The 57,671-nt window shown below is 43.8% G+C and carries 54 protein-coding genes and 1 other annotated feature (1 of these 55 only partly in view); of the genes, 7 read left to right on the top strand and 47 right to left on the bottom strand.

Annotated elements, in window-relative coordinates:
- From MKY63_RS24485 to MKY63_RS24465, 5 genes are all read right to left on the bottom strand, one after another.
- Nucleotides 1-712, bottom strand: the beginning of a protein-coding gene (locus MKY63_RS24485; RefSeq protein ID WP_051491526.1) for a HAMP domain-containing sensor histidine kinase. The gene continues 755 nt to the left of window position 1, outside the view; only the first 712 of its 1,467 coding nucleotides appear in the window; it begins with the start codon at nt 710-712; its stop codon lies beyond the left edge, outside the window.
- A complete protein-coding gene (locus MKY63_RS24480) occupies nt 709-1,407 on the bottom strand; it encodes a response regulator transcription factor (protein WP_036687642.1) in 699 nt (232 codons plus the stop codon). Before MKY63_RS24480 ends, MKY63_RS24485 begins: the two co-directional genes overlap by 4 nt.
- Nucleotides 1,400-2,680, bottom strand: a complete 1,281-nt coding sequence (locus tag MKY63_RS24475) for a hypothetical protein (RefSeq protein ID WP_235219555.1) — start codon at nt 2,678-2,680, stop codon at nt 1,400-1,402. The genes MKY63_RS24480 and MKY63_RS24475 overlap by 8 nt, the downstream gene beginning before the upstream one ends.
- A 34-nt stretch (nt 2,681-2,714) precedes the next feature.
- A complete protein-coding gene (locus MKY63_RS24470; protein ID WP_036687647.1) occupies nt 2,715-3,440 on the bottom strand; it encodes an ATP-binding cassette domain-containing protein in 726 nt (241 codons plus the stop codon).
- A 90-nt stretch (nt 3,441-3,530) separates the two neighbouring features.
- A complete protein-coding gene (locus MKY63_RS24465) occupies nt 3,531-4,685 on the bottom strand; it encodes an MFS transporter (RefSeq protein ID WP_038574530.1) in 1,155 nt (384 codons plus the stop codon).
- A gap of 160 nt (nt 4,686-4,845) precedes the next feature.
- On the opposite strand from MKY63_RS24465, the gene MKY63_RS24460 reads away from it, so the two are divergent.
- From MKY63_RS24460 to MKY63_RS24450, 3 genes are all read left to right on the top strand, one after another.
- A complete protein-coding gene (locus tag MKY63_RS24460; RefSeq protein WP_076213494.1) occupies nt 4,846-5,763 on the top strand; it encodes a helix-turn-helix domain-containing protein in 918 nt (305 codons plus the stop codon).
- A 36-nt stretch (nt 5,764-5,799) separates the two neighbouring features.
- Complete coding sequence (locus MKY63_RS24455; protein WP_076213490.1) at nt 5,800-6,546, top strand: HAD hydrolase-like protein; 747 nt, start codon at nt 5,800-5,802, stop codon at nt 6,544-6,546.
- 109 nt (nt 6,547-6,655) lie between these two features.
- Nucleotides 6,656-7,363, top strand: coding sequence for a DsbA family protein (locus MKY63_RS24450; RefSeq protein WP_036687653.1), 708 nt, complete (start codon nt 6,656-6,658; stop codon nt 7,361-7,363).
- 141 nt (nt 7,364-7,504) lie between these two features.
- Here MKY63_RS24450 and MKY63_RS24445 read toward each other — a convergent pair whose 3' ends face one another.
- The 14 genes from MKY63_RS24445 to MKY63_RS24380 form a co-directional block, all read right to left on the bottom strand.
- On the bottom strand, nt 7,505-8,461 hold the full coding sequence (locus tag MKY63_RS24445) for an ABC transporter ATP-binding protein (protein ID WP_076098781.1): 957 nt from the start codon (nt 8,459-8,461) through the stop codon (nt 7,505-7,507).
- Nucleotides 8,451-9,437 carry an ABC transporter ATP-binding protein gene (locus tag MKY63_RS24440; protein WP_036687658.1) on the bottom strand — a complete coding sequence of 329 codons (987 nt, stop codon included), beginning with the start codon at nt 9,435-9,437 and terminating at the stop codon, nt 8,451-8,453. The genes MKY63_RS24445 and MKY63_RS24440 overlap by 11 nt, the downstream gene beginning before the upstream one ends.
- Nucleotide 9,438: 1 nt before the next feature.
- The gene (locus tag MKY63_RS24435) at nt 9,439-10,341 is read right to left on the bottom strand and encodes an ABC transporter permease (protein WP_081388066.1); all 903 of its coding nucleotides are present in this window, start codon (nt 10,339-10,341) and stop codon (nt 9,439-9,441) included.
- A 36-nt stretch (nt 10,342-10,377) separates the two neighbouring features.
- Entirely contained in the window at nt 10,378-11,340 is a 963-nt protein-coding gene (locus MKY63_RS24430; protein ID WP_036687660.1) for an ABC transporter permease, read from the bottom strand.
- A gap of 75 nt (nt 11,341-11,415) precedes the next feature.
- Nucleotides 11,416-13,557 carry a peptide ABC transporter substrate-binding protein gene (locus tag MKY63_RS24425; protein WP_076213483.1) on the bottom strand — a complete coding sequence of 714 codons (2,142 nt, stop codon included), beginning with the start codon at nt 13,555-13,557 and terminating at the stop codon, nt 11,416-11,418.
- 542 nt (nt 13,558-14,099) lie between these two features.
- Complete coding sequence (locus MKY63_RS24420) at nt 14,100-14,966, bottom strand: SDR family oxidoreductase (protein WP_076098778.1); 867 nt, start codon at nt 14,964-14,966, stop codon at nt 14,100-14,102.
- 2 nt (nt 14,967-14,968) lie between these two features.
- Nucleotides 14,969-15,472, bottom strand: coding sequence for a hypothetical protein (locus MKY63_RS24415; RefSeq protein ID WP_178420224.1), 504 nt, complete (start codon nt 15,470-15,472; stop codon nt 14,969-14,971).
- Between the two features lie 109 nt (nt 15,473-15,581).
- A complete protein-coding gene (locus MKY63_RS24410; RefSeq protein ID WP_036687664.1) occupies nt 15,582-16,148 on the bottom strand; it encodes a MarR family transcriptional regulator in 567 nt (188 codons plus the stop codon).
- Nucleotides 16,149-16,282: 134 nt separating this feature from the next.
- Nucleotides 16,283-16,420: a hypothetical protein gene (locus tag MKY63_RS24405; RefSeq protein ID WP_141118581.1), complete on the bottom strand. Its 138-nt coding sequence runs from the start codon at nt 16,418-16,420 to the stop codon at nt 16,283-16,285.
- Nucleotides 16,421-16,515: 95 nt separating this feature from the next.
- Nucleotides 16,516-17,382: a GNAT family N-acetyltransferase gene (locus tag MKY63_RS24400; RefSeq protein ID WP_036687666.1), complete on the bottom strand. Its 867-nt coding sequence runs from the start codon at nt 17,380-17,382 to the stop codon at nt 16,516-16,518.
- A gap of 130 nt (nt 17,383-17,512) precedes the next feature.
- Nucleotides 17,513-17,747 (bottom strand) — a binding site (T-box leader).
- 181 nt (nt 17,748-17,928) lie between these two features.
- Nucleotides 17,929-18,921, bottom strand: a complete 993-nt coding sequence (locus tag MKY63_RS24395; protein WP_076274622.1) for a helix-turn-helix transcriptional regulator — start codon at nt 18,919-18,921, stop codon at nt 17,929-17,931.
- A gap of 526 nt (nt 18,922-19,447) precedes the next feature.
- A complete protein-coding gene (locus MKY63_RS24390; RefSeq protein ID WP_076274623.1) occupies nt 19,448-19,903 on the bottom strand; it encodes a DinB family protein in 456 nt (151 codons plus the stop codon).
- A 153-nt stretch (nt 19,904-20,056) separates the two neighbouring features.
- Nucleotides 20,057-20,545, bottom strand: coding sequence for a YfbM family protein (locus tag MKY63_RS24385; protein ID WP_339810084.1), 489 nt, complete (start codon nt 20,543-20,545; stop codon nt 20,057-20,059).
- Between the two features lie 507 nt (nt 20,546-21,052).
- Nucleotides 21,053-23,308 (bottom strand): type IA DNA topoisomerase, encoded by a 2,256-nt coding sequence (locus MKY63_RS24380; RefSeq protein WP_076103974.1) that lies wholly within the window; start codon nt 23,306-23,308, stop codon nt 21,053-21,055.
- Between the two features lie 164 nt (nt 23,309-23,472).
- On the opposite strand from MKY63_RS24380, the gene MKY63_RS24375 reads away from it, so the two are divergent.
- Complete coding sequence (locus MKY63_RS24375; protein WP_339810082.1) at nt 23,473-24,336, top strand: pentapeptide repeat-containing protein; 864 nt, start codon at nt 23,473-23,475, stop codon at nt 24,334-24,336.
- Between the two features lie 14 nt (nt 24,337-24,350).
- On the opposite strand, the gene MKY63_RS24370 is transcribed toward MKY63_RS24375, so the two are convergent.
- The 9 genes from MKY63_RS24370 to pdhA form a co-directional block, all read right to left on the bottom strand.
- The gene (locus tag MKY63_RS24370; RefSeq protein ID WP_339810080.1) at nt 24,351-26,066 is read right to left on the bottom strand and encodes a proline--tRNA ligase; all 1,716 of its coding nucleotides are present in this window, start codon (nt 26,064-26,066) and stop codon (nt 24,351-24,353) included.
- A gap of 393 nt (nt 26,067-26,459) precedes the next feature.
- On the bottom strand, nt 26,460-27,947 hold the full coding sequence (locus MKY63_RS24365) for a glutamate synthase subunit beta (RefSeq protein ID WP_036687677.1): 1,488 nt from the start codon (nt 27,945-27,947) through the stop codon (nt 26,460-26,462).
- 235 nt (nt 27,948-28,182) lie between these two features.
- The gene (locus MKY63_RS24360) at nt 28,183-28,674 is read right to left on the bottom strand and encodes a dihydrofolate reductase (protein WP_339810078.1); all 492 of its coding nucleotides are present in this window, start codon (nt 28,672-28,674) and stop codon (nt 28,183-28,185) included.
- A gap of 84 nt (nt 28,675-28,758) precedes the next feature.
- Entirely contained in the window at nt 28,759-29,739 is a 981-nt protein-coding gene (locus tag MKY63_RS24355; protein ID WP_036687680.1) for a thymidylate synthase, read from the bottom strand.
- Nucleotides 29,740-29,880: 141 nt separating this feature from the next.
- Nucleotides 29,881-30,855 (bottom strand): S66 peptidase family protein, encoded by a 975-nt coding sequence (locus tag MKY63_RS24350; protein ID WP_339813605.1) that lies wholly within the window; start codon nt 30,853-30,855, stop codon nt 29,881-29,883.
- A 151-nt stretch (nt 30,856-31,006) separates the two neighbouring features.
- Nucleotides 31,007-32,419, bottom strand: coding sequence for a dihydrolipoyl dehydrogenase (gene lpdA / locus MKY63_RS24345; RefSeq protein ID WP_036687684.1), 1,413 nt, complete (start codon nt 32,417-32,419; stop codon nt 31,007-31,009).
- A 2-nt stretch (nt 32,420-32,421) separates the two neighbouring features.
- The gene (locus MKY63_RS24340; RefSeq protein ID WP_076098770.1) at nt 32,422-34,068 is read right to left on the bottom strand and encodes a 2-oxo acid dehydrogenase subunit E2; all 1,647 of its coding nucleotides are present in this window, start codon (nt 34,066-34,068) and stop codon (nt 32,422-32,424) included.
- 106 nt (nt 34,069-34,174) lie between these two features.
- Nucleotides 34,175-35,152: an alpha-ketoacid dehydrogenase subunit beta gene (locus tag MKY63_RS24335; protein WP_038571553.1), complete on the bottom strand. Its 978-nt coding sequence runs from the start codon at nt 35,150-35,152 to the stop codon at nt 34,175-34,177.
- A 15-nt stretch (nt 35,153-35,167) separates the two neighbouring features.
- Nucleotides 35,168-36,235, bottom strand: coding sequence for a pyruvate dehydrogenase (acetyl-transferring) E1 component subunit alpha (gene pdhA / locus MKY63_RS24330; RefSeq protein ID WP_036687689.1), 1,068 nt, complete (start codon nt 36,233-36,235; stop codon nt 35,168-35,170).
- A gap of 265 nt (nt 36,236-36,500) precedes the next feature.
- Between pdhA and MKY63_RS24325 the strand changes: the two genes are divergently transcribed.
- Entirely contained in the window at nt 36,501-37,232 is a 732-nt protein-coding gene (locus MKY63_RS24325) for an alpha/beta hydrolase-fold protein (protein WP_036687691.1), read from the top strand.
- Between the two features lie 138 nt (nt 37,233-37,370).
- On the opposite strand, the gene MKY63_RS24320 is transcribed toward MKY63_RS24325, so the two are convergent.
- Entirely contained in the window at nt 37,371-37,835 is a 465-nt protein-coding gene (locus MKY63_RS24320) for a low molecular weight protein-tyrosine-phosphatase (RefSeq protein WP_036687823.1), read from the bottom strand.
- A 165-nt stretch (nt 37,836-38,000) separates the two neighbouring features.
- On the opposite strand from MKY63_RS24320, the gene MKY63_RS24315 reads away from it, so the two are divergent.
- Together MKY63_RS24315 and MKY63_RS24310 are read left to right on the top strand one after the other, a co-directional pair.
- A complete protein-coding gene (locus tag MKY63_RS24315) occupies nt 38,001-38,642 on the top strand; it encodes a thiamine diphosphokinase (RefSeq protein WP_036687693.1) in 642 nt (213 codons plus the stop codon).
- Between the two features lie 295 nt (nt 38,643-38,937).
- A complete protein-coding gene (locus tag MKY63_RS24310; RefSeq protein ID WP_036687694.1) occupies nt 38,938-39,438 on the top strand; it encodes a C40 family peptidase in 501 nt (166 codons plus the stop codon).
- Between the two features lie 45 nt (nt 39,439-39,483).
- On the opposite strand, the gene MKY63_RS24305 is transcribed toward MKY63_RS24310, so the two are convergent.
- The 18 genes from MKY63_RS24305 to MKY63_RS24220 form a co-directional block, all read right to left on the bottom strand.
- The gene (locus MKY63_RS24305) at nt 39,484-40,203 is read right to left on the bottom strand and encodes a response regulator transcription factor (protein WP_076103939.1); all 720 of its coding nucleotides are present in this window, start codon (nt 40,201-40,203) and stop codon (nt 39,484-39,486) included.
- Between the two features lie 116 nt (nt 40,204-40,319).
- Nucleotides 40,320-41,360, bottom strand: a complete 1,041-nt coding sequence (locus MKY63_RS24300; protein ID WP_076103941.1) for a ThiF family adenylyltransferase — start codon at nt 41,358-41,360, stop codon at nt 40,320-40,322.
- 73 nt (nt 41,361-41,433) lie between these two features.
- A complete protein-coding gene (locus MKY63_RS24295) occupies nt 41,434-42,987 on the bottom strand; it encodes an ABC-F family ATP-binding cassette domain-containing protein (RefSeq protein ID WP_036687697.1) in 1,554 nt (517 codons plus the stop codon).
- 114 nt (nt 42,988-43,101) lie between these two features.
- On the bottom strand, nt 43,102-44,595 hold the full coding sequence (locus MKY63_RS24290; protein ID WP_081386913.1) for a serine/threonine-protein kinase: 1,494 nt from the start codon (nt 44,593-44,595) through the stop codon (nt 43,102-43,104).
- 123 nt (nt 44,596-44,718) lie between these two features.
- A complete protein-coding gene (locus MKY63_RS24285) occupies nt 44,719-45,786 on the bottom strand; it encodes an SAM-dependent methyltransferase (RefSeq protein WP_036687700.1) in 1,068 nt (355 codons plus the stop codon).
- Nucleotides 45,783-46,565 (bottom strand): ATP-binding cassette domain-containing protein, encoded by a 783-nt coding sequence (locus MKY63_RS24280; RefSeq protein WP_036687827.1) that lies wholly within the window; start codon nt 46,563-46,565, stop codon nt 45,783-45,785. The genes MKY63_RS24285 and MKY63_RS24280 overlap by 4 nt, the downstream gene beginning before the upstream one ends.
- The gene (locus tag MKY63_RS24275) at nt 46,565-46,888 is read right to left on the bottom strand and encodes a thioredoxin family protein (RefSeq protein ID WP_038571558.1); all 324 of its coding nucleotides are present in this window, start codon (nt 46,886-46,888) and stop codon (nt 46,565-46,567) included. The genes MKY63_RS24280 and MKY63_RS24275 overlap by 1 nt, the downstream gene beginning before the upstream one ends.
- Nucleotides 46,885-47,229: a cyclic-phosphate processing receiver domain-containing protein gene (locus tag MKY63_RS24270; RefSeq protein ID WP_076274628.1), complete on the bottom strand. Its 345-nt coding sequence runs from the start codon at nt 47,227-47,229 to the stop codon at nt 46,885-46,887. The genes MKY63_RS24275 and MKY63_RS24270 overlap by 4 nt, the downstream gene beginning before the upstream one ends.
- Before the next feature lie 3 nt (nt 47,230-47,232).
- Nucleotides 47,233-48,090 (bottom strand): deoxyribonuclease IV, encoded by an 858-nt coding sequence (locus tag MKY63_RS24265; protein WP_076274629.1) that lies wholly within the window; start codon nt 48,088-48,090, stop codon nt 47,233-47,235.
- Entirely contained in the window at nt 48,080-48,895 is an 816-nt protein-coding gene (locus tag MKY63_RS24260) for a DNA-formamidopyrimidine glycosylase family protein (RefSeq protein WP_036687706.1), read from the bottom strand. The genes MKY63_RS24265 and MKY63_RS24260 overlap by 11 nt, the downstream gene beginning before the upstream one ends.
- A 45-nt stretch (nt 48,896-48,940) precedes the next feature.
- On the bottom strand, nt 48,941-49,729 hold the full coding sequence (locus tag MKY63_RS24255) for a TIGR01457 family HAD-type hydrolase (RefSeq protein WP_076274630.1): 789 nt from the start codon (nt 49,727-49,729) through the stop codon (nt 48,941-48,943).
- Nucleotides 49,730-50,022: 293 nt separating this feature from the next.
- The gene (rnz, locus tag MKY63_RS24250) at nt 50,023-50,961 is read right to left on the bottom strand and encodes a ribonuclease Z (protein ID WP_036687710.1); all 939 of its coding nucleotides are present in this window, start codon (nt 50,959-50,961) and stop codon (nt 50,023-50,025) included.
- Nucleotides 50,962-51,104: 143 nt separating this feature from the next.
- Nucleotides 51,105-54,542, bottom strand: coding sequence for a methionine synthase (metH, locus tag MKY63_RS24245; protein WP_076098764.1), 3,438 nt, complete (start codon nt 54,540-54,542; stop codon nt 51,105-51,107).
- 119 nt (nt 54,543-54,661) lie between these two features.
- Nucleotides 54,662-55,087, bottom strand: coding sequence for a FixH family protein (locus tag MKY63_RS24240; protein WP_038571571.1), 426 nt, complete (start codon nt 55,085-55,087; stop codon nt 54,662-54,664).
- Nucleotides 55,088-55,349: 262 nt separating this feature from the next.
- Nucleotides 55,350-56,135 (bottom strand): HAD family hydrolase, encoded by a 786-nt coding sequence (locus MKY63_RS24235; RefSeq protein WP_036687714.1) that lies wholly within the window; start codon nt 56,133-56,135, stop codon nt 55,350-55,352.
- Between the two features lie 34 nt (nt 56,136-56,169).
- Nucleotides 56,170-56,691: a hypothetical protein gene (locus MKY63_RS24230; protein WP_036687716.1), complete on the bottom strand. Its 522-nt coding sequence runs from the start codon at nt 56,689-56,691 to the stop codon at nt 56,170-56,172.
- Nucleotides 56,692-56,740: 49 nt separating this feature from the next.
- Nucleotides 56,741-56,950 (bottom strand): DUF896 domain-containing protein, encoded by a 210-nt coding sequence (locus MKY63_RS24225; RefSeq protein ID WP_036687717.1) that lies wholly within the window; start codon nt 56,948-56,950, stop codon nt 56,741-56,743.
- A 109-nt stretch (nt 56,951-57,059) separates the two neighbouring features.
- Nucleotides 57,060-57,473, bottom strand: coding sequence for a LysM peptidoglycan-binding domain-containing protein (locus MKY63_RS24220; RefSeq protein ID WP_036687719.1), 414 nt, complete (start codon nt 57,471-57,473; stop codon nt 57,060-57,062).
- Nucleotides 57,474-57,671: the final 198 nt, after the last annotated feature.

Raw genomic sequence — 57,671 nt, 5'->3', positions numbered from 1 at the left:
CAATTTCCTGAGCCATATAATTCAGCGTTGAAGCCAAATCACCAATCTCAAATTTATAGTCTCCCTTAATCCGTACGTTGAATCTCCCCTTGGCCATCTGCGCTGAAACTGCCGTAATATTATTCAGCGGTTTCACAATCGAATTGGCCAGTCCGAAGCTAAAACCAACAACTACAGCCATAACAGCTGCAGCAATAGCAGTAGACAATAAGGTAAGATTAAGCAAATCATTATTGATTTCTTCTAGTGAAGTAATATACCTTAGGACATACTTATCCTGTCCATGAATCTGCAGCATTTTGGAAACCGCCATTACGCTCTCATTCGTGCCTGCCTGACGCCCTACCCAGCGCCCAACGCTGCCGCCAACGGCTTCTGGTACATCACTGGTCGTAATGGTCCGATCCGGCTGAAAGCCAGTGGAACTAGTGATGATATCCCCATTTAGCGATAAGATTTCCAGCTCCGTCTTACTCAATGAGAACCTCTCCAGTACTTCTTGTAGCAAATAGATGCTATTATCGCTTGGTATCATGTTTTTTTGAAAAAACGACTCTGAAACGGAAATGTGATTCTTAATCTTGCTGTATACACTGTCATAATAATATGTTCTGATGGCCAGCAGGAAGATAACTTCTACGAGGAGAAGCGCCAAAAAAACTACAAGAATGTAGTGCAGAACAATCTGTCTGCGCATCCCCTTCTTAATCATTGTCCTTGGCCTTTCCATCTATATCCGTGCCCCCATACAGTCTGCAAAAATTCCGGCTCCGAAGGATTGTTCTCAATCTTCTGGCGTAAGCGCCGGATATTTACATCTACAATTTTGGGATCACCCATATACTCCTTGCCCCACACATGATCCAACAGAAGATCGCGGCTAAGCGGAGTGTTTTCTTTTTCAAGAAAGAATTGAATCAGAGAGAACTCCGTAGGCGTCAGTTCAATGGCTACATTATCACGTTTGAATTGTTTGGTAATAAGATCCAAGCTGAAAGGCCCCGAATGAAAAGAAACCTTGGCCGACTGTTCACGATGCACATTTACTCGGCGCAGCAAAGATTGAATACGCGCAATTAGCTCCGTTGGGCTAAATGGCTTACTAACATGATCATCTGCACCTACGGACAAAGCGTAAACTTTATCCTGCTCCTGAACCTTGGCGGTAAGAAAAATAATTCCCAAGCGTTCATTAGTCTCCCTAATCCGTCTACAAACTTCAAATCCATCAATGCCGGGAACCATAACATCCAATAACGCAATATCAATATCAGGTATAGTGGTTAATTTATGCAATGCTTCATTTCCGTCAGCAGCCTCCAGCACTTCGAACCCATTACGCTTCAAATTAATGACTATGAAACTGCGAATGGACTCTTCATCTTCCAATATCAGAACTTTACTCATCTATTCCCTTCCTTTCAATAGGGGAGGCAATCTTATTGCTTCCTTCTTTTGTTGTACTTTGTTCTAGCTCACCACGGTAGCCGATGACTTTATCTGAATCCCGCCCAAGCAGCTCCCAGCCTTCATTCTTAGCCTTATCCCATTCCGAAGGAGAAAAGAAGGAAACCTCAGCAAACGTCTCTCCGGTGTCGGTCATGATGAACTTAAGGTTTTTATCCAGAACAGATTTCGTGTCAATACTTACCTTTCCATGCAGCTCTGGATCAAAATTAATAGTAAAGCGATCCGATGGATCACGATATAGCTGGACTGCAAAGGTTAGGCCATCTTTTCCATCCCATTTATAATAGGAGGTGAAATAAGGAATATCTGCGGGGTCGAAATACTCCCATCCTTTTGGTGCTTCAAGCAATCCAACTTCAATAATGCCATCATGATCAATATCTTCGCTTGCAATCAGACGATCTTTGTAAGTCCTCGTATCACCTGGCAAAACCACGCGCAGCTTGTTATGCTCCATAAGAACAATTAAACTGTAGGCGGATTGGAAATCCACCGAAGCGTCCAATACGATTCCTTCTTTATCTTTGGCAATCTTTCCTGCGACAATATTGTAATAATTAAAAAAATATGGATCGATATCCTCGATCTTATCGAGCACCTTAAAGCCATCATTGTACTGATAGATCGAAATGGTTGCAAATTCATTTCTTTTAAAATAAACAACGGTGATGTCTTCAATTCCATCCTTGTTAAGATCATCAATCATATATTTGGTGTAAGGAAGTGAAAGCACTTCTTCTAATGATCCACTGGAATAGCTATACACGACGAGGCCTTTTTCTTCCCCACGTGAATAACCTGTAATGATATTCAGCTTCCCGTCACCTGTCATATCTTTCAGATCGACGGACTCCAGCATAGTTCCATCCCCATCAAAAACAAGCTTTTTGACCCAGGCATCTCCTTGCTTCTCTAAGATCATCCCGTGAATCTCTACAGCTTCGCTTGGCGTTCTATAGAACACCAACGACTCCATAATTCCATCGTTATTGAGATCCTCTGTGAAAATTGAGCTCTCATCATTAACCGGACGGATCAACTCCGTACCCGCTGGAATATGTGAATTAATAGCAGCCATAAGTGTTGCTTTGTCAGCAGACAGCTGCGGAGCTTTCATCTTCGAAACGGGATCACTGATGAAAGTACAACCCGAAAGTACGGATAACGACAGTGTTGCAGCTGCCAGGCACCTAAGACTTTTTATACTCAACCTCATCACTCTTTTCCTTATCCGTGTACGAACTTTACAAATTCGCGCGTTCCTGAGACGTTAATCTACGTCCCTTTATATCATGCTTAATTCGTCCATCTTCTAGTACCCATATACGTGAAGCGAAACGTTCAGCCAGTTCAATAGGCAGCACCGTCACTACGGTAAGCCCCGTCTCTTTACATAGTCTGCGCAAAGTTTCCAATACACTCTCTGCCGATTTGGGATCAAGACCCGTAACCGGTTCATCCGCTAGAATTACTTTGGCACCATGAGTTAATGCTCTAGCAATCGCTACACGCTGACGTTCACCACCGCTTAGCTGGCTAGTCTTCATCTTCGCTTTATCTAGAAGTCCAAGGGCATCTAATTCATCCATCGCACCCATATAATCATCTGAACGAACCATCCCTGTAACCATACGCCACATTGGCGTCTGTGCGGACTGGCCGATCAGCACGTTTTTCAGCGCTGTGCGGTTAGGATTGAGCTCAGCATTCTGCTCCAGGTAAGCCCACTCCCGGCGAATTTTTCTTTTTCCGGAAAAGGCACTCGCCATAATATCCGTACCGTCCACTCTAAAATTCCCTCTGTCCCACTTCTCTCGCAGCGCTAAACAGCGTAATAAAGTGGTCTTACCGCTCCCACTCGCTCCAAGTATGGCTACGAGCTCACCCGGCTCTAATTGAAATCCTATATCCTGCAGGACCGGATTTTTATCTTCCCCAACTGCCTTGGCTAAGTGTTCAACTGTGATCATAGTTCAGCCTCTCCCTGTCTTCATCTATAATCTATAGTGTACTCTGAATGTGAGTTCAATTTCCATGTGAGCACTCGTTCTTATCTTACCTCAATTTCTAGGTTGTGGCGAGAATAATAACCCAAGCAAGCCGAACACGATATATAAACCACCCATCAGGGCAAAAATACCGCCGCTTAAGCCCACTTGCAGCAACAAACCACCAATGCCGGGCCCAATAATACTGCCAATACTAAAATGGAAAGAAGCAACCACATTGGCAGCAGGCAGTAGATGTCGTGGCAAAATATCCGCGGCCAGACTTAGCCCTAATGAGAAAAAGGAGCCCACTAGTCCTCCTGCGATCATCAGAAGCACCATTGTCAACGTAAAATGGTCACCTGCCAGCGGCAACATAGTGAAGGCGATCCCGCCTCCGATCCCGGCAATAATCAGTACCCGCTTGCGGCCAAACCGGTCGCTCCACAGACCTAATGGAAACTGCAAAAGCAGTCCTCCGATCCCCGCAAAAGGCAATAACGCTGCAATTTGATCTGTGCTGTAACCGATACGCAGACCATATACCGGAAAGCTGCTATTTAAGCTGGCTTCCATAAAGCCATATAAAAGGGCTGGAATTAAAGCGAACCAGGCTAAGCTGTAACAACGACCGAAACGGCGAACCTGACTTTCACCACTCTCCGCTTTATCTGGCCGGGAATCCGGCAGAATTGTAGTCACAAGAATTAAGACTAACAAAAATAGAAATGCGAGAACAATAAAAGGCACTGCCTGTCCATAACGCAGCAGACTTATCCCAAGTGGACCCAAGCTGAAACCCAGACCATAGGACATGCCATATAGTGAAAGATTACGTCCGCGATGCTCGGCAGGTGTCATGAGCAGAACCCAAAGCTGGGCCCCGTAATTAATCGCAGCATCGCCCACACCCACAAGCAGACGCAATACAAACCATACCTTGATCCCTGTAAAAAAGGGAAACATGAGCAAGCTTACTAAGACTAAACTAATCCCACCAGCTATCAATTTTTTAAATCCAACCGCTCCAAGAACACGTTCAGCAATCAAGGTCATCCCGAATGATCCTATGTATAGTGCAGCAGCATTCAGTCCGTTCAGTGACGAGGAGACTCCTTTTTGCTCCAAAAGAATGGATAGAATGGGCAGCAACAGCCCTTGGCTAAGCCCCGCGGCTATAGTAGCTGTAATAAGAATCATGAAAGTCATTTTGCTATTACTTCGTATAGATACTTTAAGCCGGTCTGACACGGATGATATCCCCCTATAATAAAAACAATGATGTGATCGAACGCCAATTGGCAAACACCGAACATTATAGTGGACAACCCTCTTCAAAACAAGAGATAATATGTAGAAGTTACGGATTTCTGGGGGTGCATGTTACATGGATTACGAATTAAAAATCGACGTATCGCCGGTTTATGAACTGCTGGACAGTTTTATGATATATGTAACCAGAAAATGGATCTCCAATTTAGACCTCGGTCCCCACTGGGTAAGTGATGTGGAAGATCGCATTACTCCTCATAAAGTAACAGCTCTCATGCAAGCTGCGGAGTGGCCATTTACGGATTATGATGTGTTATATGCTTGGGTTTACAGCCGAGGGCCCGCAACGTCAGTGCTGCATTTTCTGGATGATCTGGATTCAGCTTCTATAAAAGAGTGTTATCAGCAGATCGCACCGTTAATTCATGATTTCACCATAGATGAAGCTTCCCGGATCAAGAGCAGCTATAGTCCGCTTCTAAGACTCTGGTATGAGCAATATTTTCGTCATGTAGAACACAAGATTTTACCGTTATTAATTGAAGATGCCTCCGAGAAAAAAATGCTGGAAAGCAAAATGGACCCTATTTCTTTAATTGAATATGCATCTGGTGGTGTAGTTTTCGAGGATATACGGGATCTTAAGACTATAGTATTATTGCCTACCGTTCATAATCGACCAATTAACACCTACTGCTTCTACAAAACTATGGTGATTGTACAGTATCCTGTAGATGTGCCATTGGAAGATGAAAATGAGCCACCGATGGTGCTATTGCGCATGACCAAGGCGCTGTCGGATCCAACCAGACTCCGATTGCTTCGGTATGTCGCCCATGAACCCAAATCTTTATGGGAGATGCAGTCCGATTTAAATCAATCCAGAGAAATGCTTATGCATCACCTAATGATCCTACGCGTAGCTGGTTTACTCCGTATCCATCTTCGCGGGGAACAAGACGAGCGCTTCAGTATCCGTCCAGACGGCGCTTCTGAGCTTCAAATGTTTCTAGAATCTTATATTCACCTATAGAACACTATACAGATACAGATCCAAGGAGTGAGAGATATGAAATACACAACTCAACAAGTAATTTTCGATCTAGATGATACGCTGGTTCACTGCAACAAGTATTTCGATTTAATTTTAGGTCAATATTTCGAGCTCATGACTGATTGGTTTAATGAATTTGGCCCAAGCACCAGTGAATTACGCAGCAAGCAAATAGAAATTGATGTTGATACCGTCAACACGAGTGGCCTGGCCAGCGACAACTTTCCCAAATCCTTAATCGCCACCTACCGTTATTTCTGCGCCAAATATAACCGTCCGACAGATCGCTTTCATGAGCAACAATTACACAAGCTCGGTCTAAGCGTCTATGACCAAGAAATTGAAGCTTACCCTGGCATGGTTGAAACACTCGATACGCTGAAGCAAGAGGGTCACCATTTATTCTTGTATACTGGCGGGGACGACACGATTCAGCAACGTAAAATTGAACAAATGAAGCTGGATGCTTATTTTGACGATCGTATCTATATTCGGAAGCATAAAAATGTTGAGGCGCTCGAAAATATTTTGGCTACCCAAAGCTTTGACCGCAAACGTACCTGGATGATTGGCAACTCGTTACGTACAGATGTACTTCCCGCAGTTACCGCAGGCATTAACAGTATCTACCTGAAGCAACAAAATGAATGGAGCTATAACCTTATCGAGCTGGAGCAGGAGATGCAGCAAGCCGTAATGACTATTTCGTCCATCCACGAGGTGCCTCCTGTCATTCGCTCAGCCGCTATATACAAAAACTAATAATCTAGCTACAACGTTGCGTAACATTGTTACAAATGACATATCTACACTACCTACTGGATGATTATACTATTTTTATAGTATTCCTATATTATCTAGGAGGTGAGATATGAATAAGAAAGTGTCAGCTAAACAATCTCAGACCAAAAGACCTTTGCTTCCCATGATATTAGGTGTCGTTGTTGTAATCCTTCTCGCTGTAATTGTTTTCATCTTAAGCAATAAGACTGATGATACAGCAGATCTACCCAACTACACCGACGTAAAGGGAAGCATTGTTGTTGATGGGCTGAAATATGAGAAGCAACCTCATCTTGGAAGTCCTGATGCCAAAGTTAAAGTTATCGAATTCGCAGATTTCAAATGTCCCGCCTGCAAAATGTGGACTGAAAAGTATCTGGATACTTTTATTAAAGACTACGTGGATACCGGAAAAGTGGAACTTTTCTTCATGAACTTTGCATTTTTGGACCGGGACTCTTATCTTGCTGCTAGCGCCGGCGAAGCCATCTACAAGCAAAGTAACGAGAAGTTCTGGGAATACCTTCATAAGCTGTACGCTAATCAAGGCGATGAGAGCGAAATTTGGGCCACTCAAAAATTCATTCTGAAATTTGTTAAGAATAACATCGAGGGCATTGATTACGCTCAATTTGAAACAGATCTCAAGAATCATACCTATATGTTCGATGTAAAAGAAGACTTTAAGATCGCTGGTTCCTACGGAGTGAACGGCACTCCTAAATTTATGGTAAATGGAGTGCTGCTTCAGGATTCTTCCTATGAAGGGTTAGCAGCAGCGATTGACAAGCAGTAAGTAGTCTTTAAACTATGCCCTATAAGCTGTTCACTTTGAAAAAAGTGACTTCTTACAGGGCTTTTTTGTGTCTATGAATTAAAAAAGATGACTTCTGTGATATACAGAAGTCATCTGCTGATAACTTAATTAAGCCACTGCTTATTCTACCAAATGACACACGGCGCTATGGCCTTCTGACACGATTTTCCGTTCAGGCTTGACAGCCATACATACATCCGAGGCAAAAGAACACCGCGGATGAAAAGTGCAGCCACTTGGTGGATTGAGCGGTGATGGCACCTCGCCTTGAATCGATACCATCTGCTGCTTCTGCTCCACACTATCCGGAATCTTCAAAATCGAATTTAGCAAAACCTGCGTGTAAGGATGCGTAGGTTTCTTGAACAATTCATCCGCCGGAGCCTGCTCAACCACCTCTCCTAAATAAAGAACCGCGATATCATCACTCAAATACTCCACTACTGCCAAATTATGCGAAATAAAGATATAAGTCAGGTTAAATTCCTTCTGCAAATCCTTTAGTAGTTGAATGACTTGAACCTGAATAGATACATCCAATGCGGACACCGGTTCATCACAAATAAGCAATTTGGGATTCAGTGACAACGCTCTGGCAATTCCAACCCGCTGCAACTGTCCACCTGACAGTTCATGCGGATAAGCGTATTGGACTTCAGAAGGCAAACCGACCCGCTCAAGAAGTTCGAGCACACGCTCATGCCGGCTTACTTTAGTTCCAATTTTGTGGATAGCCATTGCATCTTCAATAGCGTCTCCTACCGTCATTCTCGGGCTAAGGCTCGCCTTGGGATCCTGGAAAATAATTTGCATATCACGGCGCATCGCCCGCAGCTTCTCTTTATTTGCCTTTGATAGTTCAACGTCCTCAAAAAATATTTTTCCTTTGTCAGATTCGAGTAGACGCAAAACCATTCTCCCCAAGGTTGATTTTCCTGAGCCACTTTCCCCAACAAGCCCCAATGTTTTCCCTGCTTCCAGAGTAAAAGAAACATTCTCGATGGCATGCAGCTTTTTTCCTTGTACCCGAAAAGTTTTTGAGACATTCTCTACGCGCAAGAGCGGATTATTGGGCATAGGAAGCGACCTCCTCAGCATGATGGCAGGCGATCTGATGATCGGTGCTAAAATCTCGAAGCTTGGGAACCTCATTCTGACACCGCTCAGTTGTATAGAAGCAACGATCGGCAAATGGGCAGCCGGTCAATGTCTGTGTAAGTGTCTTTGCCGTCTTTGGAATAGGCATTATTTCTTTTCCCTTGTGGCCCACTTCGATAATGGAGCGTTTCAATCCAAGTGAATAGGGATGCGCCGCCTCACTTATGAACTTGTCCGTAGTGGCTTTCTCCATGATTTGGCCCCCGTACATCACGATGATTTTGTCACAAAAGTTGGTCGCAAGGCCAAAATCATGCGTTACCATCACTACGCTCATCCCATGTTTTCTGCGCAATTCCTGCAATAGTGCAAGAATCTGCATCTGCACAGTGACATCAAGCGCGGTTGTTGGCTCATCGGCAATCAATAATTGCGGTTCACATGCCAAAGCAATAGCAATCATGATACGTTGGCGCATACCCCCGGAAAATTCGTGAGGATAACTTTTAAACCGTGATTTGGGATCCGGAATCCCCATTTCATGCAAGAGCTGAATGGTTCGGTCAAAAGCTTCCTTCCGGTTTGCATATTGATGCGTCAGCATGGCTTCCATTATTTGATCCCCGATACGCATGATCGGGTTCAAACTGGTCATCGGATCTTGAAAAACAACGCCGATGTCACGTCCACGAATATCTTCTAATTGTTTGGGACGCATTTTAAGTAAGTCCTTACCATTAAACTGAGCTGTCCCCGATGTTATTTTTCCATTTTCGCGAATGAGCCCAATTGATGACATCAATGTAACGGACTTGCCGGAGCCACTTTCACCAACAATCCCCAAGGATTCATTTTCATTGATTGAAAAACTAACGCCGTTTACGGCATAAACTTCATCTTCACTGCGGGAGAACTTCACATGAAGGTCATCAATAGAAAGTAGCGGTTCACCCATATTAATTGCCTCCTTTCGGACTGAATGCTTCCTGGAGACCGTCTGCTACAAACAGAAACGAAAGCAAGGTTATTGCAAAGATACCTGCCGGAAAATACAGCAGCCACGGAAAGCCGAGAATATTCTCACTGGCTTGAGCAATCATACTCCCAAATGAAGGGATTGGCGGCCGAAGCCCCATGCCAAAAATACTTAAGCCTGCAATCTGGATGAGATCACCGGGAATCCCGAAGGCAAGAGAGACACCCATACTGCCGATAACATTCGGCAACATATACCTTCTAGCAATATGCGCCTGAGATGCGCCTAACGCTCTTGCCGCTTCCACCATCTCCCCGTCCCGCATACTCAGGACCAGACTTCGGATCAAGCGCGCATACCCCGCCCAGCCCGGAATCCCAATCGCTAGAATCAAAGATAAATACCCACGTCCCAGCATAATGACTAATATCAAGGCGAACAAAAATCCCGGCAAGGTCATCATGAAATCCACAGCACGCATAATAATCATATCGGCAATTCCGCCGCGCAATCCGGCCCATAAGCCCAATATGATCCCGATGATGAAGCTGACCAAAGTCGCGCCAAAGGCAATAATCAAAGCGCTTCGAACACTGAACAAGATCTGGCTGAACATGTCATGCCCCACATTATCCGTGCCAAAAATATGCTGCCATGTCGGCCCTTGATTGATGGCCAAAAAATCTCCCGTGCGATAATCATACGGAGCCACCCAAGGTCCGATAATCCCCGCGATCAAAAAAAGGACAACCCAGACCAAACCAATAACGGCAAGACGATGTCTTTTAAATCGCTTCCAACCTTGATAAAACTGGGATCTCTGAAGATTCTTTTTTCTGTTCAAAGCTACATCCGATTGAGTTGCTGCAACTGTGCCAGCCAATTGCTCCCCCTCCTAGGTTCGTATAGTCTGTGCCGCTTATAATCTGACACGCGGATCAATAAAGGCATAAATAATGTCAACAAGTAAATTCATAATCATAATCATGGATCCCAGCAGAAATACAGATGTGATGGCGAGCGGATAGTCGAAACTGGTAAATGCCGTCTGCATCACCTGACCAAGCGCTGGAATGGCGAAAATTTGCTCCACCCAGATCGTGCCCATCACTGTAAAAGCAAATTGAGGTCCGATGACGGTTATCATCGCTGTCAGCGAATTTTTGACACCATGCTTAAAAATCATCGGCCAATATTTGACGCCCTTAGCTTTTGCGGTCCGCATAAAATCCGACCTCATGGTTTCGATCAGACTGCCCCGCATATATCTGGCCACAACACCGACATTTGCCGCAGATAAACAAATAATCGGCAAAATTGCTTGCCTCCAGTGACCCCATCCCGTTACAGGCAGAATCCCTTGAAACACAACACCAAATAACAAAACCATAATCACCGCGAGAACAAATGCCGGAATGGCCTGACCCGTCAATGAGATGGTGCTTACAACATAATCGATCCAAGTGTTACGTTTGAGTGCTGCAATAATGCCAAGCGGAACCCCGATAATTACCGAAAGAACAACAGAACCAAATGCCAAAAGTGTACTGATCGGCAAAGCCTGCTTCAGTTGAGTCGCAATTTGCAAAGACGGATTCTGCATCGAATTACCGAAATCGAAGGTTAATTGATGCCATATATACTTCATGATTTGCTGCCACAGCGGTAAATTTAAACCATACCGGCTTTGAAATTGGTCCATGACTTGCTGATAGAGAACAGGGTTTTGCCCTTGCAGCGGAGCCAGTGCCGTAGCCATGGTATTCGTATTCATGAAACCGCCAGGTGAATAATACATCATGGTATAGCTGACTGAAATGACCAAAATTAAAGTGATAATGATTTGTAAAATGCGCTTTGAAATAAATTTCAATATGGTCAAATTCGACCCTCCTTTACCGATTCACGGGCACCATAATTGGCGCCCGCGATTGGTAATTATTCAACCCATTTAGGATTATTCTACAGATAAAAGATGCAGCCCATAGAAGTTGCCCCATGCCCAAGGATTTGATTGCACTCCTGTAATGCCGGGTTTTACCAAGAAGTATTGCTGTTGATAATACAACGGAATAGCATAAGCTTCTTCTAGCAGGTTATTAACTACCTTAGCCGCGATAGGAGCAGCGTCTTCGACGGTCAGCGCATTTACGAATTGCGCTTGCCACATTCTCAAATCTCTTAAGGTATCGGATTGATAACCGTTGTAGTATACCTGTACATCAAGTGCATTTTGATTCAACTTGCCACCTGGCGCGTTTGGTGCTACGAAGGTCCAAGCGGTTACAAAGGCGGCATGTTTTTCATCGTTATTTTTAGCATTTTTCCAAAGATCTACAATCTGTTGCCATTGTTCAGCGGCCGTTGGAAGCCCCGGTTGTTTCAGATAAGGCTGCCAATCCGCCGGTTGCTCTGCTGTCCATTTATCCAAAAAGGCGATATCCTCTTTGGCAGCTTTTTCTAATGCTGCCCAGTCGCTCCATTCCACACCGGCGTTCTTATTGTCCGGATCTCCATATTTTTTAATGGCCGGTTTATAATAAGTTTCCTTGGTCCAATCCACGAATTGTTTCGTAGCTTCTAATGGAGCATCCAGCGTTCCTATGGAATATAGTTGCTGCGTTGCACCCATGTCCAAACTTCCTGGTTCACTCCAGTTTGTTGCGCCCGACGCCAGAATAAAGCCCGGTTTTGCGTCGCCCTGAGGACCGCTGTACTGATAAGCGTTAAACTGCGCCTCATTGAGCTGAACTAGCTCTGTTTTGATACCAAGATTTTGTTGCAGTAATTGACCTAACGCCAAAGCGATTTGCTCACCCTGAGCATCTACTTGCTTGACCCCAACATACAGCGATAAGGTTGGCAGACCTTTACCGCCTTCATAACCGGCATCCTTCAATAATTGTTTGGCTGCCTCGAGATCTTCCGGAAGTCCTTGCTCCAGTTTTTCCGTTGGCCAACCTGGTGAAGCAAAGATATTGGTCGCCCCGCCCATGCCGTTCAGCACCGATTCTACGATCGGTTTACGTTGGATCGCTTTGGCGATAGCCTGGCGCACCTCTTTTTTGTCATATGGAGATTCCGTTGTCGGGTTGCTCCAGAGCAAATATTTGATCGCATAAGTCGCTGCAGTATACAACTGGGACTTTAGCTCATCCGTTTTCTTCACGTATTGTAAATCAGACGCGCTTTGGATTAGAACAACATCCGCATGGCCGGACATATAATCCTCCACCGGCACGGTTGTTGCCGGAAGAACATGGATGGTCTCTACATTGCCGTGATTAAGCTGGCCAGCTGCACCTACATAAATCGGATTGCTCACCATGACGAGTTCACCGTTTGGTGTAAAAGATTTAACCATGTAAGGGCCATTGCTCACAAAATTCCCCGGTTCAAACCACTTACCAGGGTTCGCTTCGACCGCTTTAGGATTCATAGGCATCGACCCGGAAAGAACCATATCACCCAGAATCGCGTGAGGCAGCGTGGTCGTAATTTCCAGAGTGTAATCATCAACTACTTTTAGACCAACTTCTTCTTTACTTACAGATCCGGCATGGTATGCATATCCGTTCTTCACAAAATTAAGCACGCTTAGCCAAAGTTGTGCGGTTGTGTTAGCTGGATCCAATTGATACATATAAGAAAAATAAAAATCATGGGCGGTCACAGGATCGCCGTTAGACCATTTGGCATCTTTACGGAGGGTAAATGTCCAAGTTTTTTTGTCGTCGGAGACGGTATAACCTGTCGCAATTTTCGGAACGATTTCATTATCCTGATTGTAGCCATAAAGCCCTTCGAGCAAAGTTCCTTGTCCTACCAGAATTTGTCCTTGCCATTGTGTAGGATCAAGCGTCGGGATCTTTGGATTGAAAACGGTTACCGAACTTCCCGCCTTAATTTCAAGATCAGCAGCACCTTCATTCTTAACTGCCGTTTGACCCACATCACTGGTTGCTTTTACCGAAGTATTGCTATTGCCTGCAGCATTTTTACCGTTCTCATTGGCACTATTAGAGGAATTACTGCAAGCAGTCACAGATAACAAAGAAAATGACAGAAGTAGAGCTAAGAACGCGTTCTTTTTTTTCATCCTCAAGTGAACCCCCTCGTACATAGTCATGAATCTAAAAAAATAACATTTTATTTTTTGTTATCTATGATGTTATCCTTCACCTTCTCATGTTTTGCCCCCCTAAATTTAAACTCAGATGTTTGTTTGTGAACTTTCGAATGTCTTCTTTTGAATTTCACTTAGAAAACTAAGAGTAATCGCTTACATTCTAAAATTTTCCACAAAGATTGTCAAGAAAAAATGTTACGTTAGTTAGCATAACTCGTTATAATTAATATAACTTATTTGTTGAATATGAATTTTTCGTTAATATTTTATTAGCTTTTTTAGTGTTATTTCGTAAATAACACTAACTTATTGACGAATTTTAGCTTATTTCTTGTAATGCTGTTATAAACGCTATAGAAGAACAAGTTCTATGAGTTCCATAGAACATAATAAAAAGAGTGTATCCCAGCAGTCATTTTATGACCTTTGGGATACACTCTGAACCATTGAGATATGGGAATCGGAATAAAATACTGCTATCGATACAAAATCAGAATAGGTGGACTCCGCCTCTACCGGAAATTATCTACACACTCATGTAGAAAGGCGTCTAGTGTGCGTGGATCTCTGCCGAGCAAACGCTTCACAGTGTCATTTGGACTTTCTGGCACCATCCTAGACATGGTTTGAATTTCCACAACGTGGTTCGCGAGCCAAGGAGGCAGATTCCCATGCTCAATAAGATTACGGAGTAGTACTTGAGGTTCCATGTTGATGTAACTTATCGGCCGATTAAGCAGGGCAGATAGTCGACTCGCGATCTGGGGATAACTGAAAATCTCCGAACCAGTAAGCGTATATATATGGCCTGATACCTTGTCGTTGGTCAGAGCTTCTGCGGCAACGTCTGCAATATCGCGACAGTCAATAAAGTTACACGGTGAAACGCCCATAGAGCCGAAGAAAACATTTTGGGTTGTGATCGTTGGTGCAAAGCGCATTAAATTTTGCATGAACGCATAAGGGCGCAATACGGTATGGGTGATACCCGATTCCCTCAACGTGTTCTCAATTACTTGATGCCAGCCCGCCACTGCCACTGGAGAGCTCTGCTCAAAGGCTGGACTGGATATTTTTACGATGTGTTTGATTCCAGATTCGGTGGCAATCTGAATGATTGAGGTTTCCAATTCGATTTGTCTTGGACTGTTGGACATGGCAAGGAAGAGCTGGCTAGCACCTGTAAACACGCGTCGCAGCGATTCAGGATCGGAAGCATCTACCCTTGCGACCTCAGTAGTCGATCGGCCTTTCTCTCCGATTTGATCACGCAACTTCTCTGGCTCTCTGCTCAGCGCCCTGACAGGTACACCAAGATCAACCAAACGTTCCAAAAGCGCACTTCCAATCGTACCTGTTGCTCCCATAATAACTATCATTTTTATCTTCTCCTTTTGGATGAAAAATTAGTTGTGACAGCAAGTCGCCACCGCCATGTCACTATCGTGCTCGCTATGAATCCAGACAACGGGAAATCGATCCAGACACGATTTACCCAGGCCAAGTGATTACTCGGATACATAATTTCTACTACAACAGATGTCATCCATGCAGCGTATAGCCCAAATGAGGACCCGGCCATTGCGAATAATCCTACCACAATCAAGTGAGGTGCACCGATGACCCATCGCAAACGGCCCACTCGGCTGTGCAACAAAAGTCCAATCATCAAGGCCATCAAGGCCGATGCACCGCCAATAGTAGTCAACGCCGCTATTTGAAGCCCCCTATCTACAGTAACCAATCCCCCGATACCTGCCATAATGGCAGGAGCAGCATAGGCCATTACAACTTCACGCCATAGTACAAAAGTCTTTTTCTTGGAACCAACAGCCTTGATGCTGTAAACATCTTCTGTCTGATTCGGGTATTTCATCTGGTTCATTTAGTTGCTCCCTTCTTCTTTGAAATAGTTCAACGATTGATTTCAGTAAATTATAATTAGGCACCTAACTATATAAGAGTAAAAAAAGGCTAGCTTCACTAGCCCAATTCTACTCATTACTGATGTTTCCCTTTGGTTTCGAGCCTAATTCGCCCGTAAGTGCTGAAATGCCCTGTGTAACTCGACCCAGCAAGTCGAGAAATACGCTGCGTTCTTCGATGTTGAGCAACCCCACCATCGCTTCCAACCGAGCGAAATGCTCAGGAGCCATTTCACGGAGCTTCTTCGCTCCTTCTTCCGTTAAAACGACTGATTTCTGACGGCCATCGTCTGAGCTTAATCGCCGAGATACTAGCCCATCTCGTTCAAGAATGTCGATAAGACCAGTCACTGTAGCACGTGTAACGCCTAGATGCTCCGCTAATTGCGAAGGCAACTCTTCTCCTTCGTTATCTTCAAGATCTGCCAATAAACGATAACGCCCTGTTGATAAACCGAATCTAGAGAAATGAATCTCAGAGGCGTGTCCAAGCATGGCTCCCGCTGCCATTAGCCTAGACGCGACGAGTATAGCCTGTGCGTCTATGTCTAGGTTATAACGATCAATCTGACGCTTGGATTGTACAAGCGAGGGAATAGCCTCAATGTCGTTTATTTTTTTATTATTGTTGTTCATATATGTAGTATGGTCCCTAACTACTTTTGTGTCAACTCATTTTTTTATAACTCGTCAACCCTGGAGTTATACAGTTGGATTTGGTTGTAACTCTATATTTCTCCCAAAGCTCGATCAATCGACCTTCAAGCTCTTCAATTCAAGAGGTCCTTTGCAACAAAATCTGTTGATGCTAGCTCATACCATGTGTGACGATAATTTTCCAGAGACTGCTTACTCCATCCTGTCTCTACGAGAATTCTTTTGGCACCTACAGCTGCAGCTGCAAGCATATCTGTTGAACCTACATCACCAAAACGCGCCGTCGTATAGTGAATATTGTGCTCTTATTTTCTAAAGTAGTAGAAGTTCTGTCCGCATCATTCTACTATTCAAATTTTAACTGAAGCGAATCACAAATTGGCATATAGCCTATCTTTTGATAGATGCTATTAGATGTGGGATTTGCTAAGTCCGTATATAAGACGCACTTAATAAACCCTTTATCCAATGCAAGTTGGCTTATTTGCGCCACAATTGAAGTAGCGTAACCCTTTCCGCGCTCATATGGAGGGGTATAAACAAATGCCACGCCAATTGCCGTCTGCATTTCCCTTGTATATCCTGCCATAGATACGGGTATCCCGTTGTCCTCTAAAATATAGAGTTTCTTCGATGCTATTCGGTAGAGGTAAGGGTCTGCATCTTGCGGGATGGACATTTCTGTTTTACCATAATTCCCCGCTGCATAAAATGCTTCAGCCCAGTATGGGAAAAAGTGAATATCCTTTTCATCTAGCAATCGAACGATACCAACCTTTTGAATGTCTGGATTTACTGCAGTAAGTTCATATATACGTTGGCTCATCATTGTTTTAAAGGATATTCCCTTGCGCAAGGTATATTCTTTGGCAAAATACTCTGCCAAGGTTTTTTCGGTCATCACACCTGGAATTTCACGGTCTTTCAGCCCATCTATCAGACAGTTTATAGCTTCTGGGTTTATTATGTTGTCTGTTGCATAAAGCGTAATATTGTGTGGCGGTGTCATTATGGCGGTAAGTTGTATGCCCCTAGAATCTGAAATAGTTACCATAAGCCAATTTACAGGGTCACGCCAGTCTGTTTTGTCTTTTCCTTCATGCCCAATTATGATATTGCCAAGAGGAATCAAATTTTGTGCTTCATGACGCATCAGCATACCATAGGTATCATTGTAAAACTCATGCACATCCGTATACAACTTGAATTGCATTGCAATATCACCCTTTCATCTGCTCAACGTTTTTCCAGATTTTTCGAACTAATCGTTCTTCTTACAGTTTGTTGATTTTTCGCCTGCCAATTTAATAATTAATTAATGAAGACGCAAAAAACCCCATCCCATTAGGGACGGAGTTGCTCCGCGTTACCACCCTGATTGACGTTTATAATAAACGCCCTCTTAGCCATCGTCCAACAACGATGCTTCTTTGTAACGGTAGAATCCCGGTCCCATCTACTATAATTCGGGGGACAGCTCTGAGGTGATTTTTTGATTCGGATATCCGCTGCCTCGCACCAACCGGCAGTTCTCTGAACGGCGTTTCCAGATCTAATTGTCCTCTTCATCGCATTTGGTAATTATTAATTAAGTTTAATATAAGATAATAGGAATATTCTGTCAATAACTCAAACAACAATAGGGATCTCTAAACTTATATTGCTTCTAAAGCAGATAATCCAACTAATCATGCGACTATATGATTGCGGAGACTACACTACAGTCTGCTTATTTTCTTCATCAACACATAGCACCTACTTAATCTGTTTCGATTAGCTTGGAGGTCAACTTCACTACTGGCCTGATATACTTCAAAAACCGCTCCGGATCGTGATAAACGTAATGGATTCTCCCAGGGGAAGTATCAAAGCAGTAACCAGTGTCTGCAAAATTAAAAGCTGCCATTGCCCTTTCCATCTTTTCCTCTACACTACGATTTTCCTGTTCATAATTGAATGGCCCATGTTCAAAAACAATATACTCGGCTTCGAGAACATCAATCATAAGCATTTGTGGAGGTACTTCACCTTTATAATCAAGAGGAAGACGTACACCAAAACACTCTGTACGTGGAATACCCCAATCGCAGAGTCTGCCATCCGGGTCATTAATGTAAGCCATAATCTGACCGCTGCCACCGTTAGATTCACTCCCACCATCGTCATCCAATTTGCCCTTGATACTATCGAGTAAGCCGCAAATAGTTTCGCAGTCCTGTCCTGTAATAAGGCTTTGCTTTTGCCAAAAATCCCAATACCCATTACTCTCATAGTTTTTAATGTGCAAAAATTTGTGAGTGGGAATGGTTACAAAATAAATGTCAAGATCATCTGTAGATTTCATCATACCAATCTCTCCAAATCCGAAAAAGTAGCGGTCGAAAGAGTTTATTTTTGTACGAAGGGCGACAGGCATAGGCCTTTTCCGGTATTCACTTGGAGTTACACCATATGTTCCCTTGAAAGCCCTGGTAAAAGCTTCATGTGATGAAAAACCATAATCAAAAGCAATATCCAAAATGCTCTTTTCACTATCCCGAACCTCTTTTAGTGCGAAGGCTAATTTTCTATGCCGTAGATAATCCCTAAATTGCATTCCCGATATTTCCTTAAATTTTCTCGTAGTATGAAATTCGGAATAACCTAACTTGTGAGAAAGAGATCGTAGCGTTATTGCTTCACTGTTACGATTCTTAATACACTCGTCAATTTCATTAACGATTATTTGGATTTGCTTGTGCCACTCGTACAAATGGTCTGTTCACCTCGTTTCAACCACTCTATAGTCATTGTAGAGTAATGGAATTTGCATTGCTTGATTCTACTTGCGGAAAAGAGAGGAGAGGATATATTTGTTCCTTAAATCGCCCTGGAAAATATCAACGTTATCATTCAATGACAATTCAAACGTTTTGGTCCTACTATTTCGGAATCTCATCAGATTTCCTCTTTGCACTTAGTGGTCGGTGTATAACCCTATCGTTCTGTCAAAGTATTTCCGCAAGCAGCTTAAGCGTGTCATGCATTCGCAGGATGGACAAGAAGCACGGAGTATCGGGAGGCATTAAACAAAAGGGCTCGGACCCGTTGAGACATGGGAGTGAAAATCACATGCCCTTACAGTTGTTCCAAGCCACCGCCTCCTCAATTTCCTTCTTATCTCACATTTAGCTAAAGGTAAAATCCTACGAATTCATGAGCCTGCGTGAGTATACTAAATCATTTCGGAGAAGTTCAATGCCCATCTCATTCCGGGTAATGGTGATGATTAGGCCCTGTTAGAGTCTCGCGAACGTGATGTAATCGACTTGGACAGGCTCTGCCAATTCGATCCGCAGTGCCCGGTTGATCTGTCCCCGGTGATATTGCCCATGTAAAATGACCTGCGACAGGATGTCACGGACGGACGTTCGGAACGGGACTCCGCTCTGGCTCGCATAGTCGATCATCACGTCCAAATCAAATTCCTCCAGCCCTTCGATATACACACGATATTGCTCGGCGTTTTCTTCGAACATCGTTCGGATCGCCGTCAGGTCTTCCGCTTCCTCCCACAACGAATATTGCGCACTGCCCTTGCCCTGCAATCGGGACAGCCAGACTCGTTCCGCAACCGCGACATGCCGAACCAGCTTCAGAAGGTCATTGTTCTTCATCTCACTCTCCTCGAGCGCTTCCAAGATTCGTGCGTCCGCCCAGTACAGGTGGTCCATCATGCACTTGATCGTTTTCATTTCCGTTTCCCCCTCTTCGTCTCATCGATTACTTGAACCTACTGTTTCCCGCATTGGTCATTTATTTCTCTAATCGTCATAATCTTCAGCAGTCCAAGGTTTTTTTATCGCGCTCATTGGAATCAGGAGACGTGTATCGCCTTTTGGTTAGAATCAGAAAATATAAAAGATGAGACCTTTGCCCTCGGCTACAGTTTGGCTGTAAAAACGCCGAATTTCGTTAAAATGTTGAAGCATGTAGGCAAAGAACGCGTCCTCATCCTCGTCTGAAACAATATCAGGTTCAAGAGGATACACCTCTTCCTTGACCATGGCCGGGAAATTATACCGCAAGCGGAGCTGCGCTTCATCCAGCTCAGAAATAGCCTGAAGCACTTCTGCAACTTGCTCAGCGCGTAAGGAAAACGCCCCGAATGAGCCAAAATCGATGCCTTTGTCTGACGTCAGCGGAACAACATAGCCAAGAGGGGCATCTCCATCGGAAATAGCTCCACAAAGCAAGTAGTGTATCGCCTCCCAGGATCTATCAATGTCCAGTCCGGGATAATCATCTATTTTCAAGCTCTTCAATGCAATGTCGCCTGCAATAATTTGCTGCACTAGGTTGTCATCCATTGCGAAGTAATATCCACGCATTCCCATGATGTCATCCTTCCTTCCATTCTAGTAGTGACTATACTGCCCTATCAAAATGTAACCTTTGAATTTATCCCGTAGGATAAAAAAAGAGTGAAGATCAGCCCCCTACGTAATCATAATATCTTGTGCACACAAGTTACTACATCCCGTTTAAAATAGGTGCGTCCTACACTCTTTAACTAATTAATTTTATGTGTAAAAGATATGGTCACCCACAGCCGACACTGAAACCATATCCTCTATACGGCGAGTCCGACTAATAGTCATGACTATGGACCCAGCTGACGCTATTGGCGAATTTATAGCCGTTGGAGCAAGTTTGCGGACTCCAGTGCTGTATTCTCCCGCAAGCGGTGCATCTATAGCCCTTTACGCCCATAACGACTATGGGGTCCGATAGCAGTCCAAAAAGGATGTATTCCCGCGCTTAAGATCAACTGTGTCCGATAGCGGCTTTGTACGTGCAAATTCGCTGTAATCATCCATGATCCATTCAAGCTTCCAGTTAGACTATGACTCCACTGTTAATTGACCCGTATCCATATTATTGAGCACAAGTTTGCCTTCCAGCGGGGTTCCGTCTTCGCTCGTAAGCTTCAGCTTTCCCGTACGGCCTTTTTCTATCAATGCCTTTACTTGAGTATCTGTAAGGGTACGTCCGTGGTTTTCTTTCCAGATCACGAACTTGCAGCCTTCTTTGTAATGAGAGCAGCCGTAGCCTTTTTTACCCATAAAAATCATCCCGCCACAGCCAGGACGCGGGCAGTTTCCGATAATTTTCGGACCGGAATTTGCTGATTCCTCTTCATTAGCTGGTTTACGTTTTCTTGGCGCGGCAGGTTTATCGCTGGTTTTACGAGATGTGCCTCCACCACTCCGACCTTTAGCCCCTGTATTCACAGAAGGAGTTTCCCCTTCAAAAGAAGTTTTGGACGCCCGAGACTGCACACGAACCTTGTCCACGATCATGCAGGCAAATCTTTTTACATTCTCCATAAATTGTCCGTCCGACGCCGTTCCTCTGGATATCTCGTTCAAGCGACGTTCCCACTGGCCGGTCATTTCAGGTGAAGTCAACAGCTCGATGCCCGCTCCACGTATCAGTTCAATAGCCGTTCGTCCTTTTTGCGTGATGGCGATTTTTTTACCTTGCATTTCAATGTATCCGACATTCTTAAGCCGTTCAATGGTTGCAGCACGTGTGGCTGGAGTGCCTAACCCTGAATCCTTCATAGCATCCCGAAGCTCTTCGTCCTCAATCTGTTTTCCGGCACTTTCCATCGCTCTAAGCAGCGTGCCTTCTGTATAGTGTTTTGGCGGCTGTGTATCCTTCTCTTTAACAATCGCATCACTACAGATCACTTCATCTGCCGGAGCAATTGTGAACGGTTCATTCACTTCAATCTCTTCGTCTTCCTCATCATCCTTGTTTTTTCCCTTGGACGACTTCGCTTTATCTTTCTTCTGGTCCGCGTAAATGACCTTCCAGCCGAGACTTAATAATTCCTTAACAGTAGTTTTGAACTTTTCGTCCTCTACATCAGTCATAACCGTATGCACTTTATATTCCGCAGCCGGATAGAACTGTGATAAAAAGCGCCGCACAATCAAATCATACAGCTTTCCCTCATCCGCACTAAGCCCTGTTGCTTTTCTATATGTAGGCAAAATCGCATGGTGATCCTCGACCTTCGAGGGATTGCAGATAAATTTATTTCCTTTATGAACGAGATTACGATTCGCGCCTTTCACCCATTCATCATAAGCCGTCCCTTGGAGCGCAGATAAAGTCTTATGCATCTCCGGAATATTCTGTTCTGTAACATAGTTAGAATTTGTCCGCGGATAGGATATCACCTTATGCTTTTCATATAACGCTTGTGCGATATCGAGTGTTTTTTTAGCGGAAAAAGCGTACTTCCCATTCGCCTCCCGCTGCAACAGCGTCAAATCATACAGTTTATTCGGATACTCTTTCGTTTCCTTAACCTCATAAGAGTCAATTCGTCCCGGTTTTCCTTTGACCTTGGCAGCCAGCGCCTCCGCCTTCTCACCATCAGTGAGCCGGTCACCCTGCCACATACCTTTATAAGTCATTTCATTTTGTGTAAAATGGCCCTCTACCTCAAAAAACTTAAGAGATGAGAACGCCTCAATCGTCTTCTGGCGATCATAAATAAGTGCAAGTACTGGGGTCTGAACTCTCCCCACCGACAGCAGCACATTATGTTTCGTAGTAAATGCACGTGATCCGTTCATACCGATTAGCCAATCGGCTTCACTGCGCGCTTTTGCCGCTTTTGTTAGATTCTCGTACTCCGCCCCATCCTTTAGCTCTTGAAATCCTTTGCGGATTGTCTCTGGTGTCAAATCGGAAATCCACAGCCGTTTCACAGGATGTTCAAGCTTCAAATGCCGCTGAATGAGCGAAAATATATGCTGGCCTTCTCGCCCGGCGTCACAAGAATTTACTAGCAGATCGCTTCGTTTAGCCAGCTCTCCGATTACCTTCAGCTGATCAATGGTCCGCGCATTAGGAACCAGCTTGAATTGGTCCGGAATAATGGGAAGATCATTAATATTCCATTTTTTGTATTTTACATCATATGCATCCGGCTCAGCCAATCCTATTAGATGCCCTATTGCCCATGTAATAATGTACTGCTCCCCTTCAAGATAGGAACGGTAATTTTTAGCCTTTGGTTCTATTGCGGCGGCGATATTCCGCCCCATGTCCGGTTTCTCCGCAATAATAAGTGTCTTCAAAAACATTCGCTCCTTACCTTCTCGTTCTTAAGTCCAAAATAGGTCCAGTACTCTATTATAACATTAACCTCGGTTTTTTTTAATCGACCGGACTTTTCATAGTCTTTCGTTTGTTTTAAAATAAGTTGGTATAAGCGTATTCATGTATCGGAGGGAAACAAACCTTGTATGAGAATCACAGATTTACAGAACCTTTTTCTGATCGAAGCCTCTCTGCCCTGAAGGCGGATTGTGAGCAGTGCTTCGGCTTATGTTGTGCCGCATTACCTTTTGCTGCTTCCGTAGATTTCGCTAGAGACAAAGACGCTGGACAGCCGTGTCACAATCTACAGTCGGACTTTCGCTGTGGTGTACATACAGAGCTAAGAGTATTAGGCTACCGTGGTTGTACGGTCTATGACTGTTTTGGAGCTGGGCAAAAGATTTCTCAAGTCACTTATGCTGGAGAAGACTGGAGGAAAAAGCCGAAAACTGCGAAGCAGATGTTCGAGGTATTTCCGATTATGTGGCATTTGCACGAGCTGCTTTGGTATTTACATGAATCTTTGAACCTAGAAATAACCCGTACAATCCATACTGAGCTGCAAACAGCTCTCGATGAAACAGAACAGCTCACCTTGCTCAATCCTGAAGCTCTTATAAAGGTGGATGTTTCCGCTCATCGAGCAAAAATCAATATGTTACTGTTGCAGGTCAGTGAAATTGTAAGAACTGACGCTCGTCGTAAACTAAAAAAATCCACGAAGAATTTCAGTCGAGGTGCCGACCTTATGGGAGCAAAGCTCAAAGGAGCCGATCTTAGAGGCGCCAACTTGAGAGGAGCCTATTTAATAGCCGCAGACCTTAGGGATGCTGATCTCAGAGGTGCAGACCTTATTGGGGCAGACTTTCGCGATACTGACCTCAGAGGTGCTAATTTAGCAGAAGCTCTCTTTCTCACCCAGGCACAGATCAATGCGGCAAAAGGCAATACTCTCACGAAATTACCAGCAGCACTCTTGTGCCCTGATCATTGGCACTCTCATTAGATTAAAAAGATCATTTATATCAGCGGTGAATAGAATTTTTTGATCCGAGACACAGCTTCCATAATTTCTAAGACTTCTTTCTCCGCTGTGTTTCGTTCCAGATACTCTACTCTTCCCTGAGATGCTTCCTTGCCCACAACTATTGATAAAGGTATCCCGATCAAGCTTGAATCTTTAAATTTCACGCCAGCGCGTTCATCCCTATCATCGATCAGCGTCTCAATGCCAAGCTTGTTGGTTAGTTGATCATAGAGACCTTCTGCAACCGTCCGCTGCTCACTATCCTTGACGGCCATTATCAAGATATGAACCTGATAAGGTGCCAATGCTGCTGGCCACATTAATCCATCCTCATCATGATGCTGTTCAGCAATAGCGGATAAAAGCCGTGAGATACCAATTCCGTAACAGCCCATAATCATAGGTTGACTTTTGCCTGAAGAATCTAAGTAAGAAGCGCCTAGCTTTTCACTGTATTTAGTACCTAATTTGAAGACATGACCCACTTCAATCCCTTGATGAAAATGCAGAATACCCTCCAAACAATGCGGACAAACTTCACCTTCTGCTACATTCCGTAGATCCCCCACATGCTCAAGCGCAAAATCTCTACCTGGTACTACGTTACGGAAGTGATAATCTTTTTCTCCCGCCCCTGTAATCCCTTGGGTCATATCTGCTACTGCTGCATCCACTAGGACAGTCAGGGTTAAACCCACAGGTCCTACAAATCCACTCTCTACACCGGCTAAGGATTTCACAGCCTCGTAGTCAGCAAGCTTAATCTCATTCATTCCTAAATATTTACTTACCTTAATTTCATTGACTTCATGATCTCCCCGGACCAGAACAGCAAAAATCTGTCCGTCACCTTCATAGATTAATGTTTTAATAATCTGCTCTGGCCGGATATCTAGCTCCTGCTCTAGTTGCTCAATTGTGCGCAAATCAGGAGTGAGGAACTTCTCTATCTCCGGTACTTGCATGACAACTTCATTTTTTGCAGGCCGCACGGACTCTGCCTGTTCCAGATTGGCCGCATAATCACAAACGGAGCATGCAGCAATCGTATCCTCCCCAATCTCAGCCAGCGCCATAAATTCATGACTGCCGCCCTCGCCTCCAATCGCACCGGAATCCGCATGGACAGCACGGAATTTCAATCCAGATCGCTCAAATATCCGGTGATAAGCCTCGAACATTTGGATATATGATTTATCGAGACCTTCCATGTTTGTATCAAAAGAGTAAGCATCCTTCATCAAAAACTCTCTGCCTCTCAGCAGTCCAAAACGTGGTCGGCGTTCATCACGGAACTTGGTCTGAATCTGATATACGGTAATAGGAAGCTTACGATAAGAGCTGATCTCATTCCGTACGAGTGTGGTTACTACTTCCTCATGTGTAGGACCTAGTATGAATTCCCGCTCATGACGATCCCGCAGCGTCATCAACTCCTTACCGTATACCTCATATCGGCCTGATTCTTTCCAGAGCTCCGCAGGCTGCATAGATGGCATCAATACCTCCTGAGCCCCAAAGAAATCCATCTCATTCCGCACAATCGCTTCTATTTTCCGTAAAACACGTCTTCCAAGCGGTAAATAAGTGTACACACCCGCTGCTAATTGGCGAATATATCCCGCACGCAGCAGTAGCTGATGACTGCTTGTCTCCGCCTCTGAAGGTGCCTCACGCAGAGTTGTTAATAAAAGATTACTTTGACGCATATTTGTACCCTCCCTAAAAAATGAACACTCTAAACGCAAAAAGACACATTCGTCAGGGACGAATGTGTCGTGATACCACCCTTATTTAACCGCCAGCCCATACATAGTCTACATGGCGATCCTCGATCGAATAACGGCCGATTCCGGCAGCGGTTGTACGCTGCAGCTACCCAGGCAGGATACCATCCACACGTATTTGAGGAACCTTTCAGCCGGTGAGTTCCCTCTCTGTTCTAACGCTTCTTGGACCGTAAGTCCTTGGTCAATGCTTTTGTCATTTAAATATTGTATTAAATCTATATGAAAATAATATTTCCGTCAAGCGTCGGCTCCAAAAAAAAGCCGCTTCTCCAGCAGGTAAACTGCTTTTGAAACGGCTTCTTAAATTAAAGCCTAGACAAGAACGCTTGAGCCCATCAGATATTTATCCACTTCACGTGCAGCTTCGCGACCTTCGTTGATGGCCCAGACCACCAAACTTTGACCACGACGCATATCCCCAGCAGCAAACACCTTATCCACGTTCGTGTTGAACTTGCCGTAACGTGCTTTCACATTGGTACGACGATCGGTCTCCAGTTTAAGCTCCTCAACAATATCTTGCTCTGGTCCATCGAAACCAATAGCGATAAGAGCGAGTTGAGCAGGATATACAGCTTCTGTTCCAGGAACGGGCTGATAGATTTTACGACCTGTCTCATCCACGATCCGGCGGATCTGCACGGTATGAAGCTCCTTCAAGTTCCCCTCTTCATCCCCAACAAATTTAGTGGTCATGATTGAGAATTCACGCGGATCATCACCAAAAATAGCTTTCGCTTCTTCTTGCGCATAATCCAAGCTGTACACATTCGGAAATTGCGGCCAAGGATTAGCAATCGGATCCCGTTGCAGAGGCGCTTTTTCATGTGTACCAAATTGAGTGATACTGCCGCAGCCATGACGAAGTGCTGTGGCAACACAGTCAGAACCTGTATCCCCTCCACCCAAGACGATTACATCTTTACCTTCAGCGGATACATAGTTACCATCCTCCAGATTCGAATTCAAGTAACTCTTGATCGTTCCATTTAAATAATCCATGGCATACATAACGCCCTTAAGCTCACTACCTTCAATGTTGAAACGGCGTGCTTTAGTAGCTCCACCACACAGAACAACCGCATCATATTCATCAACAAGCTGCTGAGCCGGAATGTCTTTACCGATCTCAGTGTTCACCACGAAGTTAATTCCTTCAGCAGCCAGCAAATCTACACGACGTTGTACAACTTTTTTATCAAGCTTCATAGTAGGTATTCCATATGTCAGCAGTCCGCCAATGCGGTCACTGCGCTCAAATACAGTTACAGTGTGTCCAGCCTTGTTAAGCTGTGCTGCCGCGGCAAGTCCAGCAGGTCCAGAGCCTACAATTGCAATTTTTTTGCCAGTCCGTTTCTCAGGAGGATTAGGTACAACCCAGCCCTCTTCAAAACCCTTATCAACGATCGCAAGTTCAATTGTTTTGATGGTTACCGGCTGTCCGATCAGACCCACTGTGCAAGAGCCTTCACATGGGGCGGGACAAATACTGCCTGTGAATTCAGGAAAGTTGTTTGTCTTATGCAGACGTTCCAGTGCTTCTTTCCAGAGTCCACGATACACCAAGTTATTCCACTCCGGAATTAAATTGTGTACTGGACAACCTGAGGTCCCGCCAGCCATATCAATACCTGTATGGCAATAGGGGGTTCCGCAATCCATACAGCGTGCGCCCTGTGTCCGAAGCTCGTCCTCGGATAAATGATGGTGGAATTCTTCCCAGTCCTTTACCCGCTGCTCAGGATCCCGATCACCTGGGAGCTGCCGTTTATACTCCATAAAACCTGTAGGTGTAGACATGTTTACGTTTCCCCCATCCGTTCTCTTCGTGTTGAAGTATAGTACATTGTAGCATATTGCGGCTTCGTATGGTTGTCAGCAACGCAATGAAGTACCTGCACATTCTATTCTATACCTATACATAATCATTTCTAATTTTAATTATAGTAACATTCATCACTTTTGCACAGTAATGGATAAATCTACTGATTATTTGTACTATTTCACATGTTATGTCAGAGAAAACGTTTTATTGCTATTCCGTACGTTCATAAACAAGGAAACGGTAATCATACGGATTCTTCTCATCACGAATTCCCTTGATATTGGAGACCTCTTTCCACATCCTCCAGTCAATCTCAGGAAACCGGGTATCTCCTTCAAAATCCTGATCGATCTGCGTCAACATTAGCTCGTCAGCATACGGCAGCATCAAGCGATAAATTTCTGCACCACCGATCACCATCAGCTCATCTTCTTTTCTACCCTCGCTGAGAGCCTCTTCAAGCGTGTGTAGAACCACTGCACCTTCAGCTGAATAATCAGTATCCCTAGTTAGAATTAGGCTCGTTCTGCCCTTCAAGGGCTTGCCTCCGAGCGAATCCCATGTTTTGCGGCCCATTAGCATTCTTTTGCCCAATGTTTCTGCTTTGAAATAAGCAAAATCCAGCGGTAAATGCCAAGGCATATCGTTATCTTTTCCTATGACATGATTGGCACCCATTGCCCATATTAAGCTAATACTCATGAAGTTCCCTCCTTCCTTCATACTAAATTAAAAAACTACGCTGCCAGAAATTATATTTGCGAATCTTAATTTATAACAATTACGTTATACTGCGATCGGCGCTTTTATCGAAGGATGCGGATTGTACCCCTCAATGACCAGATCTTCCAGTTCAATATCAAAAATTGATTTCTTCTGTGAATTAATAACCAGGGTAGGCAATGCTCTTAATTCTCTTGATAATTGCTCTTTCACTTGCTCAACATGGTTTGAATAGATATGCGCATCACTAATGCTGTATACAAACTCACCTACTTCTAGACCACATTCATATGCAATTAAATGCGTAAGTAATGAGTAAGATGGAATATTGAAGTTTGCCCCGAGAAAGGAGTCAGCACTGCGTTGCAGCAAGTGGCAGCTTAGTTTACCATTTGCAACATAGAACTGGAACATAACGTGGCAGGGCGGTAACGCAGCTTTACTTCCTTTTGTTCCGGCATTTATAACATCTTCCGGGTTCCATGCGCTCACGATTAAACGCCGAGAATCAGGATTTGTTTTGATCTGATGAATAACGTCTTGTAATTGGTCAATTGATTCACCAGTAGAAGATGTCCAATTCCGCCATTGTTTACCGTAAACATTCCCTAGCTCACCATATTTCGCAGCAAACTCATCATCTTCTAAGACACGATCACAGAATGATTTCATCTCTGCTTGATACACTTGATTAAAATCTTCATCAACTAAACAACGATTCCCGAAGTCTGTCATATCTGGGCCAACATATTCGTCTGATTCAACCCATCTTTTAAAAGCCCATTCATCCCAAATATGATTATTATTTTTCAATAAATAACGAATGTTGGTATCGCCTTTAATAAACCACAATAACTCACTTGCAATTAAGCGAAACGGTGTACGTTTTGTTGTAAACAGCGGGAACCCTTTTGATAAATCAAATCGCATTTGATAACCAAAAACACTAATTGTACCAGTTCCTGTACGATCTTCTTTTTTTACACCATGATCTAAAATATATCGTAAAAAATTCAAATAGGTTTGTTCTAACTCATTCGTCAATGTACTGCACCTCCGTAATATTACACCTCATATATTATATCTGAAAAATCCGAATTTTGTAGAAGGTAAGATAATTTTTAAATATATTTAATAATCGGGTTACATATTCAATTATAAAGGATTGGTTCAGCAAGTGTATCTTTACTCCGCTATCCTAAGCTCCACTCTGGCCCCATAAGCACGAACGTTTGCTTGTCCACCCACAGGAAAGGTAATCATCGGCGATGTATGTCCAAAGTCCACGTCTGCGATCACAGGAATATCAGATAATTCTTCTTTTGAGCGGATAATTGTAGTTAGCAGCTTCTTTGACATACGCGATTCTTTTTGGAATCTGCCGATCACCAACCCTTTGACCCCTTCAAACTCAGGCTGATGAATTAGGGATTGCAGATCTCGATCAAAGGTTGCAGGTGCTGAATCATAATCATCCTCGATGAACAAAATAGAATTCTTTAAACTAGGCATATACTCTGTTCCCTGCAAAAGATTTAAAGTGCATAAATTGCCACCAATAATCGTTCCTTTCGCTTCCCCATCATTGATAATGAACGGACCTTCATTTTTAATAAATATCCGGTTTTCCTGATTCAGATACCACTCATCATCACTCCAATGCTTGGAAGGCTGCACGAGAATTTCTTTATTGTCCATCATCAGCCTGCGGAAATATTCGATGGTATATTCATTATCGTGGAGCATCGCAAATGTGGAAAAATGCGGCCCGGAGTATGTAACTAATCCTGTTTGAGCATAAATCGCATTACTTAGTGCAGTAATATCCGAATAACCACATAAACGCTTTGGATTCTCCGCAATGATTGAATAATCTATATAACGCAGCAGCTGGTTACTATTGAAGCCTCCAATGGACGTTAATATTCCTTTCACTTTGGGGTCTAAAAAGGCTTCGTGCAAATCCTCAATTCTCGAATCAATAGAAGAGGAAACAAAATCATCCGTCTCAAAAGAATTTGTTGAAATGGATATCCGAAAACCTAACCGTTCAAGCTGCTCTTTGGCAATTTTTCTTTGCTGAGCATCGATTAATGACAAACTTCTGGAAGGAGAGATAATACGCAGCTCATCTCCAAGCTTTAATTTATCAGTTCTCATCATTGAACCTCCCTATATTCATGAATTACAGATTAGGTAATTACTCTTCCTTCCAGTATATCTCTTTTCAAAAAAGTGGAAAACACAAAAAAAGGCGGAACGCATTTGCGTCCGCCTTTCTGTTGCCTGCTAGAGCAATTTTGGAGAAAAATTATTTCATTACATGAATTGGGTGACCTTCAACCAATTCAGCAGCTTCCATGACGATTTCGCCAAGGGTTGGATGCGCGTGAATAGTCAAGGCGATATCTTCAAGCGTTGCGCCCATTTCGATTGCTAAACCAAGTTCAGCGATCAAGTTGGATGCTTCGATACCAACGATTTGAGCTCCCAGTACCAAATTGTTCTCGGAGTTAGCAACAATTTTGATGAAGCCCTCTGGGCTGTTCAAAGATACTGCGCGACCATTTCCTGCGAATGGGAATTTGCCGCTTTTCACTTTGTAGCCTTTGTCTTTTGCTTCTTTCTCAGTCAAACCAACGCTTGAGCACTCAGGATCTGTAAATACAACAGCTGGGATGACTTTGTAGTCAACAACAGATGTAAGTCCTGCGATTGCTTCAGCAGCGATTTTACCTTCGTAAGAAGCCTTGTGAGCCAAAGCAAGACCTGGAACAACGTCGCCGATAGCGAAGATGGTAGGAATGCTTGTGCGTCCTTGGTGATCAACTTTGATCAATCCGCGCTCGTCGAGCTCAAGACCGATCAGGTCCAGACCAAGTTCACCGTCAGTGTTAGGACGACGACCTACAGTAACAAGCAAGTAATCTGCTGTAACTTCTTTGGACTCGCCACCAACAGAGTATTTCACGGTTACTTCTTTGTCGTTCTGAACAGCACTTTCAGCTTTAGCGTTAGTTACGATTTCGATGCCAGTTTTAGCCATGTTTTTCGCAACAAGACGAGTCATATCTTTATCGAAGCCTGGAAGTACAGTATCCAAACCTTCGATGATTGTTACTTTAGTGCCAAATTTAGAGTACATTTGACCAAGCTCGGCACCGATGTATCCACCACCGATTACGATCATGCTCTTCGGAATTTCTGGAAGTTCCAGAGCTTCAGTCGAAGACAGAATACGTCCGCCGAATGGGAAAGGTTTAAGTTCAATTGGACGGGAACCTGTAGCAATGATGCAGTGTTTGAAGCGGTAACGTGGAGATTCATGATCATTGAACACACGTGCTTCTGTGTCGCTGATAAACATGCACTCGCCGTTAAATACTTCAATTTTGTTGCCCTTCATCAAGCTAGTCACACCGCTAGTCATTTTTTTAACTACGCTGTTCTTGAATTCTTGAGTTTTGGCAAAATCCACTTTAACATTCTCAGCTGTAACGCCGAAAACTTCACCATGCTGTGCAGATTCAAATTGATGTGCAGCAGCGATCAAGGCTTTAGAAGGAATACATCCACGGTTCAAACATACACCGCCGAGTTCCGATTTATCCACGATGAGGACTTTTTGGCCGAGCTGGGCGGCACGAATTGCCGCCACATACCCACCAGGACCTGCACCAATGACCAATGTATCAATATCTAGTGAAGCGTCTCCTACTACCATAATTATACCTCCATAACCAGCAGCTCAGGATTATTGAGCAGCGATTTAATGTAGTTCATAAAGTTTTGAGCAGTCGCACCATCGATAATACGGTGGTCAAAGCTGAGTGACAACGCCATTACTGGAGCAACTACGATTTCACCATTTTTCACAACTGCTTTTTCACTGATACGGCCAGTTCCGAGGATAGCCACTTCAGGGAAGTTGATGATTGGAGTAAAGAACATACCGCCAGCAGAACCGATGTTACTGATGGAGATCGTGCTGCCCTTCATTTCGTTAGCAGACAATTTACCGTCACGGCCACGAACAGCCAAGTCAGTGATGCTGCTAGCGATCATCCAAATGCTCTTACGGTCAGCGTCTTTGATAACTGGAACGATCAAACCGTTTGGTGTATCAGTAGCGATACCGATATTGTAGTATTTCTTGTAGACAATTTCGCCTGCTTCTTCATCAATCATAGCATTAAGTGCTGGGAATTGACGGGAAGCTGCAACAAGAGCCTTAACGATGAATGGAAGGTAAGTAACCTTAACGCCTTTTTTCTCAGCAATAGGTTTCATACGCGTACGGAATGCTACCAGTTCAGTAACATCTACTTCATCCATGATGGTTACGTGCGGAGCAGTGTAAGCCGATTTAACCATTGCGTTGGAGATCGCCTTACGAATACCCTTGAATGGTACACGTTCTTCTTCAAGACTAACGTTACCGCTAGCTGCTGCAGGTGCTGCTTTAGCTTCGGTCTTAGCAGCCTTAGGAGCTTCAGACGCCGCTGCTGCTGCAGGAGCCGCAGGTGTAGAACCACCTTTCAAGAAGGCTTCTACGTCTTCACGAGTGATTTTGCCACCTTTTCCAGTTCCGTTCACTTTGGAAATATCCACTTTTTGCTCACGAGCAAATTTGCGAACGCTTGGTGTAGCCAATACATCGCGGTCAGGAGCTGGTGTTACACTTGCAGATCCGCCTTCTTTAGCATCAGCAGGGCTTGTTGCTGCAGGGGAAGAAGTAGTGTTTGCACTTCCTTTTGCTGCATCAGCTTCAGCAGATGCATGACCTTCTTGTTCAGGAACGTCGCCTTCAGCAGCGATAATAGCAACAACTTCGCCTACGCGGCAAACTTGGCCATCTTTAGTCAGAACTTCCAATACAGTACCATTCACTGGACATGGAACCTCAACTACCGCCTTGTCATTTTGAACTTCCATGATGATGTCATCATCCGTTACCTTGTCACCGGCTTTGATATGCATTTTGATGATTTCACCTTCATGCAGACCTTCACCCAGCTCAGGGAAGCGATATTCAAAATTCGATGCTTTGTTAGATGCTGGAGCAGCTGGTGCAGCTGGCGCTTGAGCAGCAGGAGCTTCAGTAGCAGCACCCTCTTGATCAGGCACGTCACCTTCTGCTTCGATAATAGCCACTACTTCACCGACACGGCATACTTGACCGTCTTTAGTCAGAACTTCCAATACAGTACCGTTTACTGGGCAAGGCACCTCAACTACCGCCTTGTCATTTTGAACTTCCATTACGATATCATCATCCGTTACCTTGTCACCGGCTTTGATATGCATTTTGATGATTTCACCTTCATGCAGACCTTCACCTAGTTCAGGAAATCGGTATTCAAACTTTGCCACTTTGAAAACCTCCTCGTGAAATTGGGACTAACCTTATGATTTAAACTTTATAAGATGAAACAACGTTGTCATCCATATGGATGACAACTGTTTCTCGTAAAAATATTTAGAATTCCAAAACTTTCTTCACGCCTGCAATAATACGCGCTGGGTTTGGAAGCCATGTATCTTCAATTTGTGCAAATGGATATACAGTGTCAGGACCTGCGATACGAAGCACAGGAGCTTCTAAGTGCAGTAGAGCTTTTTCATTGATTTGTGCGATAACTTCAGCAGCTACACCCGCACTCTTTTGTGCTTCTTGCACCACGATAGCACGGTTAGTCTTCTTCACAGACGCTACAATAGTGTCGATGTCGATCGGACTTACAGTACGAAGGTCGATAATTTCAACATTAACGCCTTCTTTTTCGAGTTGCTCGGCTGCTTTGGTAGCTGTATGTACCATCAGCCCGTAAGTAATGATCGAAACGTCAGAACCTTCACGTACTACGTTCGCTTTACCAAGTTCAACTGTATATTCACCTTCTGGCACTTCAGCACGGAATGCATGATAAAGGTTCAAGTGCTCCATGAAGAATACAGGGTCATTGTCGCGGATAGACGCGATTAAAAGTCCCTTAGCATCATATGGGTTTGAAGGAATTACAACTTTAATCCCTGGGCTTTGTGCGATCAAACCTTCGAGTGAGTCAGTGTGAAGCTCAGCAGCCTTAACTCCGCCACCAAAAGGAGTACGGAATACTACTGGAGCATTATATTTACCGCCAGAACGCCAGCGCAGACGTGCCGCTTGAACAACGATCTGATCCAGAGCTTCAAAGATAAAACCTACGAATTGAATTTCTGCAATTGGGCGGAAGCCTTGTACACCAAGACCAAATGCCAGACCGCCGATAGCGGACTCAGCTAGTGGTGTATCAAAAATACGATCTTCGCCAAATTCCTTTTGCAGACCTTCTGTTACACGGAAAACGCCACCTACATTACCAACATCCTCTCCGAAGATAAGAACGTTAGGGTCACGATTCAGTTCAACGCGCATCGCGTCGCGGATCGCTTCTTTCATATTCATTTGTGCCATTGCCTGATATCCCCCTTATTCAAAATCGGCTTTTTGCTCTTCCAGATGTTTAGGTGTTACTTCGAACATGCTGTCGATCAAGCCAGGTATTGTCATTTTTTCGGTTTGTTCAGCTTTTTTGATCTGCTCGTTAACAGTAGCTTTCGCTTCATCTTTCACGCGCAGTGTATCTTCTTCAGTCCAAAGACCTTTCTTCTCCAAATACTTGGCAAGACGGGCGATTGGATCCTTTTCACTCCATTGTCCTTCTTCTTCTTTCGAACGATATTTACTTGCATCGTCAGAAAGGGAGTGTGGACGGAAACGGTAAGTTACAGCTTCGATCAATGTAGCACCTTCGCCGTTGCGTGCACGTTCAGCAGCATCGCGTACAGCACTGATTACTGCAAAGATGTCCATACCGTCAACCTTAATCCCTGGAATACCAGCTGCAACCGCTTTGTGAGCGATCGATTTGGAAGCCGTTTGTTTAGCGAACGGAGTCGTAATCGCGTAACCATTGTTTTGAACAAAGAAGATTACAGGCAGTTTAAAACGACCAGCAAAGTTCAAGCCTTCGTAGAAGTCACCTTCTGAAGAACCGCCATCACCAGTGTAAGTAATCGCAACACTCTTTTGTTTTTTTAATTTGAAGCCCATAGCAATACCAGTAGCGTGCAGGATTTGCGCACCAATGATAATTTGTGGCATCAATACATTAACACCATCAGGAATAGCTCCACCATGTTGGTGACCACGGGAATATAAGAAAGCTTGGTACAATGGAAGTCCGTGCCATACTAGCTGCGGAATATCACGGTAGCCTGGGCATAAGAAGTCTTCTTTCTCCAAAGCGAACTCACTACCAATCATGGTAGCTTCTTGACCGGATACCGGTGCGTAGAAACCAAGACGACCTTGACGGCCAAGGTTTACTGCACGATCATCCCAAGTACGGGTAAATACCATACGATACATAATTTCTTTCAGTTGATCGTCAGTTAAATCTGGCATCTTATCCTTATTGATAATTTCTCCATCCGGGGAAAGTACCGATAGAGCCTCGACGTCCTCTGTATACACTTCATAAGGAACTTTACTCATTATCTTCACCTCAATAAAAAAATTTGAATATCAGCTGCCTCTGTTATAATATTATTATACACCTGTTTAGTTACTTTCGTCAAAGAAATACTTATAAAATTTATATTCCTTTAAATTTTGTATGTATAACAGGTGAGATAATTTAATATAACAGTTTAACACTTTTCCAACAAGTAAATGATTAATAACACAGTTACACATTTAATAATTTTAGCGTAACCCTGTGTGTATTGCAAAATTCGACAAGAAAGGTGACGTGACAACGATGAGCGATTCTGTTTTTCTGAAACGCACAATTGTAAAAGAAACGCTTTGGAGTGAACATCTGCAGGAGGAACGTAAATTACGTATCTATCTGCCCCCAGGCTACAATGAAGTTCTCAGTTACCCCGTGGTGTACTGCCAAGACGGAGAAGAATTTTTCAACTTTGGACGCATTGCTACACTTGCTGGACAACTTATTATAGAAGAAGATGTCGAGCCCTTCATTATCGTCGGTGTAGAAGTTAACGTCGCTGTTCGGACTCAAGAATACGCTCCGTTCGGCAGCCGATTCAAGCAGTACCTATCTTGCTTTTCCGAAGAGATTATTCCCTTCATTGAAAAAAATTATCCCGTACGCCGTACACCCGAAGAACGAATCTTAGCCGGCGATTCCCTTGGAGGCAGCGTCTCCCTCCATCTCGCACTTGCTTATCCAGCTATCTTCACACGTATCATCAGCCTATCCGGTGCATTCTATCCCGAATCACAAGCCATGCTGGCAAAAGAAGAAGATCTCGCCTGGCTTAACATTAATATGGTCGTTGGACTGCAGGAAACAGATTACCAGACTGATACAGGGACCTACGATTTTGTTCAGATGAACAGAGAAACAAAAGCGTTGCTTGAAGCACGTGGAGCTACCGTATCCTACCGTGAGAAAGACGGTCGTCATCTCTGGGGCTTTTGGCAAAAGGAACTCCCTGAATCTCTACTCTATTTTTTAAACACATAATGCCTTATTGATAGAAGCAAAAAATGAACATCTAAAGAACGTATGTAGATTTCAGCCGTGTTTGCGCTTACAGTTTAATCCAGCGAATTTCCTTAATTTACTTTAATACTAATCAGAGAGGGCTGGAACCCAACCGGGTTACAGCTTTTCTCTTATCACCATTTCAAGCAAAACGTCACAGCCTGCATTGATTAAATCATATACCTGCTCAAAATTCCCTGTAAAATAAGGGTCTGGCACTTCTCTCAATTCTTCCTCAGGCAATAAATCCATGAAGAACAAAAGCTTAGCCTCTTCCCCACCAGGAACCTTTCGAACATTCTCTCCATTAGACTTGTCCATACAAACGATATAATCAAACTTCTGAAAATCCTCGCTACTGACCAAACGCGCTGCCATATTTGCATAACTAATCATGTTTTGATCAAGTATACGTCTAGTCCCTTCATGCGGTTCCTTACCAATATGCCAATCTCCAGTTCCCGCACTGTCAACCAGAATCTTATGTGAAAGCTCTTGTTCATCAATCTTATGGCGCAGAACTGCCTCCGCCATTGGTGAGCGACAAATATTACCCAGACATACAAATAGCACGTTTACGATTTCATTCACCTCCCAATTGTTAAAACATAAGTAAATATGAATTTATGCACATAAAAAATCGCACACTATCATTTTAGCGTTGTCTTGGTCAATTGTGCAACTTTTCAATCTGCATTATACTGGGACAGGATAACCAACTAGAGTTTTAGAGGAGGAATGGATGTTATGCCATCCAAACGTGTCGTTATTTTTGCCGGTGGAGAACTATCTCCGGATTATTTCGCTCTATTAGATGAAGAAGATTTTATTATCGGTGCGGACCGGGGTGCATTATTCCTAATCTCACATGGATATATACCAGATATTGCAGTAGGTGATTTTGATTCTGTATCGCCTGAAGCTTTTCAGGATATTCAATCCAAAAGTAAAAAAACCATCACTTGTGATGCCGTAAACAAGGATTTAACCGACAGTGAGATGGCGCTCGATATTGCGATGAATCAGCAACCTGATTCTATTTTACTATTAGGAGTTACAGGCACTCGAATTGACCACTCCTTAGCCAGCATTCAAATGATGACAAGGGCTCTGCAACGTCAAATCAATTGCTACGTCATGGATTCTAATAACTATGTGACACTTACCGGATCCCAAACAGTCATTGAAGATTTGGGCTACACCTATGTATCTTTGCTTCCATTAACTCCTGAAGTAACAGGGATTACATTAGAAGGATTTCAATATCCTTTGAATGACGCCACTTTAAAGCTAGGCCAATCTCTAGGTGTAAGCAACAAACTGATTTCCTCCACTGGAACAGTTAGAATACGTAGTGGATTATTGCTGATTATCCAGAGCAAAGACTAAATACATAGTGATATAGAAACATCCTTGTAACTTTTGTTTTAAAATCAAAAAGCCGATAAATCCTTTATATATCAAGGGGTTTACGGCTTATTTTATTGTCCAAAATATCAAGTTATTAATTTTTTGTAACTTTTAATGAATTTTTAATAAAACGTTTACAACCCAGGCCCAGCCTCACTTTATTGCTGCTCTACCAAATTTTATGACATAGATAACCTGCTATACTACGAATCAGGCAAGCAAGACAAGACACAGCAAGACAGATTGATATACTAACTTTGGAGGTACTTACAACATGAATAAACAACAATGGATAAAAAAAGCGATTGTCATAGGAATGGTTACTACGATGGGCTTAGGAACAATGATGGCAACAGGCGTAGGCGCAACTAAAGTCGAAGCCGCTACAGTGTCCAAAGGACAAAGCGTTGTCAATTTCGGGAAAAACTATATGGGAACTCCATACAAATTCGGAGCATCTACTTCTACTACTAAGGTTTTTGATTGCTCTTCATTTATGAAACATATCTTTAAAAAGTATAATGTATCATTACCCCGTACAGCTGCAGCTCAATCAAAAGTAGGAACTTCTGTTTCCAAAGCAAACCTTCGTGTGGGCGATCTTGTATTCTTCTCTAGCGGCAGCAGAGCAACTGGTAAAAATGTAACTCACGTAGCTGTTTACGCCGGAAACGGTAAAATTCTGCACACTTACGGTAAACCAGGTGTTACGGTTTCTGATCTTAATTCTGGTACATGGAAAAAGACTTATCTAAAGGCTCGCCGCGTACTGTAAACAACAGCTCTATAGTAGAGTCTTTTCTATAAAAGAGAATAAGTCTCAGGATGTGGTGCTGCCTTCGGGCACCCTCATTACATATCCTGTTCCGCGAACAGTGTGAATTAACTTGTTCCGGTACCCTTTATCAATCTTTAAGCGGATATGCCTGATGTATACATCTACAACATTGGTATCTGCATGGAATTGATATCCCCATACTTGTTTGAGTATTTCCTCGCGGGAACATATAATCCCTCGATTCGCAGCGAGATAATATAGAAGATCGAATTCTTTATGCGTCATCTTAAGCTCGATCCCTTCACGGGTGACCAGCCTGCGGCTGGGATCGAGCATTAAACCATCCACCTTTAACAGATGTTTTAAATTTCGACGCCGACCCGTGAGGGTTAATAAATTTAGAATTCTACATTTGAATTCACCGGTATGTAGTGGTTTTGACATAAAATCATTCCCCCCGGCTAAAAAGGCCGCAACCGCTCCGTTACCCGATAACTCTTCGGAAATCACCATGACCGGAAGAATCATTCCCTCATCTCTTACTGCGGAAATGATTTTCCATCCTTCCCATGTTCCCACCTCGCCTAAATCAGCAAGCAGCAATACCGGTTCTACTTCAGAAATGGATAAGCGAAGATCTTCGGGATCTTCGCTTTTTGTTATTTGCAGACCGATATCATTAAACACTTTTTCTATAGCGATTCGCTCTTCTACTCCTCTTTCGTTTCCCTCAGACATATACCATATCAGTTGCTCACTCACAAAGATCCCCCGTATCCATCAGACATGCATCAGCATCCCATTAATAGATATAGAATCCCCGGAAAGCAAAGAGACCATTCCTAGGAAATGGTCTGAAGATCAGTTTATCTTGCTTTTTAACCGAAATATCGATGATAAAAGCTACGGGCGGCGGCAATATCCTTCGTCCCATGAATCAATGCCCGGCCATCTGCGAAGATCACCATCCGGTAAGGACCTTCTTTAAAGGAAATTAGATAAGGATTGCTCTCTACCTCACCGTCTCCTAAACGAGACAAGCGGCTGGCTGTTTCCTGCAGGTTAAGGCTCTGCGGCCGGGCAGGGCGGATTTGTACGGTATCCCTACCACAAAGCACATCACTTCGTTCCGTATTCAAGGCTGTTAGATAAGGGTAGATCGGATGAGTCCCACAAGAAGGGCAATTCTCCTTTTTGGCACTTTTCACTCCAATTTCTTGATGTTCATTACGCCATACATCGAAAGTGAGCAGTTTATTTCTTAATTGGTCCTTACGGTTACCGAGAAGCTTTAACGCCTCAGCTGTAGCATTTGCAGTAACCAATTGCACGGCCTGTGGAAGAATACCCGCTGTATCACAGGTATCTCCCCCTAGTGGGACTGTACCTAAAAGACAATGAAGACATGGCGTTTCTCCAGGCAAAATCGTATATGTAATTCCATAGCTTCCTACACAAGCTCCATAAATCCAAGGGATATTATTCTTTTGGGCAATATCATTAATGATGAGACGTGTATCGAAATTATCGGTCCCATCCATAATCAGATCCACCCCTGAGATGAGTCCTTCCAGTTCTTCCTTCCGCACATCCATAACATGCGCTTCTATGACAACCTCAGAATTAATCTGCTGCAGTCTGTTCTGGGCTGCTATGGCTTTCGGAGCTCGCTCCTGTGCATCCATCTCGGTATACAGCTGTTGCCGCTGCAGGTTACTCCACTCTACATAATCGCGATCAACGATAAGGACATGCCCAACACCACAGCGGACCAATGTCTCTGCAATCCCTGTACCTAACGCACCCGCACCAACCACAAGCACTTTTGATTTTGCGAGCCCCTGCTGTCCTTCAGTACCAAATGGCGCGAAACGTATCTGTCGTGAGTATCGATCTTCTCGCCCGGCGTTATGAAACATACATTATCTCCTCCCCATATCCAAAAAGCGGAGAACAGCAGGATGTCTGCTATTCTCCGGATTTATGATTATTCTATACTTGTACAGCTGACCACTGCTCAACATCCCAAATTTTCGTAACCCAATCTTCATAGAAATCAGGTTCATGGGATACAAGCAGGACTGTGCCTTTATATTCTTGCAAAGCGCGCTTCAGCTCTGCTTTAGCAATAACGTCAAGGTGATTGGTAGGTTCATCGAACAGTACCCAGTTGCTTTCACGCATCAAAAGCTTACAAAGACGCACCTTCGCTTGCTCCCCACCGCTCAGCATACTAAGCGGACGTGTAATATGTTCATTTTTTAGACCACAGCGAGCCAGATGCCCACGAACTTCGTTCTGAGTTAAACTGGAGAATTCATTCCAGACATCCTCAATAGGCGTAAGACTAGCTGCTTTCACTTCTTGTTGGAAATATGCAGGGTTCAGATAATCCCCAAGATAGGTTTTGCCGCTGTATGTTGGGATCACTCCCAGAATAGTCTTCAGCAGTGTAGATTTACCTACACCATTGCAGCCAACAATAGCAATCTTCTCCCCACGTTCAATGACCATATTTAGCTGTGGCAGCAGCGGACGATCATAACCAATCTCGAAATCAATTCCTTCGAATACGGTTTTGCCGCTTGCCCGGCTCTCTTTAAACTTAAAGGTCGGCTTAGCAGCTTCTTCAGGACGATCAATTCGGTCCATACGATCAAGCTGCTTCTCACGGCTTTTTGCCCGGCCTGAGGTTGAAGCACGCGCTTTATTCCGTTGGATGAAGTCCTCTTGTTTTTTGATAAAATCTTGTTGTTTCTCATAGGCATCGATATGCTGGTTTTTGTTCATCTCCGCCATATCAAGGAATTTCTCATAGTTCGCCGTGTAACGGGTCAATTTACCAAACTCCAAGTGATAAACGACATTAACGACTTTATTCATGAACTCAGTGTCATGGGAAATCAAGATAAATGCATATGGGTACTGTTTCAAATAGTTGGTCAGCCAATCGATATGCTCAACATCCAAATAGTTGGTAGGCTCATCAAGCAATAGTACATTGGGTTTCTCAAGCAAAAGCTTTGCCAGCAGTACTTTGGTTCTTTGACCACCGCTAAGAGAAGCTACATCACGATCAAGCCCAATCACGGACAGGCCTAAACCATTTGCCATTTCCTCCACTTTTACATCAATCAGATAGAAATCTCCGATGTCCAGTTGTTCCTGAATGTCCCCCATCTGCTCCAGTAGTACTTCTAGTTCCTCAGGCGAAGCATCACCCATCTGCTCTGTGATCTTCAGCATTTCCTGCTCTAACTCAAGCAGTGGCAGAAAAGCGTCCTTTAGAACATCGCGAATCGTTTTTCCTGGTGTAAGAATCGTATGTTGGTCCAAATAACCGTAACGCACCCGAGGGGTCCATTCTACTTTACCATTATCCTTCAAAAGCTTTCCTGTCAAAATATTCATTAGCGTCGATTTACCAACGCCATTTGCTCCAACAATTCCAACATGTTCTCCTGGTAACAACCGGAAAGACACGTTCTTGAACAACGTCCGATCCCCAAAATTGTGGGAAACGTCTTCTACAGTAAGTAAACTCATAAATTCTCCGCAAGCTCCTGTCTATACTTAAATAATGCGTAAATCAAATCACGTATAAATATATATTTTATCACACTTTAGCGGAACACTGAATTAAATGTTAGTCCCAATAGCCTATCTTAAGAAAAAACCACGGCGTTTTCCATCGTTTCGTTCGCCCTTAATGTCCCCTAATAGCTCAGCAATTACATCTGCCAACTTCCCTTTTTGTAAAAATGGATCTTGCTGACACGGTAAATTATAAACCCTATCTATACCTAAAGAATTTCGCAACAGTTCAACAGATTGCTGTTCAGCAAGTGGTAAACCCACTCTCCAATCCCGTTCAGGCTGCAGCCCCTTCCTCCTAATCCATAATAAAGTTTCCTCCAGTCGCCAATCTGCGCCAGAAGCAATTAGAATGGGAATATCGCTATGTTTGATTTCTTCCAGCGCTCCATCAAATCCACCCGTGCCCAGATCTAATACCACAAATTGATAAGCCCCTCTCATAAGCTCTGCTACATCCCCATGGTGAGGTCGCTTCCAGTAATGAACCTTCCTCCAGGAAAATACAGACTCAGAGCTCTCAGCAGGAACTGAAGCGCTCTGCACATCAAGCAAATTGTGCATGCGATCATAAACCGATGAATCCGGTGATAGATCAACCCAAGCTGTTGAACCAATCTGTGCCAGATAACTGCTAATCGCAAATGAAGTATGTGTTGTTCCAAGCCCCGGCCCTACTCCAAGTAAGGCAATCACTTTAGCTTTCCGTTTATCAACTGCTAGGGGTACAGACACTGCTGAATGATTACCTTCATCCATATCAGCCTCCACGTGAACCAGTGCTTGAATAACAGCTGTTGCCTCCTGATATCTTTCCTCCGGATGTGGCCGTAATAAACGTCTTATTATCGGAATAAAAGCTGCGGGAACTTGGTCACGCAACTTATTTTCCATTCCTGACTCCCAGTGGCTGCATAATCCTCCGGTAGCCATATATAAAAGCAACGCACCAAGACCATATAAGTCAGAAACCGGTTGACTCTGCCCATTCCCATACTGCTCAGGAGCCGCGAATCCTACTGTACCAAGCTTCACCGTATCTTCAGCGATGCCTTTTCTAAAATTTCGAGCGATTCCGAAGTCGATTAACATTAATTCTTTTTGCTTAGTTAACATAAGATTGGAGGGCTTTAAATCACGATAAACAATGGGCGGATGATGACCATGCAAATATTGCAGGACTTCTAAAAGCTGTTTAGCAATTTGTAGGATGAATTCACAAGGCAAAGGTCCGGGATTATCCCTCATCAGCTGACTTAAAGTTATCCCTTCAATATAATCCATGACTAAATAAGAATACCCTTCTTTATCCGAAAGATAGTAATCAACAATACGTGGAAGCCGCGGGTGATCCAGCCCCATTAGCATCTCCGCTTCCGCTTCAATGTCCGAATGCAGCGTTGCTGAGCTAACACTTTCTTTTACAGCCCAACGTTTCCCCTTTAAACGCAGATCCTCCGCAAGATAAACAATACTCATTCCACCTGTTCCAATCTGGTCAATAATTCTGTATCTGGCGTCCATTATCTGCCCTACCCCAAGCTTCGATGCAAAATTCACTGAACTTCCCCCTTTTTCACATAAAAAAAAGAGAAAGCTTCCGCCATTAACGTTGTTACCGCAGATTACGATAACGTTAATAACGGGATGCTTTCCCTTAAGATTTTTAAATTAGGATCTTACCTAGTATTTAATCATATAAAGCGTGATCTCGTCACGATTATGAAACAGCTGCTTAGCCCGCTGAATCTGCATACGTTCGCCCTCAAACATTGCAATGATCTCTTTGATCATCGCTAGAGGTTTCTTATGCATCAGCTTTACGGTCACAATCGCTGTTCCGCCTGGTGACAGGCTGTGCAGCAGCCCGGTTACAAGCTTTGCCATCAGCTTAGGACTCCAGCTCATATCACATACAAGCAGATCAAATTCATTATCGCGGAATTTCACTTCTCCGGCATTTTTGCGCAGGATCTTCAGACCCGGGTAATTACGCAGCGATTCATGCATCAAAGCAGGGTCAACCGCTGTTACCTTCATCCCACGCTCCAGCAAGAAAGAAGTCCAGCCCCCTGGAGAGGCGCCAATATCAAGCGCATTACGGAAGCTGTAAAAAGGAATAGCGAACTCCTTCTCCGCTTCCATCAGCTTGAACTTAGCACGTGAGATTTGTCCGTCTTCCTTGCGGAAGCGGATTGCACCGCCATTCCAGCCGGATAGATTCTCTTCTGGTCTGGACACTCCTGCATATAAGGCATTCCCGTCTGCGTAGACAGAAATGACCCATGCCGGATCTTGTACTGTAAATTCTGCACCCAAGCTTTGCAATTGCTCCTGCAGCCATTCACGAAGTTCGCCCGGACTTTCCTGCCAGAAGGAAGGATCCCCTTTACGAACATTTAGGGATACTTTCTCCCCCTCTAGCTCACTGCGGCGGCTTAAATACACAGCCAAACGCTGTAGTGCTTCCATGGTTCCTTCATCCTGGAACTGCACAGGCTGTATATGACGAAGGAAAATGGGCAGATTCTGTGTGAGCAATCGTGATACTTCCTCGGGTTCAGACTGCAGGGTGGCGAGAAAGATTTCTCCCGGCAACAGCAGCGTACTCTTCACTGCGCCGAACAAGCGCCGAAGCTCTTCCTGAGCATATGGCGCAAAGCCGTGATTAGCTGTACAAATATATCGGGAGTACACTATTTCTTCCGGAGCAGTGGTCTGCTCTTCGTTATCATGTCTTAATTCGTTCAAATCGTTTTGCCTCCAGGTCTAATTTTAATCCAGGGACGACCGCTATCCCATTCTACATCAACAGGAATATCATAGGTGGCCAAGATCATTTCTTTGGTTAATACTTCTTCTTTCGGTCCGGAACCAGCTAGCTTACCGTCGCGAATTAAAGCAACATGTGTAAAAAGCGGGACAATTTCTTCCACATGATGAGTTACATAAACAACGGAGACATTACGTTGTCTCAGCTTATCTACTTCAGCCAGCATTTTTTCTCTTTCGTACAGATCAAGACCTGCACAAGGCTCGTCCATAATCAGTAGTTTGGGGTCAGCCATAAGACATCTTGCCAGCATTGCTTTTTTTCGCTCTCCCTGTGACAAGGTTCCAAAAGGATGAAGTGCCATATTGCCCAGATTCATATCCTCTAGCAAGCGGATTGCCTTCTCCTTCACTTCGTGTGGAATGCTCTCGTAGAAACGCAAATAAGCGTAAGCTCCTGTAGCGACAACCTCCCACACCGGATCATTTAAAGACATCTTCTCCATTAAGGAAGGACCAATATAACCAATTTCTTTACGAACCTCGCGTAAATCACATTGACCATATTTATTCCCCAATACCTCAACAGTTCCTTTGCTAGGGAATAAATAACCTGTCATAATCTCCAAAATTGTTGTTTTGCCAGAACCATTCCGTCCCAAAATGACCCAGTTTTCGCCTTCCTTAACTTCTAAGGACACATCGTCCAAGATTAGGCTTTCTTCTCTGCGCAGAGATAAATGTTGTAATGAAATGATCATGATATAACACTCCTTATGTATTCCAGAATCCGCTCAACTGAAACCATTGAATAATAAATATGCGGATCCTCTATCCGGTCAGCAGAAGCCACTAGTAGAGCAGGAACACTGGTAATACGGTATTGTTGTACCAGATTAGGCAACATGTTCACATTTCCAGCAACCATTTGGAGTTCAGCAGGCAACAGATGTGCCGCCACTTCCAACATGCGTTCTGTTGCCTTACAGGTACCACACAGCGGAGTATGCAAAAACACTACCAGCGGTTCTCCCGGTCTCGTGAGTATCTCCAGTAAATCCGCTTCGTTCATTTCCTTCATTTTAGTCCCGTCTCCCCAGCGATATCATGAAGCTTATCAGAACTCAGGGGACCATTAAACAAGCGCATCCCCTCAGGTTTAGCCGTGTATAAGATTTCATACATTTCTTTTCTCCCTAAAACGCTGGAGGTGTGTAGATAGATTTCACAGGGGTACAGTCCTTCCAGAACAATCCGTCTAGCCACTTCCCCACCTGAATAATCATCCGGTCCCATATCATAATCTAACGATAAAATACCGACCTCACACTCACGCAGCATCAGAAGACATTCTTCTGTTGTCCGGGCTAAAGCAAATCCAAGCGGACCTTTACGGAGATCGTCCATATAGATATGAATCACTTTCTAGCCCCCCGCTTCAAACCAACTGCGAACAGTAGCTATTTCATTCCGATGACTGCCATCTGGACCCTTTTCAGTTTCCAAAACAACAGATGTTTTACGTAATGGATCAGAAGTTATTAAGCTTTCAAGACCCTTTTCGCCGATAAAACCTTTTCCTATTCCAGCATGCCGGTCCCGTCTTGAACCAAAGGGAAACATAGAATCATTAAGATGAACAGCTACAAGATGCGGCCAAAATCCAAGCTGGTTTCCTCGTTCAAGCAAGTCTTCCGTATGTTCAGGATTCCAAATTCCTGCTGCAAAAGCATGACAGGTATCCAGACAAAATCCAATCTTCTCGGGAAACTGGCTAAGCTCACGAACCTTCACCAATTCTTCAAGTGTAATCCCTTCGGTACCATGGTTGCCCGCTTGATTCTCAATTAGCAGCTTGGCGTTACCTTCCCAGGACTCCAGCGTCTCATTCATACATTGTATAATATTTTGATAGCCTTGTAACGGCTCCATTCCAGCAAAATGTCCAAAATGAACAACAATGCCTAAGGAACCACAGGCTTCAGCAATTTCCAGATCGTTAAGAAGGGAGTCTACATACACCTCTCGAGGGGTAGCGTCATCCCTATTCGCAGCCATATTGATTGCATAAGGGGTGTGGGCGATAGAGGTGATTCCTTTTTCTTGGCAAAAGAGTGCACAATCCCTTGTATCTCGAATATCAACCGTCTTTAGCTTCAGACTGCGCGGATTTTTCGGAAAATATTGAAAACTTGTTGCACCGCTCTCCCAAGCCAATCGGGCAGCTCTCCCATATCCACCACGAATGCTAACATGAGCCCCTATTTTGGGTTTAGGCTTCATGCTGACAGTCTGGGCAATAAAATACTTTGCGTCCAGACAGCTCTGTTTTGATAATCGTTCCCCCATCGCGTAGGCAAGGCTCGCCCTCACGGTCATAGACTTTACATTGATCATTATAGGAACCCGTAACCATGTCACCTGTCATAAACGGCATTTCCATGTATCCGCCGATCTCTGTCGCATCAGTTAATACTTTTTGAATGCTTTGATACAGACGGGAAATGGCTTCAGGTGATAAATTTTGTACTAAAACTGAAGGCAGAAGCCCAGCGTCAAAAGCAATCTCATCCGCATAACAATTTCCAATACCCGCCATTACATGCTGATTCACTAACAGACTTTTTAACGCACCACGCCGCCCTTTTAATATTCCTGCAAAACGTTCCGGCGTCATCCGTCGATCCAGCAGCTCAGGTCCAAGCTTACCCATCGTTGCTTCGCTTTCCTTCACGGATACTAAATGTAAGAACCCTAACCGCAGGCCCATAAAATAAAGGATCTGATCACCAAATGCGATTTCTACTTGCGTATTACGATCCGGCCGCTCTTCTTCTGAACCATAAAAAAGTAATCCACCCAGCATTAAATGCAATAGTAATCTTCGTCCATCATGGAGATGAAACAAAATGTACTTGGCGCGCCGCTCTACAAAAACAACACGCGCACCGATCAAGGCATCAATGAAAGCTTCTGTTTCCATGTTAATTGTTTTTTCTCTGTTCACAATTACATTAGTTATCGGAACATTTATAATACGCTGGCTAAGCAGCTGTCTATAATTCTCCATTTCCGGCAATTCTGGCATACTCATCGTCCCCTCTAAGTTGGTGAAGTAATAAGACCCTAGCTATTATACACCGAGAAACATTTTAAGTTCAGCTAAATCGGCACATATTTCATCGGGAGTGATCCCTGTGATACTTTTATAGTGCTCCATATTCTCTGTAGTGGTTAAACCGGTAAGAACAAGGATTGTACGACAGCCCGCATTAACACCGGCAGCGATATCCGTACGCATATTATCCCCAACAACAGCAGCATGTTCAGGTTGAATTTTCAGAAGATCTGTCGCATATTTGATCAGATGCGATTCAGGCTTACCGATCACTACTGGCTTCACACCACTGGCAGCCTCAATTGCTGCACCGATCGTACCCGCACCCGGCATAACCCCATCATCTGATGGTAACATTAAATCTGGATTGGTGAGCACAAACTTTGCCCCGCTCAAAATCCAACGCGAAGCTTGAGCTAACGAAGCATAATTAAAAGAACGATCGATACCTTGCACCACATAATCAGGGGATTCTGTGACGATTTGGAGCCCTGCCTCAATGCAAGCCATACGCAGTCCCTCTTCTCCAAGTATCGCCACTGTAGCCCCAGGTGATTCCTCAGCTATGTAACGTGCGGCTGCCATAGAAGAGGTACATACCTCCTCAGCTTTCGCCTCAATTCCCATTCCACTTAAGTGGGCAGCAACGTTAGCTGCCGTACGCGATGAGTTATTGGTAACAAATAAAAAAGGGATATCCGATTCACGAAGAGCCTTTATCAGCAGATCAGCACCGGGAATCATTTTATGCCCATGGTACAATGTACCGTCTAGATCAATCAATAATCCTTCAATTTGTTCCATCACTAACCCCTCAGTTTCCATAATAAATTTAATTAATATAATAAATAAATAATAGTATTAACAAACTCGCAGCCTTTGCCCTGCTTGGATTTACAGGCATACTCAAGCCCTTTAGGTGGAAGATATCACCTACTGATTTTCGGCAATATGTCCAGCCATTCGTTCGTCTTTTACTCCGTGATTACTTTAAATCTAACACACTTCGTCGAATGAAATCGAACAAGCGTCCCATCCAGCATTTTTTAGCATAGCACTGTCATTTCCTGCGCTTTCCCGGAAAATAATCATTCCCCCTATTGCCCATTTAGTCTGCGAGGTACCGGATATGCATTAAATTCCTCAGCTAATAATGTCTCAGGGAATATGAGTTCAGCTTCCTCAAGCAAAGGAATTAACTCTTCATGCGAGCTGTAACGAGAACTGAAATGAGTCAGCAACAGCTGTCCTGCTTTGGCTTCTTTTGCTAACTCTGCAGCCTGACGCGCTGTACTGTGATGATATTGATACGCCATGTCAGCCAGATCATGGGCGAAGGTTGCTTCATGAACAACAAGGTCTGCATTAAGAGAGAGTTCTAAGGCTCCCGAACAAGGTCTTGTATCCCCAAGGATAGTAACAATACGTCCTCGTTTAGGTTCCCTGACAACATCAGCAGCACAGATTCGTACACCTTCATCCGTAACAACATCTTCACCTTTTTTTAATTTCCCATAAATCGGTCCCGGTTTTAAACCATAACTCTTAAGCAATTCCGTATTGAGGCTTCCGGGACTATCCTTTTCCGTTACCCGGTAGCCATAGCTGTCAATGCGGTGCTCAAGTAATGCAGCTTCAACTTTAAAGCCATCATCCTCGAATATAGTTCCTCCTGTATGCTCCACAATCTCAATCTTATAAGGAATTCGGGATTGGCTCACAGCTAAGGAGATCTCTAGGTATGCTTTTAAGCCAGGGGGGCCGTACACCGTTAACGGCGCTGTCCCTCCCTGATAACCACGACTTGATAATAGACCTGGAAGACCAAATAGGTGATCACCATGCAAGTGGGTAATGAATAGCTTTTCCAGCTTTCCTAGCCGAATCGGTGAACTAAGAACCTGATGTTGTGTACCTTCCCCACAATCGAACATCCAAATACTGCGACGTTCTTCCAGCAGTCTTAATGTAACGGACGTTACATTACGTTGTAGCGTTGGTACACCTGCATTAGTACCTAAAAAATATAAATCCATTCTTTTTCCTCCCTTCTACTTATTGGCTCAACCATCTCTTTTCAATTCTAAACGACCTTCTTCCAGCAAAAAACCCCCCAGTTACGGGAGGTTCCGCTGAAAGGGATACAATCCCCTACAGACCAGGTATATAAATGAAAGAATTACAGCTTCTCTACATTAAAATACTGCGCTTCTGGATGGGCAAATACCATAGCCGAAACGGAAGCTTCGGGCTCCATCATAAAGCCTTCTGTAAGGTGAACACCGATATCCTCTGGAGATAACAACTTAAACAGTGGACCTTGATCTTCTAAATCCGGGCATGCAGGATAACCAAATGAAACACGGATCCCTTGGTATCTTGCCCCATGTCTTTGCTTCATCGTCATATCCGCCGGATCTGGGAAACCCCAAGTATCGCGCATCATATGATGGACACGTTCTGCCAGTCCTTCTGCCACTTCAAGTGCAACCGACTGCAAGGCGTGTGAACGCAGATAATCTCCGCTTTCTTTCAGCTGAGTAGACAATTCACGTACACCGTGACCTGCTGTTACAACTAGGAATCCAACATAGTCCATAATACCACTGTCAACAGGTTTCAAGAAGTCCGCCAAGCACAGATGAGGCTCTACCCCTTGTCTTGGGAAAGTAAAGGTATGCAGGATCTCGGACGTATTCTGTGGATTATACACTATAATATCATTCCCTTGCGATTGTGCAGGGAAGAATTGATACATAGCATGTGGAGTAATGGTACCCTCTAGCATCGCTTGATGGAGAATATCGTCTACGGTACCCTTCAGTTCAACAGTCCGCTGATCTCCAGCAGCTAATTGGGCTTCTACAGAACCCCGTAACCCCAAATGATGACCCAGCAGCATTTGCATATTCACATAGGGGATAATATGCCCCAATGGATAGTTACGCAGTACGTGGCGTTCTAAATCCGGTGGAACAAAAACAGGTGCATCTGGAGATATTTTGGAACGCACTGCTCTGGTTAGTTTCGGCAGTTCTTGCTTAGGCGCAACCGCAACCGCTGCTTCTGCCTCCACACGAATTTCCTCGGCAATCTTCTCCCGTTCTTCAGGGTTCATAAGCCGATTGGCAATATCCAGCCCGTCCATAGCGTCCTTAGCATACAATACTAGGCCGTCATATTCTGGACGAATACGGGTCTTCGTAAATTTACGGGTCAAAGCTGCGCCGCCAACCATAATCGGAACATCGATCCCAGCTGTACGTAAATCCTGAGCGGTGAGCACCATCTGCTGAGCAGATTTTACAAGCAGCCCGGACAATCCTATCGCATCAGCTTTTTCTCGACGGAAGGCTTCGATAATGGTCTCTGGTGGTACTTTTATACCCAAATTAATGATCTGATAACCATTGTTGGAGAGGATGATCTCCACTAGATTCTTACCAATATCATGCACGTCCCCTTTTACGGTCGCCAGCATAATTTTTCCTTTAACCGCTGTCTCATCCTTCTGCATAAACTGCTCTAGGTGATTCACAGAAGCCTTCATCACTTCAGCGCTTTGCAGCACTTCAGCAACAATCAATTCATTATTATTAAATAACCGGCCGACTTCCGACATCCCTGCCATCAGCGGTCCATTGATGATCTCCAGCGGACCAGATTTAGTCAATGCTTCATTTAGATCAGGAATGAGTCCTTCCTTCGTACCTTCAACCACATAGGAGGCTAAACGTTCTTCAAGTGACAGGTTGGAAATCTTCTCTTTTTTCTCTACTTTTTTACCACGGAAAGCAGCTACAAAAGCAGAAAGCGTCTCATCATTCGTATTATAAATCAGTTCCTCAGCAAGATGACGTTCTTCGGCAGGAATGGAAGCATACCGCTCCACTTTCTCTGTATTTACGATCGCATAATCTAATCCAGCTTTTGTACATTCATAAAGGAATACTGAGTTCAACACTTCACGTCCCGCTTCCGGCAATCCAAAGGAGACGTTGCTGATGCCCAAGATCGTATGAACACCTGGAAGTGCTTCCTTGATCAAACGAATGCCGTCAATCGTTTCTTTTGCTGAACCGATATATTGTTCATCTCCGGTTCCTACAGGGAACACCAGCGTGTCAAAAATAAGATCTTCTCCTGCTAAACCATACTTGTTCACTAGCAAGTCATAGGAGCGTTTAGCCACTTCCAGTTTATCTGTCGCCTTAATTGCTTGTCCCGTCTCATCGATGGTACCCACAACAATAGCTGCGCCATATTTATGAATGATCGGCGTCACCAGCTCGAATTTCTCTTCACCATCTTCAAGGTTAATAGAGTTAATTATCGCCTTACCTTGGCAGTACTGCAAAGCTAAATCAATAACCTTAGGATCGGTAGTATCGATCATCAGAGGTACTTTAACCTTTTTTACAACCAGTTCTAAGAAAAGCTTAATATCTTCAATCTCATCGCGGTCAGGGTCTTGTACACACACGTCAATAACCTGTGCCCCACTCTTTACCTGAGCTCGGGCAATTTCTGAGGCTTCCTCATATTTACCTTCGACGATAAGACGTTTGAATTTACGAGAGCCAAGTACATTCGTACGTTCACCAACCATGTAAGGACGGTTGTCGTTCTCAATATAGATAGGCTCAATACCTGAAAGTGCAGGTGGATGATTACCTGCCAGCGGGCGTGGAGGATATTCGGAAAGTGCTTCCTTCATCGCACGGATATGCTCTGGTGTCGTTCCACAGCAGCCCCCCGCAATATTCAGCCAGCCTTTTTCAGCAAAGGCTGCAATCTTGCGAGCTAAAGAATCTGGAGATTCATGATAATGTCCATTCTCATCCGGCAATCCTGCGTTTGGATAACAGCTCACGGCTGCCGAGGAGATCTCTGAAAGCGAACGAATATGATCCCGCATGAACTCTGGACCAGTCGCACAGTTGAGGCCCATAGAGATAGGCTTCAGATGTTCTAATGAGATATAAAATGCTTCAATATTCTGCCCCGCCAGTGTAGTACCCATTGGTTCAATTGTTCCTGAAATCATAACCGGTAATGTGATGCCAGTCTTTTCAAAAGCATTACGAATACCAATACTTCCAGCTTTAACGTTAAGTGTATCTTGAGAGGTCTCCAGCAGCAAAACATCTACTTTACCATCGATCAATGCCACTGCTTGTTCCTCATAGCTATCAACTAGCTCTTGGAAAGTAACGCCTCCAGTTACTGAGAGCGTTTTTGTTGTTGGACCCATAGCCCCCACGACGTATCGCGGACGGTCAGGTGTGTCATATTTGTCTACTGCTCTGCGAGCCAACTCTGCTGCCGCTAGATTGATCTCACGTGCGCGCTGAGGAATATCATATTCAGCTAGTACAACAGAGGTTGCACCAAATGTGTTAGTCTCAATGAGATCAGCCCCTGCTTCGAGATACTGCTCATGAATCGTCTGAATGACTTCTGGACGTGTTAATACCAGCATTTCATTACAGCCATCCAGCTCATCGCCACCAAAATCTTCTCCAGTAAGAGGCACCTGTTGGATCATTGTGCCCATTGCGCCATCAAGGATCAAAATCCTTTGTTGTAAGCTTTCCTCAAGTGTATATTTAGCCAACTAATAGTCCCCCCAGTAAAACATTAGAGTAAGTTTAGCAGAATAAAGGAATTTCGAAAAGCCTTCCTTTCCACTCTGCTTTATCTGTTATTGCTCAGCAACCGTTGTGAACCTTTGAATCATGGTTTCACAGACAGCTCTTTGCTAGGCATAGAGTGCTGTGTCCGAGCTGTCACATGTGAAGTGACATTATATTGTCCTTCCTTTTCAAGGGTCCCTTCTGCTTGATAGACTCCTTTACCTATTAGCTTTCCCTTAAGCTCTATTTTCTGTCCCTCATCATTTTTATTCACAATTTCGAACAGAACCTCTTTTGCATCATCTACTGCCTCGTTATCTTGGGTCACCACAGCTTCAAAGGTTACCTTTTGATTTACAACAACTTCTTCAGGACTCCATTGTAGTTCGACTTTGATAGGTTCCATAGACATGTTCATATTCATGTTATGTATTTCTGAATGCTTGGTTCCATTTGAAGAACATCCACCTAGTACTAGAAGTGTTGCACCTAATAATACAGCGACTAATTTCTTCGATCTCATCATTTGGAGCCCTCCCAATCATTATCGAATAATAAAAATCTACCAATTCATGTTATACATCTCCATCTATTATACACATTATTATTGGTTTTTCAGTATTTTGCATCAATTCCGCATTAGACTTGTGACTTAAATCATTTACTTAAAAATCTAATGAAATCCTTATGTTAGTATGTATGTACAGAAAAGCAGCGAGTTTCTTAGGATCTCAGAAACTCGCTGCTTTTATAAAGTCTTTATGTTGGAGCTAATAGCTCTGCATATCTTACAAGGATTGAACTAGTGGAAGAAGTTCCTCAAGGTGATTGATTTCATGATCCGGATGAATATCAAGACTAGGTGCTCTACCTTTTCTATTAATCCAGACCGTGGTCAACCCTGCTGCCAGCCCCCCACGGATATCCGTTGTAAGCTTATCGCCGACCATAACCGCTTGCTCAGGAGTTACATCAAGAAGCTCTAAAGCATGCAGGAAAATTTCCTTATCCGGTTTGCCTTTACCAAAGCTTCCGGAAATCACAATATGATCAAAGAAAGGAATTAACTCTGGCACACCATCTAGTTTTTCTTGTTGCAGTGCAGGACAGCCGTTCGTAAGTAGCAAAAGCTTCACTTGACCCCGTAACTGCTCCAGTACATGCATTGTTTCTTCATAGATGTATGGACGTTTTCTGCGCTCTGCTGCGAATTTAGTTGCCAAGGTCTCAGCTAGTGCTTCGTCTTCCACCCCTAAGGCTGCAAGTCCGCGACGCCAAGACTCTTTACGATATACCGGTGCAAGCTGCTCCAATTGACGGAATTCTGGCTGTTCACCTGCCGTAAAGTTCGCCCAGAGTGCTTCATATGGATTAATTCCGATCATCTTTGTAAATGGGAACGTCTCATAAGATTCATACAAGCTACTTGCTTCCTTACGAACTGCAACTTCTAGTTCTTGTGGATCAATCGTATCCCCGGCGGCTTCACAAGCAGAACGAAATGCTTCTTCGACGCTCCGATCATCCCACAGCAATGTATCATCAAGGTCAAATAGTACAGCAGAAATTGGCATTACAGGTCTCCCTCTCCCTTTAACTGGTCTAGTTCTATTCGTGAACTACTTCAATGTTGTGAGCTTTAGCAAATGCTTCTAATCGTGTACTCATCGCATTAGTATCATAGCGATTCATAAGTCTTGTGAAAATCCATTTCGTACGTTTCCCTTTGTGCTTAATGACTACAGCTCCACGCGAAAGGGTGATTTTCTCAATATCTGCAGCTGGAAGCCCGCGTTCGCGATTGAATTTAATAGTAGACAGTCTTGCTTTTTCCACCTTCAAGTACGGACGACGGAAGAACAATAGCGCTGCCAGCAAATAGTACAGTACTACTCCCAACCAATTAGCCAGCATGCCATTTCCTTTGGCCTGATCAATAGAACCAACTACCCAAAACATAGTGCCAAGTATCACTAACACTACCGGAAATGCAATGTTGCGACCTTTAAAGACTTCGGCATTCTGGGTAGGAGATTTAGAGGCATAAATCGTATCCTTGCCTTGTTTCTTTCTTTGCTTGTTGATTTGCTGTGTGTTGCGTTGAACCATTCTTTCCCAAGAACGGGCCATGTGCGTTCCCCCTAGTCATCCTGAAATATCTATGAAAAGGAACAGCGAGCTAATGTTTAAGCCCCTTGTTACCTTGTTCATGCTCATCGTTATCTACTACTTCAATAGTATTTAATTGTGCTCGGAAGTTATTGCGGATATTCCCCAGGTAAATTTCACGAAGCTTGGCGCGTTCCGCCACTTCCTCTTGATTAAGGCCTACGCTCTTCTGTTTGCGTGCCAATTCGTTAATTCGCGCGACCAACTCATCAATATTCAATACTTTCCCTCCCCCTATAAATTAATTCTAACTCTGCCATGAGAAAAAGAGCTTGTCAAGGTCTACTCCCTGCAAGCTCTACTGGTCATTCTATTATGTTCTCAGAAAATTAATAAATAGGTAAAGTAAGTATGTCTCCAGCGTTAATTTGACTACTCTTAATCCCACTTGAACGTTTAATTCCTTCTATATAAACAACTGTCTTCATATCAGCCGGTTTATTCTTAAGGGCAATACTCCATAGTGTATCTCCACGTTCAACCACAATCCGCTTCTCTTCCTTCATTATAGTCGTCGACCCTGCAAATACATTTCCCACTACTGTTAGGCCAGAAAATACTAGCACGATAATCAATATTAACTTAATAAAGAAGTCCTGACGGAACAACGAAATCATCCCTCCTAGCAAACGTTCCGTTATCTCTTTCACCTTAGCGGAATTACGGGCAACGTCATTATGTCCTAAAGATTCAACCACTGGGGCCTTATCGTAGATGCTGCGGTATGTACTGTATTTTAGCATAATTATCATCCTCCAAACACTTGTTCTTACTTTCGAATTCATAATAACACGAACATGTGTTTTGTTCAATACTATTTCAGAACAATTGTTCTCTTTTTTTCGAGAGACTCATGTGGTACATTTTATTATCATTTGTCTACCATTTTTTAACTCTAGCAGATTAATATTTATAATAGTTAGAACTTATGTTTGTGCGAA

Source organism: Paenibacillus sp. FSL R7-0189 (assembly GCF_037969925.1).
Classification (GTDB): domain Bacteria; phylum Bacillota; class Bacilli; order Paenibacillales; family Paenibacillaceae; genus Paenibacillus_AQ; species Paenibacillus_AQ odorifer.
The sequence above is the reverse complement of the archived record's forward strand: the minus strand, read 5'-3'. Positions and strand labels throughout refer to the sequence as shown.

Bases quoted from the DNA above. Each gene is read 5' to 3' on its own strand.
- MKY63_RS24220 (WP_036687719.1), bottom strand. From the start codon at position 57,473: ATGCTAAAATACAGTACATACCGCAGCATCTACGATAAGGCCCCAGTG.
- MKY63_RS24455 (WP_076213490.1), top strand. From the start codon at position 5,800: ATGAAATACACAACTCAACAAGTAATTTTCGATCTAGATGATACGCTG.
- MKY63_RS24275 (WP_038571558.1), bottom strand. From the start codon at position 46,888: ATGAAGGAAATGAACGAAGCGGATTTACTGGAGATACTCACGAGACCG.
- MKY63_RS24405 (WP_141118581.1), bottom strand. From the start codon at position 16,420: ATGCTTGCAGCTGCAGCTGTAGGTGCCAAAAGAATTCTCGTAGAGACA.
- MKY63_RS24360 (WP_339810078.1), bottom strand. From the start codon at position 28,674: ATGAGTATTAGCTTAATATGGGCAATGGGTGCCAATCATGTCATAGGA.
- lpdA (WP_036687684.1), bottom strand. From the start codon at position 32,419: ATGGTAGTAGGAGACGCTTCACTAGATATTGATACATTGGTCATTGGT.
- MKY63_RS24335 (WP_038571553.1), bottom strand. From the start codon at position 35,152: ATGGCACAAATGAATATGAAAGAAGCGATCCGCGACGCGATGCGCGTT.
- pdhA (WP_036687689.1), bottom strand. From the start codon at position 36,235: ATGAGTAAAGTTCCTTATGAAGTGTATACAGAGGACGTCGAGGCTCTA.
- MKY63_RS24315 (WP_036687693.1), top strand. From the start codon at position 38,001: ATGCCATCCAAACGTGTCGTTATTTTTGCCGGTGGAGAACTATCTCCG.
- rnz (WP_036687710.1), bottom strand. From the start codon at position 50,961: ATGGATTTATATTTTTTAGGTACTAATGCAGGTGTACCAACGCTACAA.
- MKY63_RS24400 (WP_036687666.1), bottom strand. From the start codon at position 17,382: ATGCAATTCAAGTTGTATACGGATGTGCATGAGTTTTACAATGATACC.
- MKY63_RS24295 (WP_036687697.1), bottom strand. From the start codon at position 42,987: ATGAGTTTACTTACTGTAGAAGACGTTTCCCACAATTTTGGGGATCGG.
- MKY63_RS24460 (WP_076213494.1), top strand. From the start codon at position 4,846: ATGGATTACGAATTAAAAATCGACGTATCGCCGGTTTATGAACTGCTG.
- MKY63_RS24240 (WP_038571571.1), bottom strand. From the start codon at position 55,087: ATGATGAGATCGAAGAAATTAGTCGCTGTATTATTAGGTGCAACACTT.
- MKY63_RS24370 (WP_339810080.1), bottom strand. From the start codon at position 26,066: ATGCGTCAAAGTAATCTTTTATTAACAACTCTGCGTGAGGCACCTTCA.
- MKY63_RS24480 (WP_036687642.1), bottom strand. From the start codon at position 1,407: ATGAGTAAAGTTCTGATATTGGAAGATGAAGAGTCCATTCGCAGTTTC.
- MKY63_RS24470 (WP_036687647.1), bottom strand. From the start codon at position 3,440: ATGATCACAGTTGAACACTTAGCCAAGGCAGTTGGGGAAGATAAAAAT.
- MKY63_RS24265 (WP_076274629.1), bottom strand. From the start codon at position 48,090: ATGAAGCCTAAACCCAAAATAGGGGCTCATGTTAGCATTCGTGGTGGA.
- MKY63_RS24390 (WP_076274623.1), bottom strand. From the start codon at position 19,903: ATGAAAACGATCAAGTGCATGATGGACCACCTGTACTGGGCGGACGCA.
- MKY63_RS24425 (WP_076213483.1), bottom strand. From the start codon at position 13,557: ATGAAAAAAAAGAACGCGTTCTTAGCTCTACTTCTGTCATTTTCTTTG.
- MKY63_RS24445 (WP_076098781.1), bottom strand. From the start codon at position 8,461: ATGCCCAATAATCCGCTCTTGCGCGTAGAGAATGTCTCAAAAACTTTT.
- MKY63_RS24230 (WP_036687716.1), bottom strand. From the start codon at position 56,691: ATGGCCCGTTCTTGGGAAAGAATGGTTCAACGCAACACACAGCAAATC.
- MKY63_RS24235 (WP_036687714.1), bottom strand. From the start codon at position 56,135: ATGCCAATTTCTGCTGTACTATTTGACCTTGATGATACATTGCTGTGG.
- MKY63_RS24415 (WP_178420224.1), bottom strand. From the start codon at position 15,472: ATGAACCAGATGAAATACCCGAATCAGACAGAAGATGTTTACAGCATC.
- MKY63_RS24260 (WP_036687706.1), bottom strand. From the start codon at position 48,895: ATGCCAGAATTGCCGGAAATGGAGAATTATAGACAGCTGCTTAGCCAG.
- MKY63_RS24255 (WP_076274630.1), bottom strand. From the start codon at position 49,729: ATGGAACAAATTGAAGGATTATTGATTGATCTAGACGGTACATTGTAC.
- MKY63_RS24440 (WP_036687658.1), bottom strand. From the start codon at position 9,437: ATGGGTGAACCGCTACTTTCTATTGATGACCTTCATGTGAAGTTCTCC.
- MKY63_RS24365 (WP_036687677.1), bottom strand. From the start codon at position 27,947: ATGTCTACACCTACAGGTTTTATGGAGTATAAACGGCAGCTCCCAGGT.
- MKY63_RS24310 (WP_036687694.1), top strand. From the start codon at position 38,938: ATGAATAAACAACAATGGATAAAAAAAGCGATTGTCATAGGAATGGTT.
- MKY63_RS24325 (WP_036687691.1), top strand. From the start codon at position 36,501: ATGAGCGATTCTGTTTTTCTGAAACGCACAATTGTAAAAGAAACGCTT.
- MKY63_RS24410 (WP_036687664.1), bottom strand. From the start codon at position 16,148: ATGAACAACAATAATAAAAAAATAAACGACATTGAGGCTATTCCCTCG.
- MKY63_RS24350 (WP_339813605.1), bottom strand. From the start codon at position 30,855: ATGAGAACTGATAAATTAAAGCTTGGAGATGAGCTGCGTATTATCTCT.
- MKY63_RS24385 (WP_339810084.1), bottom strand. From the start codon at position 20,545: ATGGGAATGCGTGGATATTACTTCGCAATGGATGACAACCTAGTGCAG.
- MKY63_RS24300 (WP_076103941.1), bottom strand. From the start codon at position 41,360: ATGTTTCATAACGCCGGGCGAGAAGATCGATACTCACGACAGATACGT.
- MKY63_RS24420 (WP_076098778.1), bottom strand. From the start codon at position 14,966: ATGATAGTTATTATGGGAGCAACAGGTACGATTGGAAGTGCGCTTTTG.
- MKY63_RS24450 (WP_036687653.1), top strand. From the start codon at position 6,656: ATGAATAAGAAAGTGTCAGCTAAACAATCTCAGACCAAAAGACCTTTG.